Source organism: Telluria sp. ZB4P37, from assembly GCF_059685855.1.
This window is the reverse complement of sequence record NZ_JCASID010000004.1, coordinates 220448-278118: the sequence shown is the minus strand read 5'-3', so window position 1 is coordinate 278118 and position 57671 is coordinate 220448. Positions and strand designations below refer to the sequence as shown.

General features: G+C 66.1%; 46 protein-coding genes, 3 tRNA genes and 2 pseudogenes (2 of these 51 running past the window's edge). 29 read left to right on the top strand and 22 right to left on the bottom strand.

What is annotated here, in order from left to right:
• Positions 1-370 carry the final stretch of a D-2-hydroxyacid dehydrogenase gene (locus tag AC56K1_RS10585; RefSeq protein ID WP_497157795.1) on the top strand. It extends 578 nt beyond the left edge of the window, so only the last 370 of its 948 coding nucleotides appear in the window; its start codon lies beyond the left edge, outside the window; its stop codon occupies positions 368-370.
• Between the two features lie 9 nt (positions 371-379).
• Here the strand turns inward: AC56K1_RS10585 and AC56K1_RS10580 are convergent, their stop codons facing one another.
• Positions 380-4306 carry a two-component regulator propeller domain-containing protein gene (locus tag AC56K1_RS10580; protein ID WP_497157794.1) on the bottom strand — a complete coding sequence of 1309 codons (3927 nt, stop codon included), beginning with the start codon at positions 4304-4306 and terminating at the stop codon, positions 380-382.
• A gap of 107 nt (positions 4307-4413) precedes the next feature.
• Between AC56K1_RS10580 and AC56K1_RS10575 the strand changes: the two genes are divergently transcribed.
• From AC56K1_RS10575 to AC56K1_RS10560, 4 genes are all read left to right on the top strand, one after another.
• Positions 4414-4490, top strand: a tRNA-Arg gene (locus AC56K1_RS10575).
• 273 nt (positions 4491-4763) lie between these two features.
• Positions 4764-4840: transfer RNA gene (locus AC56K1_RS10570), tRNA-Arg, on the top strand.
• A 220-nt stretch (positions 4841-5060) separates the two neighbouring features.
• A tRNA-Arg gene (locus AC56K1_RS10565) sits at positions 5061-5137 on the top strand.
• 485 nt (positions 5138-5622) lie between these two features.
• Entirely contained in the window at positions 5623-6168 is a 546-nt protein-coding gene (locus tag AC56K1_RS10560) for an FxDxF family PEP-CTERM protein (RefSeq protein WP_497157793.1), read from the top strand.
• Positions 6169-6376: 208 nt separating this feature from the next.
• On the opposite strand, the gene AC56K1_RS10555 is transcribed toward AC56K1_RS10560, so the two are convergent.
• Genes AC56K1_RS10555 through AC56K1_RS10545 form a run of 3 tightly spaced genes read right to left on the bottom strand, consistent with a single transcriptional unit; the run spans position 6377 to position 10833 of the window.
• Positions 6377-8263 (bottom strand): sensor histidine kinase, YfiR-like protein-associated, encoded by a 1887-nt coding sequence (locus AC56K1_RS10555; protein ID WP_497157792.1) that lies wholly within the window; start codon positions 8261-8263, stop codon positions 6377-6379.
• A 5-nt stretch (positions 8264-8268) separates the two neighbouring features.
• A complete protein-coding gene (locus AC56K1_RS10550) occupies positions 8269-8835 on the bottom strand; it encodes a TOL_0243 family YfiR-like periplasmic protein (protein ID WP_497157791.1) in 567 nt (188 codons plus the stop codon).
• A gap of 51 nt (positions 8836-8886) precedes the next feature.
• Positions 8887-10833 (bottom strand): TOL_0244 family TonB-dependent receptor, encoded by a 1947-nt coding sequence (locus AC56K1_RS10545; RefSeq protein ID WP_497157790.1) that lies wholly within the window; start codon positions 10831-10833, stop codon positions 8887-8889.
• 359 nt (positions 10834-11192) lie between these two features.
• Between AC56K1_RS10545 and AC56K1_RS10540 the strand changes: the two genes are divergently transcribed.
• The 4 genes from AC56K1_RS10540 to AC56K1_RS10525 all read left to right on the top strand — a co-directional run bounded on the left by AC56K1_RS10540 (position 11193) and on the right by AC56K1_RS10525 (position 17398).
• Entirely contained in the window at positions 11193-12032 is an 840-nt protein-coding gene (locus AC56K1_RS10540) for a response regulator (RefSeq protein ID WP_497157789.1), read from the top strand.
• 114 nt (positions 12033-12146) lie between these two features.
• Positions 12147-13205 (top strand): uroporphyrinogen decarboxylase/cobalamine-independent methonine synthase family protein, encoded by a 1059-nt coding sequence (locus AC56K1_RS10535; protein WP_497157788.1) that lies wholly within the window; start codon positions 12147-12149, stop codon positions 13203-13205.
• The gene (locus tag AC56K1_RS10530; protein WP_497157787.1) at positions 13202-16267 is read left to right on the top strand and encodes a hybrid sensor histidine kinase/response regulator; all 3066 of its coding nucleotides are present in this window, start codon (positions 13202-13204) and stop codon (positions 16265-16267) included. Before AC56K1_RS10535 ends, AC56K1_RS10530 begins: the two co-directional genes overlap by 4 nt.
• 132 nt (positions 16268-16399) lie before the next feature.
• Entirely contained in the window at positions 16400-17398 is a 999-nt protein-coding gene (locus AC56K1_RS10525; RefSeq protein ID WP_497157786.1) for a response regulator, read from the top strand.
• Positions 17399-17557: 159 nt separating this feature from the next.
• Here the strand turns inward: AC56K1_RS10525 and AC56K1_RS10520 are convergent, their stop codons facing one another.
• Positions 17558-18007, bottom strand: a complete 450-nt coding sequence (locus tag AC56K1_RS10520; RefSeq protein ID WP_497157785.1) for a hypothetical protein — start codon at positions 18005-18007, stop codon at positions 17558-17560.
• Positions 18008-18266: 259 nt separating this feature from the next.
• Between AC56K1_RS10520 and AC56K1_RS10515 the strand changes: the two genes are divergently transcribed.
• Positions 18267-19892: a response regulator gene (locus AC56K1_RS10515; protein ID WP_497157784.1), complete on the top strand. Its 1626-nt coding sequence runs from the start codon at positions 18267-18269 to the stop codon at positions 19890-19892.
• Between the two features lie 137 nt (positions 19893-20029).
• Here the strand turns inward: AC56K1_RS10515 and AC56K1_RS10510 are convergent, their stop codons facing one another.
• Entirely contained in the window at positions 20030-20485 is a 456-nt protein-coding gene (locus tag AC56K1_RS10510; protein ID WP_497157783.1) for a hemerythrin domain-containing protein, read from the bottom strand.
• A gap of 190 nt (positions 20486-20675) precedes the next feature.
• On the opposite strand from AC56K1_RS10510, the gene AC56K1_RS10505 reads away from it, so the two are divergent.
• The gene (locus AC56K1_RS10505; protein ID WP_497157782.1) at positions 20676-21413 is read left to right on the top strand and encodes a sensor histidine kinase; all 738 of its coding nucleotides are present in this window, start codon (positions 20676-20678) and stop codon (positions 21411-21413) included.
• 21 nt (positions 21414-21434) lie between these two features.
• Here AC56K1_RS10505 and AC56K1_RS10500 read toward each other — a convergent pair whose 3' ends face one another.
• Positions 21435-22784 carry an NAD(P)/FAD-dependent oxidoreductase gene (locus AC56K1_RS10500; protein ID WP_497157781.1) on the bottom strand — a complete coding sequence of 450 codons (1350 nt, stop codon included), beginning with the start codon at positions 22782-22784 and terminating at the stop codon, positions 21435-21437.
• Between the two features lie 161 nt (positions 22785-22945).
• Here AC56K1_RS10500 and AC56K1_RS10495 point away from each other — a divergent pair, with 161 nt between their 5' ends.
• Positions 22946-23944: an aldo/keto reductase gene (locus tag AC56K1_RS10495; protein ID WP_497157780.1), complete on the top strand. Its 999-nt coding sequence runs from the start codon at positions 22946-22948 to the stop codon at positions 23942-23944.
• Positions 23945-23959: 15 nt separating this feature from the next.
• Here AC56K1_RS10495 and AC56K1_RS10490 read toward each other — a convergent pair whose 3' ends face one another.
• From AC56K1_RS10490 to AC56K1_RS10480, 3 genes are all read right to left on the bottom strand, one after another.
• Complete coding sequence (locus AC56K1_RS10490) at positions 23960-24442, bottom strand: hypothetical protein (protein ID WP_497157779.1); 483 nt, start codon at positions 24440-24442, stop codon at positions 23960-23962.
• Between the two features lie 102 nt (positions 24443-24544).
• The gene (locus AC56K1_RS10485) at positions 24545-25315 is read right to left on the bottom strand and encodes a LytR/AlgR family response regulator transcription factor (RefSeq protein ID WP_497157778.1); all 771 of its coding nucleotides are present in this window, start codon (positions 25313-25315) and stop codon (positions 24545-24547) included.
• Positions 25308-26606, bottom strand: coding sequence for a sensor histidine kinase (locus AC56K1_RS10480; RefSeq protein ID WP_497157777.1), 1299 nt, complete (start codon positions 26604-26606; stop codon positions 25308-25310). The genes AC56K1_RS10485 and AC56K1_RS10480 overlap by 8 nt, the downstream gene beginning before the upstream one ends.
• Before the next feature lie 216 nt (positions 26607-26822).
• Here AC56K1_RS10480 and AC56K1_RS10475 point away from each other — a divergent pair, with 216 nt between their 5' ends.
• From AC56K1_RS10475 to AC56K1_RS10465, 3 genes are all read left to right on the top strand, one after another.
• On the top strand, positions 26823-27494 hold the full coding sequence (locus tag AC56K1_RS10475; RefSeq protein WP_497157776.1) for a hypothetical protein: 672 nt from the start codon (positions 26823-26825) through the stop codon (positions 27492-27494).
• A 69-nt stretch (positions 27495-27563) separates the two neighbouring features.
• Positions 27564-27689, top strand: coding sequence for a hypothetical protein (locus tag AC56K1_RS10470; RefSeq protein ID WP_497157775.1), 126 nt, complete (start codon positions 27564-27566; stop codon positions 27687-27689).
• A 99-nt stretch (positions 27690-27788) separates the two neighbouring features.
• Positions 27789-29036, top strand: a complete 1248-nt coding sequence (locus AC56K1_RS10465; protein WP_497157774.1) for a DEAD/DEAH box helicase — start codon at positions 27789-27791, stop codon at positions 29034-29036.
• 149 nt (positions 29037-29185) lie between these two features.
• Here AC56K1_RS10465 and AC56K1_RS10460 read toward each other — a convergent pair whose 3' ends face one another.
• Positions 29186-31864, bottom strand: coding sequence for a bifunctional acetate--CoA ligase family protein/GNAT family N-acetyltransferase (locus AC56K1_RS10460; protein ID WP_497157773.1), 2679 nt, complete (start codon positions 31862-31864; stop codon positions 29186-29188).
• 247 nt (positions 31865-32111) lie between these two features.
• Between AC56K1_RS10460 and AC56K1_RS10455 the strand changes: the two genes are divergently transcribed.
• From AC56K1_RS10455 to AC56K1_RS10430, 6 genes and pseudogenes are all read left to right on the top strand, one after another.
• A complete protein-coding gene (locus AC56K1_RS10455) occupies positions 32112-32393 on the top strand; it encodes a hypothetical protein (protein WP_497157772.1) in 282 nt (93 codons plus the stop codon).
• 276 nt (positions 32394-32669) lie between these two features.
• Positions 32670-32839 (top strand): annotated as a pseudogene (locus tag AC56K1_RS10450) (copper oxidase); the annotation flags it as partial.
• Positions 32840-32874: 35 nt separating this feature from the next.
• Complete coding sequence (locus AC56K1_RS10445; protein WP_497157771.1) at positions 32875-33231, top strand: translation initiation factor Sui1; 357 nt, start codon at positions 32875-32877, stop codon at positions 33229-33231.
• A 102-nt stretch (positions 33232-33333) separates the two neighbouring features.
• Entirely contained in the window at positions 33334-34578 is a 1245-nt protein-coding gene (locus AC56K1_RS10440; RefSeq protein ID WP_497157770.1) for a glycoside hydrolase family 1 protein, read from the top strand.
• A gap of 101 nt (positions 34579-34679) precedes the next feature.
• Complete coding sequence (locus AC56K1_RS10435) at positions 34680-35234, top strand: DUF2867 domain-containing protein (RefSeq protein ID WP_497157769.1); 555 nt, start codon at positions 34680-34682, stop codon at positions 35232-35234.
• Entirely contained in the window at positions 35231-35848 is a 618-nt protein-coding gene (locus tag AC56K1_RS10430) for an alpha/beta fold hydrolase (RefSeq protein ID WP_497157768.1), read from the top strand. Before AC56K1_RS10435 ends, AC56K1_RS10430 begins: the two co-directional genes overlap by 4 nt.
• A 30-nt stretch (positions 35849-35878) precedes the next feature.
• Here AC56K1_RS10430 and AC56K1_RS10425 read toward each other — a convergent pair whose 3' ends face one another.
• From AC56K1_RS10425 to AC56K1_RS10400, 6 genes are all read right to left on the bottom strand, one after another.
• Positions 35879-38599: an ATP-binding protein gene (locus tag AC56K1_RS10425; RefSeq protein ID WP_497157767.1), complete on the bottom strand. Its 2721-nt coding sequence runs from the start codon at positions 38597-38599 to the stop codon at positions 35879-35881.
• A 192-nt stretch (positions 38600-38791) separates the two neighbouring features.
• Positions 38792-41230 carry a heavy metal translocating P-type ATPase gene (locus AC56K1_RS10420; protein ID WP_497157766.1) on the bottom strand — a complete coding sequence of 813 codons (2439 nt, stop codon included), beginning with the start codon at positions 41228-41230 and terminating at the stop codon, positions 38792-38794.
• A 98-nt stretch (positions 41231-41328) separates the two neighbouring features.
• A complete protein-coding gene (locus AC56K1_RS10415; RefSeq protein ID WP_497157765.1) occupies positions 41329-43206 on the bottom strand; it encodes a PAS domain S-box protein in 1878 nt (625 codons plus the stop codon).
• A gap of 334 nt (positions 43207-43540) precedes the next feature.
• Positions 43541-43963, bottom strand: coding sequence for a DoxX family protein (locus tag AC56K1_RS10410; RefSeq protein ID WP_497157764.1), 423 nt, complete (start codon positions 43961-43963; stop codon positions 43541-43543).
• Positions 43964-44050: 87 nt separating this feature from the next.
• Positions 44051-44836: a dioxygenase family protein gene (locus tag AC56K1_RS10405; RefSeq protein WP_497157763.1), complete on the bottom strand. Its 786-nt coding sequence runs from the start codon at positions 44834-44836 to the stop codon at positions 44051-44053.
• Between the two features lie 132 nt (positions 44837-44968).
• Positions 44969-45865, bottom strand: coding sequence for a LysR family transcriptional regulator (locus tag AC56K1_RS10400; protein WP_497157762.1), 897 nt, complete (start codon positions 45863-45865; stop codon positions 44969-44971).
• A gap of 383 nt (positions 45866-46248) precedes the next feature.
• On the opposite strand from AC56K1_RS10400, the gene AC56K1_RS10395 reads away from it, so the two are divergent.
• Complete coding sequence (locus tag AC56K1_RS10395) at positions 46249-46530, top strand: hypothetical protein (protein ID WP_497157761.1); 282 nt, start codon at positions 46249-46251, stop codon at positions 46528-46530.
• Positions 46531-46666: 136 nt separating this feature from the next.
• Here the strand turns inward: AC56K1_RS10395 and AC56K1_RS10390 are convergent, their stop codons facing one another.
• The 5 genes from AC56K1_RS10390 to AC56K1_RS10370 form a co-directional block, all read right to left on the bottom strand.
• Positions 46667-47248: an SRPBCC family protein gene (locus AC56K1_RS10390; protein WP_497157760.1), complete on the bottom strand. Its 582-nt coding sequence runs from the start codon at positions 47246-47248 to the stop codon at positions 46667-46669.
• 100 nt (positions 47249-47348) lie between these two features.
• On the bottom strand, positions 47349-48023 hold the full coding sequence (locus tag AC56K1_RS10385) for a YceI family protein (RefSeq protein ID WP_497157759.1): 675 nt from the start codon (positions 48021-48023) through the stop codon (positions 47349-47351).
• Between the two features lie 728 nt (positions 48024-48751).
• Positions 48752-51172: a heavy metal translocating P-type ATPase gene (locus AC56K1_RS10380; protein ID WP_497157758.1), complete on the bottom strand. Its 2421-nt coding sequence runs from the start codon at positions 51170-51172 to the stop codon at positions 48752-48754.
• Positions 51173-51247: 75 nt separating this feature from the next.
• Complete coding sequence (fdx, locus tag AC56K1_RS10375) at positions 51248-51586, bottom strand: ISC system 2Fe-2S type ferredoxin (RefSeq protein WP_497157757.1); 339 nt, start codon at positions 51584-51586, stop codon at positions 51248-51250.
• A gap of 528 nt (positions 51587-52114) precedes the next feature.
• A complete protein-coding gene (locus AC56K1_RS10370; protein WP_497157756.1) occupies positions 52115-52531 on the bottom strand; it encodes a DUF305 domain-containing protein in 417 nt (138 codons plus the stop codon).
• A gap of 243 nt (positions 52532-52774) precedes the next feature.
• Between AC56K1_RS10370 and AC56K1_RS10365 the strand changes: the two genes are divergently transcribed.
• The 7 genes and pseudogenes from AC56K1_RS10365 to AC56K1_RS10335 all read left to right on the top strand — a co-directional run.
• Positions 52775-53203 carry a hypothetical protein gene (locus tag AC56K1_RS10365; protein WP_497157755.1) on the top strand — a complete coding sequence of 143 codons (429 nt, stop codon included), beginning with the start codon at positions 52775-52777 and terminating at the stop codon, positions 53201-53203.
• Between the two features lie 471 nt (positions 53204-53674).
• The gene (locus tag AC56K1_RS10360) at positions 53675-55093 is read left to right on the top strand and encodes a TolC family protein (protein ID WP_497157754.1); all 1419 of its coding nucleotides are present in this window, start codon (positions 53675-53677) and stop codon (positions 55091-55093) included.
• Positions 55094-55111: 18 nt separating this feature from the next.
• A complete protein-coding gene (locus AC56K1_RS10355) occupies positions 55112-56503 on the top strand; it encodes a multicopper oxidase family protein (protein WP_497157753.1) in 1392 nt (463 codons plus the stop codon).
• Positions 56504-56551: 48 nt separating this feature from the next.
• A pseudogene (locus AC56K1_RS10350) lies at positions 56552-56707 on the top strand (DUF411 domain-containing protein); the annotation flags it as partial.
• 33 nt (positions 56708-56740) lie between these two features.
• A complete protein-coding gene (locus tag AC56K1_RS10345; RefSeq protein WP_497157752.1) occupies positions 56741-57085 on the top strand; it encodes a copper-binding protein in 345 nt (114 codons plus the stop codon).
• Positions 57086-57152: 67 nt separating this feature from the next.
• Entirely contained in the window at positions 57153-57518 is a 366-nt protein-coding gene (copC, locus tag AC56K1_RS10340) for a copper homeostasis periplasmic binding protein CopC (protein WP_497157751.1), read from the top strand.
• 1 nt (position 57519) lies between these two features.
• Positions 57520-57671, top strand: the start of a protein-coding gene (locus AC56K1_RS10335) for a CopD family protein (RefSeq protein ID WP_497157750.1). It continues 787 nt past the right edge of the window; 152 of the gene's 939 nt are visible here — the first part of the coding sequence; the start codon lies at positions 57520-57522; its stop codon lies off the right edge, out of view.

Sequence of the window (57671 nt, the reverse complement as noted above, 5' to 3'; positions counted from 1 at the left end):
GGCCAGTTCCGATGTGGTCAGCCTGCACCTGCCGCTCACCGAGCAGACCCGCCACCTGATCGGCGCGCGCGAGCTGGGGCTGATGAAAAAAACCGCCCTCCTGATCAATACCGCGCGCGGCGGGCTGGTGGACGAAGCGGCCCTGGCGGCGGCCTTGAGCTCGAAGGCCATCGGCGGCGCCGGGTTCGACGTGTTGAGCCGCGAGCCGCCGCTGCCGGGCAATCCTCTCCTGGGGCTGCGCCTGCCGAACTTCATCCTGACGCCGCACGTGGCCTGGGCCAGCGCCGGCGCGATGCAGACACTGGCCGACATGCTGGTCGATAACATCGAGGCCTGGGCGGCCGGGGCGCCACGCAACATGGTCGCCTAGCACTGCCGCTTACAGCGGCCGTGCCGCTTCCGGTTCCGCCTGGATGGCTTGCGAGTCGGGGGCGTGCAGCGGCAGGTCGAGGATGAAGGACGCGCCCTGGCCAGGTGCGCTCTCCACGCGCACCAATCCGCCCAGCAGCGACGTGACGATGTTCCAGGTGATGTTCAGCCCGAGTCCGGTGCCGCCCTGCCCCATGCGGGTCGTGAAGAAGGGGTCGAAAATGCGCGCCAGGTGTTCCTGGGGGATGCCGCGCCCGTCGTCGCGGAATTCGATGCGCACCGCACCGTCCACGCGCGTCGCCGAGAGCACCATGGCGCCGCCCGGCTCCTCGAAGGCGTGCAGCAGCGCGTTGTTGACAAAGTTGATGACCACCTGGCCGAGCGGGCCTGGGAAGCTGTCCATCATGATCCCGGCCGGCACCCCGAGTTCGAGCCGGTGGCCGGACAGGCGCACCGTATTCATCAGGGTGGCCGCGATTTCCTGGCAGGCCTGGGCCAGGTCGAAGCGGCGGCGCTGGGCGCTGGCCTGGTCGACCGAGACCTGGCGGAAGCTGTTGACCAGTTCCGCCGCATTGTGCAGGCTGCGCATGATCAGGTTCGACGCCTCGCGCGAGGCTTCCATGTAGTCGGCCAGGTCGGAGCGGCGCAGCGTCGCCGCATCGAAACGGGTCGCCACTTCGCTGGTCTTTTCCTGCAGCGTGCTGGCCATCAAGAGGCTGTTGCCGATCGGGGTATTGAGTTCGTGCGCCACGCCCGCCACCAGGGAACCCAGCGAAGCGAGTTTCTCCTGGGCCGCCAGCTGGGCCTGTGTCTCCTTGAGCCGGTGATAGGCCTCGGCATTGTCGATCGCCACCCCGACATAGGCCGCCAGGGTCTCGAGCATGTCGAGATGGACCTGGCCATAGGCCTGCGCGGCCGGGCTTTGCACCGTGAGGGCGCCCAGCACCCGCTCGCCCACCATCACCGGCACCATCAGCAGGGAGCGGGGCGACATGCCATGGCGCCAGGCATAGGGCAGCGCGGTCCGGATTGCGTCAACCGGGGACAGCGCAGGCAGGTAATTCGCCAGTCCCCGCGGCAGGTCGCCGGCCAGCACCTCGCGACCGTTGGCGATCGACCAGGCGGCCAGGTGCGAAGCCGCGTCTTCGGGCAGCTCGACGGCTTCGCGCCGTTCGCCCTCCACCACCGTGTAGACGTATTCCAGCACGCCGCGGTCCGGATGGCGCAGCACCACCGCGAACAGGGTCGCGTCCATCAGCGCGCGCACGTGCTCGTACAGGGTGCGCATGATCGCCTCGGTGTCCAGGTTCGCTGTCAGGGTGCGGCCGATGTCCGAGAGCAGCGCGATGTTGCGGTGCGCCTGCTCGACCACTTCCTTCTGCTCCTCGACTTCCTGCTTGCGGCGCTCGGCCGATTCCTTTTGGCGCCGCAGCTCCTCGGTGCGGGTGCCGACCTCGCGTTCGAGCAGGAGCTTTTGCGCGACCAGCGCGCGGATGCGCAGCCGGTAGCCGGCCGTGAACAGCGCCACGGCCCCCAGGACGGCCAGGGTGCGGAACCACCAGGTCTTCCAGAACGGCGGCGTGATGTGGATGGTCAGCGCCGTGGCCTGGGGACTCCAGACGCCGTCCTTGTTGCTGGCCCGAACCCGGAACACATAGGTGCCGGGATCGAGGTTGGTATAGGTCGCATAGCGCCGGCGCGCGTCGGTGTCGACCCAGGAGGTGTCGAAGCCTTCGAGCTGGTAGGCGTAGCGGTTGCCGTCCGGATCTGCATAATGCAGGGCCGCGAACTCGAGCGCGAACACGGAATCGCGGTGCGACAGGGTCAGTTCCTGCTGGTCGTGGAAGCCGGGTGTGGCGCGCGAGCGGTTCAGCACCAGGAGGTCGGTCAGCACGACCGGCGGCGGGAAGGGATTGTCGCGCACCGCGTCGGCCTGGAAGGCGGTCATGCCGTTGACGCCACCGAAATAGAGCTGTCCGTCGGCGGTGCGCAGCGCGGCGCCGACGAAATACGAGCCGTCCACCAGGCCATCCTTCGAGGTGTAGTTCTTGACCTGGCCTGTTGCCGGGTCCAGGCGCGTGATGCCGGCGGTGGTGCTGGCCCACACGAAGCCGTGGCTGTCTTCGAGCATGGCGCCGATCGGCTGTGCATCGCGTGCGCTGGCGAAGGGATAGAAGCGGAAGCTTGCGCCATCCTTGCCCTGCTCCATGCGGTGCAGGCCGCCGGCGGTGCCGACCCAGAGCGCGCCGCGCGCCGACTCCATCAGGTAATACACGCGGCTATGGCGCAGCGAACCGGGCCGGGCCGGGTCGCGCCGGTAGTGCGTGAAGCGGTTGGCGGCGGGGTCGAACCGTTCCAGCCCGGTCTCGGTGCCGATCCAGACGATGCCCTTGCTGTCTTCCAGCACGGCGAAGCCGTAGTTCTCGCCCAGGCTGGACGGATCGGCCGGGTCGTGGCGCCAGGTGCGCACGGCGGCGGCCCCGGGCGCCAGCGCCGACAGCCCCCCGCGCGTCATGATCCACAGGGTGCCGCTGCGCCCGGCGTGGATCGCATGCACGTAGTTCGCGCCCGGGCTGGACCCGAGCGACACGTGGCCGAAGCGCCCCGCGGGGTCGCGCCATACCAGCCCGGTCGGGGTGCCGATCCAGGTGCGGCCGTGCGAGAGGGCCAGCGAGGTGACAACCTCGCCAGGCACGCCGCCGTGGCCGATGCGCTCTACCTGCCCGCTGGCCCGGTCCATCCGCATCAGGCCGTCTCCGGTGGTGCCGATCCACAGCCCCCCGCCCGGCGCTTCGTGGATGGCGCGCACCTTGGCGCGGCCCAGGCCGTCGTTGCCGCCATAGCGCAGAAATCCGCCGCTGGCGAGGTCAGTGCGGCTCACGCCCCCGAACAGGGTGCCCGCCCACAGGGTGCCGGTGCGGTCCACCAGCATGGCACTGACCTGGTTGTCTGACAGCGAGTGCGGGTCGGCCGGGTCATTGCGGTAGCTGGTGAAGCGGCCGCTGACCGGGTCCAGCCATTTCAGGCCGTCCATGTCGGTGCCGACCCACAGGGTGGCGCCGCTGTCGTGGTAGAGCTTGAGCACCCGGGGTTCGGCCGCACCCGCGCCCGTGCCCAGTCCTTCGGCCACGCCCAGGCGGCGCCGCTCCGGAACGCCCTCACCCAGCTTCCAGGCTTCCAGCCCGGCGGCGGTACCGATATACAGGGTGTCGCGCGGCCCCATCGACAAGGCCGTGACGGCATTGCGCTGCGGGTCGGCCGGGTCGGGATCGAAGTGCTCGAAGCGGGCCGCGCCCGGCGCCAGCCGCTCCAGGCCCGCCGCCGTACCGACCCATAAATGGCCTTTGCCGTCGAGCGCAAGGGAGCTGACGCGGTTGTCGCGCAGGCTGCCCGCATCAAGCGGATCGTGGCGGTAGCTGCGAAAGCGCCCGCTGGCGGTATCGACGTGCAGCAGGCCGTCGCCGGTAGCCAGCCACAGGCCGCCGCCGGGAGCGGGCACCATGGCGAGCACGCTGCGGTTGCCGGCGCCGCGCGCGGCGTCCGCGGGCGGTGCGTAGCGGATGAACTTGCCGGTAGCGTGGTCGTAACGGGTCAGGCCGCCCTTGGTGCCGAACCACAGCCGGCCCTGGGCATCCTCATGGGAAGCCATCACATAGTTGTCGGGGATGCTGTCCGGGTTGTCCGGGTCGTTCCGGTATACCGTCATGCGGTAGCCGTCGTAGCGGTTCAGGCCGGCCTGGGTGCCGATCCACATGAAGCCGCGCCGGTCCTGCAGGATGGCCAGCACCGACTGCTGCGACAGGCCCTGCTCGATCGACAGCCGCTCGAAGCGCAGGCTGCGAGGCGCGGCGCCGGCGCCGCCTGCCCACGAGAGCCACAGTACAAGGATGAATAAGGCAGTCAGGGCAAGGCGCGGTCCCGGCTTCAAGGCAAGCATACGTGTCCAAAGTGTTCCAACCCGGCTAATCTACCAGAGCAGCTTTGCCCGCGGAAAAAAATGAGGCTTCCGGAAACAAAATCGGGCTGCTATAATGCGTGCATCGGGCGGCTGTAGCTCAGCTGGATAGAGTACTTGGCTACGAACCAAGGGGTCGTGGGTTCGATTCCTGCCAGCCGCACCAAAAGATATGAAGGACCAGGTCGAAAGATCTGGTCCTTTTTTCGTTCTGGCTGCGCTTCGTGCGATATGCCACGGGTAAAAGCGGGACGCCGCGGAATGCAGATCCATGTTCGCGAACGGGCCGGCGGACACTGTTTGAACGCGTGGGCAAGGAACTTCCCGCGTTACAAATGCTTTTAAATTGGCCGGTATCTGGACGCCGCGCGGGTCTTCCAGGGGCTGCCGCGCTGAGGGTTTGCCAACAGCCGAACCCCTGCTATAATGCGTGCATCGGGCGGCTGTAGCTCAGCTGGATAGAGTACTTGGCTACGAACCAAGGGGTCGTGGGTTCGATTCCTGCCAGCCGCACCAGAAGACATGAGGGACCAGATTGAAAGATCTGGTCCCTTTTTTCTTTATGGCGCCAGTCAAGCCGGTGAATGAAACCGGCCGGCCCCTCCCCCGGCTGTCGGGTCCTGTGGATTGCCCTGCCCGGCTGCCGCATGCGACGAAACGTTCGTGGCGGGTGATGGAACGGCATCCGCGCAGGGGTTTGCCAATTCCCCGGGTGCTGCTATAATGCGTGCCTCGGGCGGCTGTAGCTCAGCTGGATAGAGTACTTGGCTACGAACCAAGGGGTCGTGGGTTCGATTCCTGCCAGCCGCACCAACTTTTTCAAAATGGTCCAGAAGCGATTCTGGGCCATTTTTCTTTTCCGCATCCTATTTCGATGCCGGTACTTTCCAGCTTCCACTTTCTTCCGTCCTACAAGGGACTGCCCTCGCCTGCCGCCGGGGTAACTCAGCAAAAGCCTTGATTTCACAGGATTTTTTGCTCTGTGTTACTTAATCCTGTCTTAAAACACAGTTACTCAGCACAGGATACGCTCCCGTCTTTTTGTAGGACCATACTGACACATTTTACGCAATTGAACTGAATTTTTCTTCGCGGCAAGCTCGTCATAACGGGTTCCCCTATGGAGAAGCCGCATTTGGCAGATCCAGCCGGAAATTCGTTGATTTTCAGAATGTGGCGTCCACGCCTAGGTCCAATCATGAATCCGCGTGCATTTCCATGTTGTTTTGATAGCATGAAGTTCCCCGATTCTTGAAACCCAAGCTGCAGGACGCGGCTGATTCTATGCGAGGAAAGAAATGAAAAAATCATTGATTGCTGCAATTGTGTTGGCTTCCGCTTCGTTCGGTTCGTCGGCCGTCATGGCCCAGGACGTCGTCGGCAACTCTCCACAAGCACTGGACCTGATTGATGACAGCGCCTTCTTCGGCGACACGTTCGAAGCGGGTAACGATGGGAATACCTTCGCTGACCGTTTCACCTTCACCGTCGACGGTGGCGTGGGCATGAATCTGGATGCGATCATCTCGTCGATCAGCCGTACTGCCGACACCGGTCTGGACATCACCGGCCTGGCGCTGTATGGCGCAGGTGACACCCTGATCACTACCGGCACCTCGCTGCAAAGCGGCGAAATGGACGTGTGGTCGATCTCGAGCGACAACCTGGCTGCCGGTAACTATTACCTGCAGGTCAGCGGCAACCTGGTCTCGGATGCCGGCGCCTCGTTTGGCGGCGCTGTCATGCTGGCCCCGGTTCCGGAACCAGAAACCTACGGCATGATGCTGGGCGGGCTTGGCGTCCTGGGCTTCCTGGCACGCCGCCGGAAGGCTAAACAGGCTTGAACGAAGCCTGGTGTGAGCATCGACGGAAGCGTGCAATGCGCTTCCGTTTTTTTTTGCCTGTCGGCTACGCGATGCTTGCGTTCCGGGGCGAGGCAGATCGGGCCTGGGGGCCGGCGCCAGTGCGTTCAACCCGCGCCGTCCAGAGTCACCATCGCGCGCAGCGAAGACTGTCTGGACGCGCGGGCAGCAGTCGTCGCCGCCCTGCCCCTCAGGTCCGCAGCTTCTTGATCACCGCACGGTTGCTCAGGATTTCCTCGATCTGCTCGAAGCGCACCGGCTTGACCATGTGGTGGTCGAACCCGGCTTCGAAGGCGAGCTGGCGGTCCTTTTCCTGGCCCCAGCCGGTGACGGCGATCAGCACCGTCATCGCGCCGGACTGCAGCTTCCGGATGCCGCGCGCCAGGTCGTAGCCCGACATGTGCGGCAGGCCGATGTCGAGGAAAGCATAGTCCGGGCAGAAGCGCGCCGCCGCTGCCAGCGCGTCCGGGCCGTTATGCGTGATGACCACGCTGTGCCCCATGGCCGTGAGCAGTGCGCCGATGCTGTTGACGAAGTCCACGTTGTCGTCGGCCAGCAGGATGCGGTAGGTCTCGGTGCTGATGAAGGCGGCAGGCGTCGGCTTGGTCAGCGGCTCGGGCTCGACCACGATCGGCAGCCGCACCACGAACTGGCTGCCGTGGCCGAGGCCTTCGCTGCGCGCCTCGATGGTGCCGCCGTGCAGCTCGACGAGTTTGCGCGCCAGCGACAGGCCCACGCCCAGGCCGGCATTGCTGCGCTCGAGCGTGGAATCGACCTGCACGAACATATCGAATACCGAGTCGAGCATGTCCGGCGCCAGGCCGATGCCGCTGTCGGCCACTTCCAGCACCAGGGTCTTGTCTTCCACAGTGGCGCGCAAAGCCACGCGCCCGCCGCGATTCGTGTACTTGGCGGCGTTGTTGAGCAGGTTCGACAGGATCTGCGCCAGGCGCGTGGCATCGCCGTGCAGGAATACCGGACGGTCCGGCAGGTCGATTTCCAGCTCGTGGCCATGCAGCTCGATATACGAGCGCACCACTTCCAGGGCGTCGTTGACCACGGCCTTGAGCTCGACCCGGCCCATCTTGATCGTGAACTTGCCGGTATTGATGCGCGAGACGTCCAGCAGGTCGTCTACCAGGCGCACCATCTGGCGCAGCTGGCGTTCCATGATGTCGGTGGCGCGCTGCGTCGCCTGGGCGTCGCCGCTGCGGATGCGCAGGATATCGACGCCGGTGCGGATCGGCGCCAGCGGGTTGCGCAGCTCGTGCGCCAGCGTCGCCAGGAATTCGTCCTTGCGGCGGTCGGCCAGGATCAGGGCCTGCTCGGCGCGCTCGCGCACCGTCATTTCGCGTTCCAGGGTGCGGTTGGCCGCCTGCAGCGCGTCCGAGCGGCGCCCGATCTCGGCCAGCATGTCGTTGAAGGCCTCGACCAGCACCCCGATCTCGCCCTTCTCGTTGCCCGGCACCCGCAAGGTGAAGTCGCGCCGCAGCATCACCTGGCGCGCCACGTTGGTGACGGCTTCGAGTGGGCGCGTGATCGAGGCCTGCAGGCGCGAAGCCACCAGGGCGGCGATCACCAGCGCCCCCAGCATCACGCCGCCCAGGATGGCGCCATAGCTGATCACGCGGTCGAGCAGCCCGTAGCGCGAGCGCAGGTAAACGGTGCCGAGCGGCTCGCCGTTCTCGACGATCGGGCGGAACACCACCAGTTCGCCGCGCTCGATGCGAAAGCCCGCCGCCTCCGGCCGCGCCGGGATGGACGGCGCAACGCCCGCCGTGGCATAGGTGGCGAAGCGCTGGCCGCTGTTGGTGTAGATGGCGCCGGCCACGATCTGCGGGCGCACCCGCAGCACGCTCAGGTTGCGCGTGGCCGCGGCCGAATCGTTGAACGAGACCGCCGGCGCGGTGACGTCGGCGATGATGTCGGCCTGGGTGGTGAGGTCGTCGACCCAGACCTTCTGGAAGGTGCGTACGTCGACCGCCAGCATGGCGATGGCGGCCGAGAGCAGCGCAACGATGGTCGTGGCCACCGCCATCAGAATCAGTTTGCTGCGGACTGAATTGGTATCGTGCATGCCCATCACGATCCTCCCTTCTGCACCCGGTTCGCCACGGTCAGGAGGCGCGAACTGAGCTTGACGTTTTTCTTTTCGGCGGCGTCGAGCGAGACGTCGAAGCGCACCCGCTCGTCGACGATACGGAAGTTGATCACGCTGCCATAACGCAGCCCGAGTTCGCATTCGGTCACCGTCAGCAGTGCCCCCGGGGCGCTGCGCAGCACGCGGCCGGCGCGTTCGCTGTCGAGGCCCGACACGAACAGCAGGTGCGCCGCCGGCGGCGCCTCATGCTCCGCTACCCGTCGCACGGTGATCGGGCGGCCGGCAATCACGCGGCCGGCCGCGATGCGGGTCAGCTCGGCCGCCATGTCGTCCGAGCCGAGCACGGCGATCGTGAGCGGCGCCGCGGCGTCGGCAAAGGCGCTGGACGGAAAGTCCGCATAGCCGAGGAATTTATACAGGAAAGCGGCCTTGACCCGGCGTTCCAGCGCCTGCGCGCCCGACGCCTGGGCCAGTGCGCGCGGCGCGGTTCCCGCGGCCGCCAGCAGCAGCGGCAAGGCGAGCGCCCGGCAAGCCAGGCGGCGTCGCATTCGGTCGGGAGGTAAATTCGTCATCGTTGGCATCGGCACTTGGATCTGCACTCAGAAACGCAGCGTTGCGCTGGCGAACAGGTTGCGTTCGGCCAGTTGGCGCACATCCGCCGCCCCGAATTCGGGATGGCGCGCATGCAGTAAATTGCGGCCCACGAGGGCCAGTTCCAGGTCGGGCAGCGCCTGCCACGCGATCCGCGCATCCAGCTCATGATAGCCCGGCACCGCCGGTTGCGGCAGGCGCGCGACGCGCCGCAGCAGCAGGTCGGCGCGCCAGTGCGGCCCCAGGTCGTGCGAGGAGCGCAGGCTCCAGTAGCTGCGCGGGTCGTTGGTTGCCAGCCCGGTGCGCGCCGATGCATCGGTGCTGGCCGGCGCCACGCCCGTCGCCACGTCCTGCAGCACCACGCCTGCCGACAGGCGCCAGCCGCGCGCGGCTTGCCAGCTGCCCCAGGCTTCGAGGCCGCGCACCTGGCCGTAGCCGAGGTTGCCGAACATCGCCGGCGCCCCGCCGCCCTGCAGCTCGAGCGTGCGCAGGTGCGCATAGTCGCTATAGAACAGCGTGGCCGAATACGACAGCGCGGCGCCCGGCTGGGCGCGCCAGCCGAGCTCGAACACCCGCGCCGTTTCCGATTGCATGCCGGGCGAGCGGCCGACCAGGTAGCGCTCCCCGTTCGACGTCGGGTCGACCAGCTGCATATCGCGGTCGATCCGGGCAGGCGCGCGCACCGTGCGCGAAGCCGCGGCCCACAGCAAGGCGTCCGGTGCGGCGTCCCAGGCCAGGCGCAGGTTGGGAAGCAGCTCCACACCGGTATAGATATTGTGTTCCAGGCGCAGGCCGGCTGTCGCGCGCAAGCGCGGCGTGATGCTGGCCTCGTCCTGGACGAACAGGTTGCTCCAGCTGAGGTGGCGGTGGTTCGGGGCGAATTGCAGCGCCGGGCCGTTCGCGAAGCGGTCGCGCGCGTGACGGTAGCCGCCGCCCCAGGTCAGCGCATGGCGCTCGCCGATACGCTTGCCGTACTGCGCCTCGACATCGAAGATATCGAGTTCGCTGCGGCCGGCGCCGCGCTGCTCGCGCCGGGTCTGCTCGACATACATTTGCAGGCGCAGCTCGGCGTCGCCGGCCAGGCCCGCATTGAAGCGCGCAGCCAGGTTGGCGCCGGAAAAATTCGTGCGCGGCTCGTTCGAGGCCCGCAGCGCACCATCCACCATGTCGCCGCTGAGGCTCAAGCCCTGGCCGGCAGCTTCCCAGTCGAGGCGAAAGCCCGCCTGGCGCCGGCCGGCGCTGCCGCCGTTCATGCCGGGTGCCTCGCCCGGCGCGCCCTCGAGCTCGTCGCGCTTGCCGTAGACGCGCACGTGCGCGCCATTGGCCAGGCGCTTGCCGTAGCGGACCGTGGCGCCGGAATAGCGGTTGCCCGCATGCACCACGGCGAGAGCGCCCTGGGTATCGGCGGCGCTGCGCGTGATGATGTTGATGACGCCGTTGACGGCATTGGTGCCCCAGATCGTGCCGCCCGGGCCGCTGATCACTTCGATGCGCTCGATATCCATCATCGGCACGTCCTGGGCTTCCCAGAACACCCCGGAAAACAGCGGCGAATAGCTGGTCCTGCCGTCGATCAGCACCAGCAGCTTGTTGGCGAGCCGGGACGAGAAGCCGCGCGCGCTGATGGCATATTCCTGGCTGCTGCTGAGTGCCACCTGCAGGTTCGGCGCCAGCCGCAGGGCTTCGGGAATGGTGGTGGCGCCGGACCGTGCGATATCGGCGCCGCTGATGACGTAGAGCGAGGCCGGCGCGCTGCTCAGGCGCCCGGGCTGGTGCGACACCGAGGTGACGACGATCTCGGAGAGCTGCTCGAGCGAATAGTCGGCGAATGCAACATTGCTGCCGGCTTCCGGCTCCGCGCCCTGAACGTCCGTCCAGACGGCAGCCTGCCCCGCGCCGGCCGGCAGCAGGCACAGTGCCGACAGGACGCAGGCAACCGAAGGGAGTCGTAACATAGTTGCCATCGTAGAACATTTTCTCACATGCACCAAGGGCGCACGATTGGCCTGTGGTTTCCCCGCCATGCGCATGGCGCTGCGCTTGACAAACCGGCTGAGCGCCGTCTGGCCATCAATAAATTTGATAGCGGTTATCAGAAATAAAAATTGGACGAATTTGCGGCAATGCAGCATGATGCACCTGTCTCCTCTATTCTCCTCCAAGGAAATAGATTCAGCCCGCTTCGCAAGAAGCGGGCTTTTTTTTTGCACTGGCATCCGGTGCTCGCACGGATGGGCGCACGAGTAGAACCGGCAACGGCGTGGCATTTGGTGTAGCATTGCCGCCATGTTTTCGTTCCCACAACACTTCGCCCATGCCTGAATTCGATTCGTCGCCGCGTACCGCTCTCTCCTACGACTGGTCCGCCAGCGCACTTGGTGACCCCGCAGGCTGGCCTGCCCCGCTGCGCGCGTCTGCCGACCTGCTGCTCAATTCGCCCCTGCCGGGCCTGCTCGTGTGGGGACGCCAGACGATCCTGGTCTTCAACGAGGCGTATGCCGCGCTGGCCGGCCTGGGCTGCGGCCGGGTGCCGGGCGGCTCGGTGCCCTCGGTGCTGCCGCCGCCGCTCTCGAGCGCCGGAAGCGCCCTGCAGGCAGCCTGGGAAGGCCAGCCACGCGTGGTCCAGGGCGCCGCGCCCTCGTTCCGGCGTGCCGAAGGCCTGCTCGACCACCGCTGCGACCTGTGGCTCACGCCCCTGATGGATGCGAATGGCGGAGTGGCCGGCGTGCACGTCCTGCTGGCCCCGCCTTCCCCGGTGGCCGCGGCGCCCGGGCCTGACGCCGGCAGCGGCAGCCTGCGTATCCTGGTGGTCGAAGACAATATCGACTCCCAGTACCTGGTGTGCGAGATGCTCAAGGCCTTCGGCCACGAAGCCGACGGCGTGGCCCATCCGAACGATGCGCTCGACCTGCTCGGGCGCCAGCGCTACGACGTGCTGTTCTCGGACGTCAGCCTGCCCGGCATGTCGGGCGTCGACCTGGCGCGCAAGGCGGTCGGCGACGATCCTTCGCTCAAAGTGATCTTCGCCTCCGGCTACGGCGACTCGCTGCTGCGCCACCTCGAATTCCCCTACCTGTCGCTGCAGAAGCCCTACGAGCTGGACCAGCTCCAGGACGCCCTGGCGAAAGTGGCGCGCCTGCCCGCGCATGGCTGAAGGCGTGCGGTTCCCGTTCTGCCGCCATGCCGCGGCTGGGCTACAATGGGCGGAATTGGAACAGCCCTGTTCCATCCTTTGCCGCGCCCCAGGCGGCGCGGCGCCCGACCCGCGATGATGATTCCGACCGAACCTATCGGCAGCATGCCCCGCCCGCCCGAGCTGGTCGCCGCAGTGCGCGCCGGCATGGCGCCGCGCGAGCTCGCTGCACTGGTCGACGCGGCGGTACGCACTACCGTGGCCGCTTTCGAGGCCACCGGCGCACCGGTGATCACCGACGGCGAACAGGGCAAGTTCGAAAACTTCTGGAGCTATCCGGTGCACGGCGCCGCCAATACCGCGCCCGACGGCTTTCGCATCCCGATCGGGAACGGCGCTCGCCAGCGCATGCCGCGCCTGACCCGGGGCCCCTTCCGCTACAGGCGCTACGCCGACGAATTCGTGCGCGCCGCGCAGCTGCATGCCACGCTGCCGCTCAAGCAGGCCATCATCTCGCCCTCGGCGCTGTCGCTGCTTTACCCGGCCGACGGGGTCGAGGGCTACTCGCGGGAACAGTTCCTGGAAGACCTCGTGCGCGAACACGAAACAGAGATCCGGCGCTGTCTCGAGGCCGGCGCCCACAAGGTGCAGGTCGATTTCGCCGAAGGCCCGCTGGCGATGCGGCTCGACCCGAGCGGCGCCCTGCTGGCCAGCTTCGTACACCTGAATAACATGGCCCTCGACCGCTTCTCGAACGACCAGCGCGCACTGATCGGCCTGCACGTGTCGCCGGCCGGCGTGCACGGCGCCGGCGACGCCGCGGTCGATTATGCCGAGCTGCTGCCGGCCCTGTTCGAGATCCGCGCCGGCAGCTTCTATATCGCGATGGCCGGCCAGCCCGACCCGGAGCGCGTGCTGCGCATCGCGCGCGACTATGCGCGCCCGGACCAGCGCGTGTTCGTCGGCGTGACCGATCCGTCCAACCCGCTGGTCGAGACGGCCATGCAGGTGCGCGACCGCGTGCTGCTGGCGGCCACCTACCTGCCGCTGGCGCGCCTGGGCACCACCGACGACGCTGGCTTTGCGCCCTTCTACGACGACGCCGGCATCGATCGCGACACCGCCTTTGCCAAGGTGCGGGCGCGGGTCGAGGGCACGCTGCTGGCAGCCAGGATGCTGGAAGGAGCGGCGTGAGCGACGACCACGAACTCGAACGGATGCGCTCGGCCGCGCTGCGCAATGCGCAAAGCGTGCTGGCCGCGCGCCAGCGCGCCGAAGAAGAACTGATCGGCGCGCAGGAGGCCCTGCGGCGCGCCAGCGAGCGCATGGAAAACATGCTCGAGAGCCTGAGCGACGGCTTCTGCGCGGTCGACCGCGACTGGCGCATCACCTATATCAACGGGCGCGCCCTCGACATGATCGCCCCGCTCGACAAGAGCCGCGCCGGCCTGGTGGGCCGCAACCTGTGGGACGAGTTCGAAGACCTGCATGGCACCTCGGTGGCCCAGGACTGCCTGCGCGCGATGGAGCAGCGCGAGACCGTGGTGCGCGACTTCTACTATGCCCGCCTGCAGTGCTGGGTCGAGATGCGCCTGCACCCGTCGCCGGACGGGCTCACGCTCTACTTCCAGGACATCACCCAGCGCAAACTGGACCAGCAGGCCCTGGTCGAGAACCATACCCGCCTGCAGCTGGCGCTGGCAGCCGGCCGCCTGGGCGACTGGCGCTGGGATGCCGCGCCCGACCGGGTGCGGCTTGGCGTGCGCGCGGCCGGCATCCTCGGCCTGCCGGCCGACACGCCCCTGCGCTGGCCACAGCTGCGCGAGCGCCTGCATCCCGGGCACCGGCGCCAGGTGCGGCGCGCGGTGCTGGCCGCGTTCAAGGCGCGGGCCGACCTGAACATCGAATGCCGGGTCGATACCGGCACCCTCCCGGCGCGCTGGGTGGCCCTGGTCGGGCGCCCCGACTACGCCGGCCTCAAAGGGCAGCAAACCCTGGTCGGGATGACCGGCGTGGTGCAGGACATCACCGCCCGCAAGGGCGCCGAGGACACCTTGCGCCAGAGCGAGGAGCTGCTGCGCGCGCTCGCCAACTCGATCCCGCAACTGGCCTGGATGGCCGGCACCGACGGCGCCATCGTCTGGTTCAACGACCGCTGGTACGACTACACCGGCCGCACGCCCGAGCAAAGTGTGGGCTGGAACTGGCAGGATGCGCTTGAACCGAACGCACGGCCGGCGGTGTTGGCGCGCTGGCACGACACCATCCGCAGCGGTGAGCCGTTCGAGATGGAATTCCCGCTGCGCGGGTTTGACGGCCGCTACCGCTGGCACCTGACCCGCATCCGCGCCGTGCGCGATGCCGAGGGCCGGGTACTGCGCTGGTTCGGCACGAATACCGATGTCGATGGGGTGAAACGCACCGAGCAGGCGCTGCGCGACGAGTCGCACGTGCTCGAACTGCTCAACGACACCGGCAGCATCCTGGCCTCGACGCGCGACTTGCGTTCGCTGCTGCGGGCCGCCACCGAGGCCGCCACCGGCGTCAGCGGCGCGCATTTCGGCGCCTTCTACCACGTCGGGCAGGAAGGCGACGGCAGCGCGCAGGACGCTTCGGACGGCACCCTGTTCTCGCTCTATACGCTGGCCGGCACCACCTCGGCCGAGTTCCACTGCATCGGCGCGGCGCGTGCCGGCGCACTGTTCGGCCCGATCCTGCGCGCCCAGGGCCTGGTGCGGGTCGACGACATCGAACGCGACGAGCGCTATGCCGGCAGTGCCCCGCAATTCGGCCTGCCGGACGGTCATCCGCCAGTGCGCAGCTACATGGCGGTGCCGGTGGTGGCGCGCTCGGGCGAGCTGCTTGGCACCATGCTGTTCGGCGACCCGGAACCGGGCGTGTTCACCGAACGGAGCGAGCGCATCGTCACCGGCATCGCGCTGCAGGCCGCCATTGCGGTCGACAACACCCGCCTGTACGAAGCCACCAGCCGCGCCGCCGAAGAACGCAAGGTGCTGCTCGAGAACGAGCGCGAGGCACGCGCCGAGGCCGAGCGCAGCAGCCAGATGAAGGACGAATTCCTGGCCACGCTCTCGCACGAGCTGCGCACGCCGCTGTCGGCCATCCTTGGCTGGTCGCAGGTGCTGCGCCGCGGCAGCCGCGACGGCGCCGACCTGCAGCGCGGCCTGCAGACCATCGAACGCAATGCGCGGGCCCAGGCCCAGCTCATCGAAGACCTGCTCGACATGAGCCGCATCACCTCGGGCAAGGTGCTGCTCGAGATGCAGCCGATCAGCCCTGGCTCCTTCATCGATGCCGCCATCGAGACCGTGCGCCCGGCCGCCGAGGCCAAGCAGATCGTCCTCGAAAAACGCCATGGCGCACCAGAGGACGCGGGCTTGCTGGTGGCGGGCGACGCCGGCCGCCTGCAGCAGGTGGTCTGGAACCTGCTGTCGAACGCCATCAAGTTCACGCCGCGCGACGGCACCGTGGCGGTGGAAGTGGCGCAGCGCGAGCAGTCGGTGGCGATCACGGTGCGCGACAACGGCGCCGGCATCCGCCCGGAATTCATCACCCACGTGTTCGAGCGCTTCCGCCAGGAAGACGCCTCCATGACGCGCCGCCACGGCGGCCTGGGACTGGGCCTGTCGATCGTCAAGCATCTGGTCGAGCAGCACGGCGGCACGGTGCGCGCAGAGAGCCCCGGCGAAGGCCTGGGCGCGAGCTTCACGATCGAGCTACCGCTGGCCAAGGCGCCCGCCGTCAGCACCCGCCGCACAGGCGATGCCCCAGGCCCGGTGCCGGCCGCCGCGCCGCCGGAACCCGCGGCGCACGACCTGGCCGGCATCACGGTGCTGGTGGTGGACGACGACCGCGATTCGCGCGAACTCATTGCCCGCATCCTGACCGACTGCCACGCGCGGGTACGGGTCGCCGCCAGCGCGCGCGAAGCCTTCGAGGCGCTCAGGGAGAACCGGCCGGATATCCTGATCAGCGACGTCGGCATGCCCGAGGTCGATGGCTTCGAATTCATCGGCTGGGTGCGCGGCTTGCCGCGCGAAGCCGGCGGCCAGGTCCCGGCCATCGCCCTGACTGCTTTTGCCCGTACCGAAGACCGCCTCAAGGCCCTGGAAGCCGGATTTTCCACCCATATTTCCAAGCCGGTCGAGCCCAGCGAACTGATTGCGACCATCGTTTCCGTGACCTCGCAGGGCACGCAAATGGTGGCCACCGCCCCCCGCATGCATAGTCGTTGATGCTCCTACCAGCTCACGCGGCGCTGTCCTACAAGAAATTTTGTAGGGTTTGCTAGACTATGCAGAGATGGGACAAGCCCATTCCAGAGAGAAATGGAACAGGCTCACCAGACCGAGTAGAAGAGACCAAGCATGCCGAGCAGACAAGACATTTTGAACGCAAAAATCCTGGTGGTGGACGACTCGCCGGACAATATCGAATTGATGGAAGAGATATTGCGCGAGGAAGGCTACACCTGCGTCAGTTCGACCATGTTCCCGGACCAGGTATGCCCGCTGCACCGCGAGCATAACTACGACCTGATCCTGCTCGACCTGCAGATGCCGGGCATGAACGGCTTCCAGGTCATGAAGGGCCTGAAGGAAATCGAACAGGGCGGCTACCTGCCGGTTCTGGCCCTCACCGCCCAGCCGAGCTTCAAGATCGCTGCGCTCGAAGCCGGTGCGCGCGACTTCATCAGCAAGCCCTTCGACCTGCTCGAGGTGCACAAGCGCATCCATAACATGCTCGAAGTACGCCTGCTCTATAAAGAGCTGGCCCAGTACAGCCGCGCCCAGCAGGAACTGGCACTGCACGACGCCCTCACCGGCCTGCCGAACCGCCGCCTGCTGGAAGACCGCATCGAAACCGCCCTCCAGCACGCCAACCGCAGCCATGCCAAGGCCGCGATCATGTACCTCGATCTGGACGGCTTCAAGGCGATCAACGACACCTATGGCCACGCCTACGGCGACGAGATCCTGAAGATGGTCTCGCAGCGCCTGCTGGCCAGTTCGCGCAAGGAAGACACGGTCGCTCGCCTCGGCGGCGACGAGTTCATGGTGGTGCTGGGCGACATCCATTGCCTGGCCGACGCCCAGGGTCCGGCCGCCAAGCTGGTCGAAGCCCTGTCCGAGCCCTTCTTCATCAAGGACCTGACCTTGCGCCTGTCGACCTCGATCGGCATCAGTATCTATCCGGACGACGCCGAATCGGTCGACTCGCTCATCAGCATCGCCGACTACGCGCTGTACGAAGCCAAGCGCGCCGGCAAGAACCGCTTCTGCTCGCCGGCGGCGAACCGCCAGTCCGCGACCAAGATGCCGCTGCCCTCGAGTGCCACGGTGGCCGAACTGGCGCCGCACCGCTAGGCCCTCATCGGCGAGCACAGGAAGTTCTTGGGCCCCGTCGGGCCCAAGTTCATTGGGGCGTCCCACCCGCTCGTCGCCCGGCTACTGCATAAACAAACAGGCCACGAACAGCTTGCGCCGCCCGTGGCCCGTTTTACAAACTGAAGAAACCTGCCGGTATCAGCGGTTCCCGCCGTCGTCCTTCTGCAGGTAACCGGTACGCACCGCGGCATTGCGCAGCGCCTCTTCGGAGTGCGCTTCCATGGCCTGGGCGCCCTGGTGGTCGCGGGCGGCGTCGACCTTGTCCGGCGCCACTTCGATGCGGGTGATGCCCGAATCGACCGAAATCGGGTCGCTGGCCGGGAAGGTCATCTCGACGGCGTCGTCGAGCAGGCATTCTTCCGCCTGTTCCTTGCTGCAAGCGCCTTCGCAGGTCGCCAGCGCATGGATGGCCACGGCGTAGTTCACGACCGGCAGCTTCGCGAGGTCGCCGACCGTTTTCACGCCGACGGCAGCAAATGCACTAGCCTGCTGTTCGGTAATGCCGCTCAGGGCGCTCAGCGGCGCGTTGACCAGCTCGCTAAATGACTTGCCGTGGAATTGTTGAATTACGATGTTATCAATATTCATGATTGTCCTTTCAAGTTGGGGCCCCGGTCCTCCATCGAATACGGCTGAACTGGACATCTCCACTATCGCATATGGGGTGTGTGGCGTATGTGCGGCAACGTACCGGTAACCATGCACACAATTGAGGTTTTTGCTCTGGTGCACTTTATTCGCCGTGCTATCATTTGCTGTTATTACGCAGGCTTTCTTTAACGTAACATTCGGCTCCGGTATTCTCGTTCCGAAGGCATTCCCTTTTGGCGAAAGTACCGCAAACATCGTGGCACATACTGATAAACCGAAAATTCTTGTCGTTAATGACGATGCGGCAAGCCTGCTAGCGCTGACGAGCTTGCTTGACCAATGGGCGGACGAGAGCAACTACACGGTCCATTCCGCCCGTTCCGGCCAGGAAGCCCTGCGCCAGGTGCTGCTGCATGACTTCGCGGTCATCCTGCTCGACGTGAACATGCCGGGCATGGACGGTTTCGAGACTGCCGAAGCAATCCACCAGCGTGCGCGCTCGGCCGACATCCCGATCATTTTCGTCACCGCCTTCCTGGCCGACGAAATCGACCGCCTGAAGGCCTACCAGCGCGGCGCCGCCGATTTCATGTTCACGCCGGTGATCCCGCAGGTGCTGCATGCCAAGGTGTCGGTGTTCGTGGCCCTGGCCATGAAGAACGAACAGCTCAAGCGCCAGGCCGAGAAGCTGTCGCAGCGCACCACCGAGCTGACCGCGACCAATCGCCGCCTCGTGCGCGAGATGGAAGAACGCCGCGACGCCGAGCGCAAGAGCCACGCCAAGGACGAATTCCTCGCCATGCTGGGCCACGAGCTGCGCAACCCGCTGTCGGCCATCAGCAGCGCCTCCTCGCTGATCGGCCTGGCGGGCGCCAACAGCGAGACCGTCGGCCGCGCCAAGCAGATCATCCAGCGCCAGAGCCAGCATTTGTCGCGCATCGTGGACGACCTGCTCGATTTGTCGCGTGCGATGTCGGGCAAGATCCTGCTGGCGCGCAAACCGATCGACCTGGCCAACCTGGTGTCCGGCTGCCTGGAAACCTTCCGCGCCACCGGCCGCACCGCCGGTTACCGCTTCAGCGTCGACCTGGCTCCCGGCTGGGTGGACGGCGACGCGACCCGCCTCGAGCAGATCACCTCGAACCTGCTCGATAACGCGATCAAGTACACCCCGGCCGGCGGCAACATCGACATCAACCTGGCCGAAACGGCAGGCGAAGTCGTGCTGACCGTGCGCGACAGCGGCGTGGGCATCCCGGCCGAGCTGCTGCCGCATGTGTTCGACGTGTTCGTGCAGGGGGCGATCTCGATCGACCGCTCGCAGGGCGGCCTGGGCATCGGCCTGTCGCTGGTGCGCCGCCTGGTGGAACTGCATGGCGGCAGCGTCAGCGCGCAGAGCGAAGGCAGCGGCAACGGCTCGACCTTCCTGATCCGCTTGCCGCGCACCGAGCCTGCCGTGGCGCCGCAGGCGCCCCAGCATTCGCTGGGCGACAACACCGGCAAGCCATCGGTGCTGCTGATCGAAGACAATGAAGACGGTCGCGAAATGATGGCGACCATGCTGGCCGCCCACGGCTTCCCGGTGGCCCAGGCGGCCGACGGGCTGCAGGGCGTGGCGGCCGCCGTCAGCGGCTTGCCGGCGGCAGCCCTGGTGGACATCGGCCTGCCCGGCATCGATGGGTATGAGGTGGCGCGCCGCCTGCGGCGCGATCCGGCCACGGCCGGCATCCGCTTGATTGCGCTGACGGGTTACGGCCTGGCCGAAGACCAGCGCCGCGTGCTGGAAGCAGGCTTCGACCAGCACCTGGTCAAGCCCGTGAGCATGGACCAACTGCTGGAAGCGCTGGCGCCGGCGAGCATGCCGGCGGCGGATGCGGCTTGATGTCGGTCTCGCGAATCGGCCGTTTGCGGCGTCACATGCGTTAGCGGCCTGCCGGCAGAACGGGGTTCCCGACTACGTGGGTACCCCATTTCAATGAGCGCGAGCTCAGCCCGCGTCGCGGCTTCCGGACACTATCTTTACTGCAGCTCAGCGGCGCGCGCCGCCATTTCCTGCCCCAGTCCCACCAGGTCGAGCTTCAGCTCGCGCATCTTGGGGAACATTTCTTTCTCTTCTTCCTCGACATGGTGCTCGACCAGCTCGCCCAGCACCTTCACCTTGGCGTCGTACAGGTCTTCGCCCGGGTCCATTTCCTGGATCTGGGCGATCAGGTCTTTGGCCGAGGCGTGCTCGACGACGGCCTCGTCGACCATGTCTTCGGTTTCCTCGGTCGCTTCACGCACGGCCGGATACAGGATTTCTTCCTCGATCGTGGTGTGCATGATGAGCGCGTCGCAGATCTTGTCGGCGAGCTTTTTCTTGCTGACCTTGGCGCGGTCCGTCATGTTCTCGAACTCGTCGAACATGGATTTGACTTCGCGGTGCTGCGCGGTGAGCAGCGTGATGGCATCCTGCGGTTTGGCTGCGGTCGTCATTTGTGTTACCCCCGGTTATGTTAATAAAGTGGTATCTCCCACGACCCCAGCATCGCGCGAAACCGCCGACCCGACTGTACGGCACCGCACGCTGTTCCCCGGATGAAAGGGACGGGCGGCGCCATCCGGCTTGCGCGCCCCCTTCCGTCCAACTGTTGTATGATTTGGGAAACATTTAATCGAGCTTACGATGACCGAACCGGCACCTCCGCAGTCCGACACGGCCCAGGGCGCATCCCATGCGCCGGCCGAGGACCGCAGCGCTGAACTCACCGAGATGCTGGCCTACGTGTCCGGCTGCTGGGACGAGGAACGCCGCCTGCTGGCACGCCAGCTGCATGACAGCCTCGGCTCGTCGATGACGGCGCTGACCATGCACCTGGCCCTGCTGAGCCAGCACATCCCTGCCGAGAACAAGTCGATGCGCGACCGCGGTGCGCAGATGAAGACCCTGCTGGCGAACATCATCGAGACCAACCGCAAGATGCAGCTCGAGCTGTGGAACGACAAGCTCGAATTCCTCGGTTTGAAAGCCGCGCTGGCCGAGCTGGTGCCCGAATTCGGGGCCGCGCACGGCTTGACCGCGCGCGCCAGCCTGCCCGACGAAGACGGAGCCCACAGCCGCTCGCAAGGCGTGGTGCTGCTGCGCTGCGCCGAGGAAGGCCTGCGCAACGTGGCCGCGCATGCGCGTGCGACCGAAGTCGACGTGGTGCTCGACGACGATGGCGAGCAGCTGATGCTGAGCGTGCGCGACAACGGCATCGGCCTGCCGGCGGGCGCCAGGGTCATGGAGGCCAACAGCTGCCATGGCCTGCGCCTGCTGCGCGAGCGCGCCCGCTTCCTCGGCGGCACACTGGAATTGTCCGCGCCTGAAGGCGGCGGCGCCCTGCTGCGCATGACCTTGCCGAAGGACGCGCCGGCCGCCTGAGCCCGCGCGCCCCGGCGCAGCTCAGTGCAGTTTGACCAAAGGCGTGGCCCGCCGCACCAGGAAGCGCGCCACCGCCAGCACCCCGGTGCGCATGGTGCCGAGCACGGCGCGGTGGTGCATCAGGTGCAGGCTGGTGTACATCAGGCGCGCCATCGAGCCCTGCACGAACCAGCTTGCGCCACGCAGGGAGCCCATCAGGCTGCCCACGCTGGTGCGGCGGCCCACCGACACCAGCGAACCATAATCCCGATACTCGTAAGGCGTCGTTTGCGGCGCCTCGCCCTTGTGCCTGCGCAAGAAGGTCGTGACCAGGTAATCGGCCTGCTGGTGCGCCGCCTGGGCGCGCGGCGGCACCACGTTCCCGTTGCCGTCGACGCAGGCAGCGCAATCGCCCAGCGCATACAGGTCCGGCATGCCCTTGACCCTCAAGTGCGCATCGACCTCGACCTGGCCACCCTTGGCCAGCGGCAGGCCGAAGGTCTCGAGCAGCTCGGGCGCGCGGATGCCCGCGGCCCAGACGCACAGCTTCGACGGGTAGACATTGCCCTGCTGGTCGATCACGCGGTCTTTCTCGATGGCCGTGACGCGGCAGTTGGCGACCACGCGGATGCCGCGCTCGTCCAGCAGTTTGGCGGCGGCATCCGACACTTTTTCGGGCAGCGGCGCCAGCACCCGCGGCGCGCCTTCCAGGATGGTGATGCGCACGTCGCGCCGCACGTCCAGCTGGTCGAAACCATAGGTGACATAGGCGCCGGAGGCTTCGCGCAGTTCGGCCGCCAGTTCCACGCCGGTGGCGCCGCCGCCGATGATGACCACGTCCAGCCCCCCGCCCCGGCGCTGCCCGCCGCCGTTCTCCTGTTCCTGGTCCTGCTCTTCCTGGTCCTGTTCCGCGGCCAGCATCAGGCGCAGCATGCGCAGGCGGAAGCGCTCGGCGTCTTCGGTGGCGTTCAGGGAAATGGTGTGTTCGCGGGCGCCGGGCACGCCGAAATAATTGGAGGTGCTGCCGATGGCCAGCACCAGCGCGCCGTAGCGCAGTCGCCGCTCGGGCAGGACTTCGTCCTTGTCGGCGGCGGATACGATGGCTCCGACCGTGAGGGTTTTAGCCGCGGCGTCGAGCGCCGTCATCGGGCCGAACACGAAATTGAAGCCATTGTCGTGTGCCAGCATCTGGTAGGACAGGCCTTCCTGGTGGATGTCCAGGGTTCCGGCCGCTACCTCGTGCAGCGACGGCTTCCAGATATGGTAGAGCCGGCTGTCCACCAGCGTCACCTTCGACGGCCCGAGTTTCCGGCCCAGTTTGCAGGCCAGCTCCAGGCCGCCTGCCCCACCACCCACGATCACGATATCGCTACGCAAAGCAAGCTCCTTCATGGCGCCCGTCCGGCAATGCCAGCACATGGGCGATGTGGCAATCTTACTACGTTTGCGCAGGCTCAGCACTGAGGCCGCGGCGCATGCATCGGAGGCGAAGCGCGGCATGCCCAATCATGCGCGGGGGCGGCCGGTGTAGCATGGCCCGGCAGGCCAACGACATGAAAGGAGACGAGGTGAACCAGCGCTACCGACCGATCACGCACCTTGGCCTGGGCGGCACCGGGCTGGGTGACATGTACCACACCACCAGCGACGAGGCGGCGCACGCCACCGTCGATGCCGCCTGGGACACGGGTATCCGCTATTTCGACACCGCGCCGCACTATGGCACCGGGCTGTCCGAGCACCGCTTCGGCCAGGCCTTGCGCCGCCGCGCCCGCGGCGACTACACGCTCTCGACCAAGGTCGGGCGCCTCCTGGTGCCGGATGGCGCCGGCGACCTTGCCGCTCCCTTCGTGTCCTCGATGCCGTTCCGGCGCGTGATCGACTTCACCGCCGGCGCCGCGCGCCGCGCGGTCGAGGACAGCCTGCAGCGCCTGGCCCTGGGCAGCATCGACATCGTCTACGTGCACGACTTGTCGCCGGACGCCTTCGGCAGCGAGTTCGAGCACTATTTCAGGGTGGCGTCCGGCCCCGGCGGCGCATTTGAAGGCCTGGTGCGGATGCGCGAGGAAGGCATGATCAAGGGCTGGGGCCTGGGCGTGAACACGGTCGAGCCCTGCCTGCGCGCGCTGCAGCAGTCCGATCCCGACATCTTCCTGCTGGCCGGGCGCTACACGCTGATGGAAACGACGGCGCTGGACGCCCTCTTCCCGCTGTGCGCAAGGCGCGGCGCCGGGGTGGTGCTGGGCGGCCCCTACAACTCCGGCTTCCTGGCCGGCGGCGACCATTACGATTACCTGCCGGCCAGCCCGCAGCGCCATGCCCAGCGCGAACGCCTGCGCCGGGTCGCCACGCACCACGGCGTCGACCTGGCCGCTGCCGCGCTGCAGTTCGGCGCGGCCCACCCGGTAGTGGTGGCTACCATCCCGGGCGCGAGCAGCGCCCATCACCTGCGCCGCAATGCGGCCCTGTTGGAGGCGCCGATTCCGGCCCAGTTCTGGGAAGAGCTGGTACAGGACGGCTTGCTGCCGCGCGAAGCGCCGCTGCCGGGCTAGCCGGCCGGCTGCTCCCTAGTCGTGACCGCGGCCGTGGCCCTTGTCATGGCCTTTGTTGTGGTGCTTGTCCTTGTGCTTGCCATGCCCGCGGTCGTCGTGACGGTCGTTCCGGTCGTCGCGGCGATCGTGGCGGTCGTCGCGGCGGTCGTCGCGGTCATATCCGCCGTGGCTTTCGCGGTAGCGCGGCGCATACACGTCCGAATACCACTGGTCCTGCACGAACATCACCGGCTGGCCGCAGGCGCCGTATTTGCGGCAATGCTTCTTCCAGTTCTTGCGGTGGCCCGGCGGCACCCGCAGGTAGACCGGCTGCACGTTGCTGCGGTAGTGGCGCTCGACGATGACCGGCTGCGCCAGGTAAACCGGCGGCGGGCCGTAGTCGCCAATGTCCAGGCGGCCGTAGAAGCCCGGCTGGCCGATGTTGATGCTGACATTGGTCTGGGCCAGAGCCGGGAAGGATGCGGCCGCCAGGGCTGCGCAAAGGATCAGGGATTTCATGGGTGCCTCTCAAGAGTTGATGTAAACACGTTACCATCGGCAACGTCATTCGGATGTACGGTAGCGAACATTCATCTCCTGCGGGCACCCTTTCACACTCGCTTACATATTCCGAAACAGGGTCATGAAGGGCTGGCTCACGGCGAGGGTCTCGGGCCGGTTCTTCAGCCGCACGATGCCGCGCCCGGTGTCGTCGCGCGTCACGCCGGCCACCGCGCGCAGGTTGACGATGGTCGAGCGGTGCACCTGCTTGAACATGGAAGGGTCGAGCACGTCCAGCAAATCGCGGATGGGTTTGCGCAGCAGCGCTTCGCCGTCCGCCGTCATTACCACGGTGTACTTGCTGTCGGCCTGGAAGTAGGCCACGTCGTCGACCAGGATCAGGCGCGTCTCCTGGCCGCGGCTGGCGGTGAGCCAGACCAGCGGCGGGGCCTTGGGCTGGGGCGGCGCGACGCTCGCCAGCTGCTGCAACAATGCCTGCAACTGGCCCACGTCCTGGACGCCGCGCGCCAGGCGTTCCTTCACCCGCCCCACCGTCCCCGCGAGCCGCTCGCGCGCCACCGGCTTGAGCAGGTAATCCACGGCGCCGCGCTCAAACGCATCGATCGCATACTGGTCGTAGGCGGTCACGAACACCACCTCGGTTCTTATCCCTGAATCCAGCAAGCTCGATGCCACTTCCAGCCCGCTCAAGCCCGGCATGCGAATATCGAGGAAGGCCACCTCGGGCTGGCAGGCGGCGATCGCCTCTAACGCAGTGCCGCCGTCCTCGCAGGCGGCGACGATTTCCAGTTCGGGCCAGACCTGGCCGAGAAGCTGCACCAGCGACTCGCGCAACAGGGCTTCGTCTTCGGCAATCACGCATTTAGGCATGATGGACTCCTTCGCCAACCGTGCTGTTGACCGCATTGGGCACCGTGATGGTGGCCGCCACGCCGCTCGGGAAGTTGGCGACGATCGAGAACGAAGCCGCGCTGCCGTAGGCAAGGCGCAGGCGCTCGCGCACGTTGCGCAGGCCGACCCCGGTACCGCCGCCCTCGGCGGTGAAGCCGCGGCCGTCGTCGGCCACCGTCACGGCCACCGCGTTGTCGACCTGGCGCGCCAGGATCCAGACCGTGCCGCCGCCCGGTTTCGATTCCAGGCCATGCTTGATCGCGTTCTCGACCAGGGTCTGCAGCATCATGCTCGGGAACAGCACGCCGCGCAGGGCATCCGGAATATCGACCTGCAGCTGCAGGCGCGGGCCCATGCGGATCTTCAGGATGTCGAGGTAGGCCCTGGCCCGCTCGAGTTCCTCGCCGATGGTCGAGGGAGCATCCTCGGTGCGCGGCAGCGAGTGGCGCAGGTACTGGATCAGGTTGCCCAGCATCTCGTCGGCGCGCGCCGGATCGGTGCGCGTGAGCACCTGGGCGCTGGCCAGGGTGTTGTACAGGAAGTGCGGCTCGACCTGGGCGTGCAACAGGTTCAGCTTGGCGACGGTGAGCTCCTTTTCGGTGGCGGTCTGGCGCACCTTGGCTTTTTCGCCGCGGCGACGCTCGGCCACGCGGCGGGTGATGGCGCGCACGATGGCCTCGGCGTTTTCCAGGTTGGTGCCGTGGTCGACCAGGAACCAGTCGGTCCAGGCCGCGCCTTCCGGCTCGCAGATCAGGGTTACGCTGCCGGCCTCGTCGCCGTTGGGCGTGACGGTGGCCAGGATCTGGTTGCGGCGCGAACCGAAATGGTCGAGCGCCCACCTGGACACCGCGCTGTCTCCGCGTTCGTTATTGCCGTAGGGGTCGATGCGGGCCACCTTGGCGCGCACCTGCAGGCTGTCGCGGGCGCTCTCCGAGATCACCGCGCCCGGCAGTTCGCGTATGGCGGCGTCGATCAGGTCGAAGGCTTCGCCGGCCTCGAACGGGATCTCGATCTGGCGCCGCTGGCGGTTCGACAGCGTGCTGGAGTTGACCGCACCCGACACCAGGCGCACCCGGCGAATGTGCGAGAACACGCCGGACAGCACCCACAGCCCCAGCACGAAGCCGAGCAGCACCAGATAGCCGCCGAGGTCGCGCTCGCCGAACTCGGTGTGCTTGAAGATCGACTCGACCAGGAACACGCAGGAAGTAATGTAGACGATGAGCCAGGCGGCGAGCAGCCGGCCGAAATGGAAGGTACTTGAAATCATGATGTTCTCTCAGTAGTCAGGGCAGCGCCAGATTAGTCCCGGTCTCCGTTGCCAGGTCACATTATGCGACGGAGCGGGGATCAGGGCGACGAAACCGGGGACGGCGGGCATCAATAATCCGTTGCGCATTGGTCTCATCCCGGCTCGCGGCGCTCGCGCTATCGCGTGCCCTGCGGCTACAATGCCTGCGCTGATCGACACTGAAAGGTTTTCCGCATGTCCCTGAAACATATCGTCTTCGCTGCCGCCGCCATCGTGACCGGCGCTTCCGCCCAGGCCGGCGTCGCCCTCACCGCCGACCTCGGCACCACCGGCGCCGGTTTCCACGTGGTGGTCCCGATGGAGACCTACCTCAACGGCCGCTTCGGCGCCAACTATTTCAAGCACGACTTCGACAAGCGGTCGGGCCTGGTCGACTACCACCTGGACGGCAAGCTGCAGACCTTCGACATACTGTTCGACTGGTACCTGCGCCCGCAAGGCAGTTTCCGCCTGACGGGCGGCATCATGTACAACGGCACCCGCTTCGACGCGGTCGGCAAGCCGGGCGTGGGCGGGAGCTTCACCTTCAACGGCAACACCTATGCCAGCACCGATATCGGCACGCTGGAGGGGGACGTCACCTTCCGCCGCGCCGCGCCCTACCTGGGCATCGGCTGGGGCAATGCCTTGACCCCGAACAAGCGCTGGAACTTCTCCGCCGACCTCGGCGCCTTCTACCAGGGCAAGGGCACGGTCAACCTGATCCCGCGCGGCTGCGTCACCTCGAACGCCCTGTGCGGCCGGCTGGCGCGCGACGTCGCGGTCGAGGAACTGCGCCTGAGCCAGGATGCATCGGATTTCAAGGTCTATCCGGTGCTGCGCGCGAGCCTGTCGTACGGTTTCTAAAAAAACCACTGGCATATGCAATTCCGGCGCGGACCGGCGTATGATGGAAGCTCCCCTGGAGGATCCGCCATGCCACCGCGCCTTCTGCTCGCCGCCGCCTTCGCCATCACCTGCGCGCTTCTTGCAGGCTGCAAGGACCAGCGCGAGCCCGCCAAGCCCATCGTCGACCTGTCGCGGACCGCCGTCGACCACTGAGGCGGTTTCCTTCGCCAGCCTGCCCGTGCCGGCACCGGCCGCAGCCGCTGTCTTGATGTGAGACACTAGCGGCTGTTCATTTATTTCCGCAACCTACCCATGCCGTTTGCTTCCCTCGGACTGATCGACCACCTTAATCAGACCCTCGCTTCGCTCGACTACACCACCCCGACCACCGTGCAGCAGCAGGCGATTCCCGCCGTGCTGGCCGGCAAGGACGTCATGGCCGCCGCCCAGACCGGCACCGGCAAGACCGCCAGCTTCGCGCTGCCCCTGCTGCAGCGCTTGACCAAGAAAAGCACGCCGGTCAGCAGCAATGCCGCGCGCGTGCTGGTGCTGGTGCCGACCCGCGAGCTGGCCGAGCAGGTGCACGAGAGTTTCAAGACCTATGGCGCCGGCTTGCAGTTGCGCACGATGGTCGCCTATGGCGGCGTCAGCATCAATCCGCAAATGATGAGCCTGCGCAAGGGCGTGGACGTGCTGGTGGCCACCCCTGGCCGCCTGCTCGACCTGCACCGCCAGAACGCCGTCACCTTCAACGAAGTGCAGACCCTGGTGCTGGACGAAGCCGACCGCATGCTCGATCTCGGCTTCTCGCGCGAGCTCGACCAGGTGTTCGCCGCCCTCCCGAAAAAGCGCCAGACCCTGCTGTTCTCGGCCACGTTCTCCGACCAGATCCGCGCCATGGCCAACCGCCTGCTGCGCGAGCCGGTGCGTATCGAGGCCGCGCCGCGCAACTCGACCGTCACGGCGATCAGGCAGTGGCTGGTCACGGTCGATAAAAAACGCAAGTCCGAGCTGTTCCTGCACCTGCTGAAAAAACACGATTGGCCGCAGGTGCTGGCCTTCTGCAAGACGCGCAAGGGCGTGGACGAGCTGGTGTCGCTGCTCGATGCGAAGCGCATTTCCGCCGACTCGATCCACGGCGACAAGCCGCAACCGGCAAGGTTGCGCGCGCTGGAGCGCTTCAAGGCCGGCGAGGTGCGGGTGCTGGTGGCCACCGACGTGGCGGCGCGCGGGCTGGATATCGAGGATTTGCCGGTGGTGGTGAACGTGGACCTGCCGATCGTGGCCGAGGATTACGTGCACCGCACCGGGCGTACCGGACGCGCTGGAGCCTCGGGCGAAGCGGTGTCGCTGGTGTGCGCGGACGAAGTCGAGCAGCTGGCGGCGATCGAGGCGTTGACGCGGCAGACCCTGGAGCGGATCGAGGAGAACGGGTTCGTGCCGGATCACCGGGTGCCGGTGACGCAGGCGGGTGGGCAGATCGTCAAAAAGCCGAAGAAGCCGAAGAAGCCGAAGGGGAATGCGCCGGTGGTGACGGAGGATGTAAGGTTCAGGCGCTGAAATATTATTTCATCTTCGCGGCATCGATGAAATTTTCTTTCGCAGGGCGGGCGTTCAACGCACGCTTGCCTGCCACGGAGCGGGGCTGGATACCTGATTTGAACGCGCAGGCGGCGGAGCGTGATCTGGTCGACTGGACCAGATCACCCCTACAAAACCAGCTTCATCTCGCGCATGCCTTCCAACCCGGTCGACTTCACCGTAAACCCCAGCTTCTTCACCATCCCCGTGATCCGTGAATTCTGCGGCAGCGCCTCCCCCACGATCTCCCGCGTCCCGCGGCTCCGGCAGTAGGCAATCAGCTTCTCCATCATCATCTTCCCCAGCCCCATCCCCTTCAGGTCCGAGCGCACCGTCACCGCGAATTCCGCCGTGATGTTGTCGGGATCGGCCACCACCCTGCCGACCGCCAGCGTCTCGGCCACCCCATCCGCATTGGGGCGTGTCGCGATGAAGGCCATCTCGCGGTCGTAATCGATCTGCGTGAAGCGCGCCAGCTGCGAGGGCTGCAGCTCGCGAATCCGCACGAACATCCGGTAGCGCACGTCGTCCGGCGTCAGGGCGTCAAAAAAGGCCAGGTGCGCCGGCCCATCCTCGGGCCGGATCGGCCGCAGCAGGAGCGGGCCGCCATTCCACTCGATGGTCTCTTCGAGCTCGCGCGGATAGGGCCGGATGGCAAGGCGGTCGAGCGTGCTGCCAGAACGGTCGGCCAGGGCCAGGCGCATGCGCGCGTCGAGCACCACGACGCCCCTGGCATCGGCCAGCAGCGGGTTCAAGTCCAGCTCGACGATCTCCGGGATGTCCGACACCATGCGCGAGACCTGCACCAGGCTAGCCAGCACGGCGTCCATGTTCACCGCCGGCCGGTTGCGGTAGCCGGCCAGCAGCCGCGCCACCCGGGTGCGATCGACCAGGTCGCGCGCCAGCACCAGGTTCAGCGGCGGCAGGCCGACCGAGTGGTCGTCGGCCACTTCCACCGTCACCCCGCCCTGCCCGAACACGATCACCGGGCCGAATACGGCATCGAGCGCCGCACCGACAATCAGCTCGTGCGCACTGCCGCGCCGGACCATGGCCTGGACCGCGAAGCCCTCGAAGCGGGCATCGGGGAACAGTTCGCCCAGCCGGCGCCGCATGCGCGCGGCCGCCGCCCGCACGGCTTCCTCGGTATCGAGGTCGAGCGCCACGCCGCCGAAATCCGACTTGTGCATCACGTCCGGCGTCAGGATCTTGACCGCTACCGGATAGCCGATGTTCTGCGCCGCCTGCACTGCCCCTTCGATGTCCGGCGCGGCGCGGGTCTCGACCACCGCCATGCCGTAGGTGCGCAGGATCGCCTTGGTCTCCGGATCGGACAGCAGGTAGCGACCGTTGGCCAGGGCTTCGCGCACCAGCGCGCGCGCCGCGGCGCGGTCCGGCGCCACCGCGCCCGCCATCGAGGGCGGCACTTCCATGAGCAGGTTCTGGTTGCGCCGGTAATGCACCAGCTGCATGAAGCCGGCCACCGCGTCTTCCGGGGTGCGGTAGGCCGGCAGGCGCGCGCCGGAGGCAATCGCGCGCGCATCAAGCACCGAGGCCCCGCCCAGCCAGCACGAGAGGATGGCCTTGGAAGCCGTGCGCGCCAGCGGCGCAATGGCATCGGCTACGTCGCCGCTCGCTACCGTGGCGGTGGGCGACTGGATCACCAGCACCGCGTCGACCTGCGGGTCCTGCAGCAGGATCTCCATGGTCTCGCGGTAGAGCGCGGGCAGCGCCCCGCCCTGCAGGTTGACCACGTTCCCGCGCCGCCAGCCGGGCGCCAGCAGCGCATCGAGTTTTTCCGACGACGCCTTGGCGAACGGCGCCTCGACCCCGCCGCCGTAGGCCAGCGCATCGCGCGCCAGCATGCCGGGCCCGGCGCCATTGCTGACGATGGCCAGGCGCTCGCCATGCAGCGGGCGCGCATAGGCCAGGGTCTCGGCCGCCGAGAACAGCTGGTCGGTGGTGTACACGCGCAGCATGCCCGCACGCCGGATCGCGGCATCGAACACGTCATCGGGATGGGCCAGCGCCCCGCTCTCGCTGGCGGCGGCAGGCAGCGAACCGTCTTCGCGCCCGGCCTTGAGCACCAGCACCGGCTTGCTGCGCGCCGCCGCACGCGCCGCCGACATGAACTTGCGCGCATGGCGCAGGTCCTGCACGTACAGCAGAATGGCGGAGGTAGCTCCGTCGCTGGCCAGGTAATCGAGCACGTCGCCCAGATCGACGTCCGCGGCGTCGCCCAGTGCGACGAAATGCGAGAAGCCGATGCCGCGCGTATGCGCCCAGTCCAGCACCCCGGCCATCAAGGCGCCCGACTGCGACACGAAGGCGATCCGCCCCGGCAGCGCCCCGCTGTGCGCCACGCTCGCGTTCAGGCCCAGGCCGGGCACCAGCAGCCCGGCGCTGTTCGGGCCCAGCAGGCGCAGCAAATACGGGTGGGCCGCATCGAGCATGGCCTGGCGCAGGCTGCGCCCCTTGGGGTCGCGTGCGCCCTGCGGGATCGAGGTCAGCACCACGGCCGCGCGGGTGCCGCGTTCGCCCAGCTGGCGCACGATGGCCGGAATGGTCGACGGCGGCGTGCAGATCACGGCCAGCGCAGGCGCCTGCGGCAGCTCGGCCACGCTGGCATGGCAGCGTCGCCCTTCGAGTTCCTGGTACCTGGGATTGACCGGCCAGACCTCGCCCTTGAATCCCCCGGCCAGCAGGTTGTGCAGCAGGGTCGCGCCCAGGCTGCCGGGACGCGCGGAGGCGCCGATCAGGGCCACCGTGCCGGGCGCGAACAGGTGCTGGAGATTGCGTACGCTCATGCGGCTTTCCCGGCCGGGAAAGCCGCCGCAAGGGCGGCAGGGGAACAGGCAGCTGGCATGGGCGCGGTCTTTCCTCGTGAGCAGGTGCTTTGGCAGATGCTGGCCCGTGGCGGCCTTTATGAGGAGAGCATAGCGCCGCTTCGGAAGGCGGCGCGCACCGGACCGCGCAGCCGGCGTGGACCCGGGCGGCCCCGCCGGCGCGCGAGGCGGGCAGCGCGCGCAGGGCGGGCGAGCGGGCGCGGAACACGTGGGCTACGCTCAGTTCGAGCACGGGCAGCGTGGCGAGGGTGCCGAGGCAGGCGTGCGGCGGCACGGCGTAGAAGCGCAGGCGGAACTCGCGGTCGAGCTCGATGCTGCCGTTGAGGAAGCGGTCCGCGCCGGCGTCGAACAGCACCTGCACGACGATTTGCGCGGCGCGGCCTGCGATCTCTTCCTGGTTCTTCCTGCGGCGTGGTCCGAACGGGCGGGAAAGCATCTCCATCGCTTCGCTCCTGGTTTTATTCTTGTAAGCAATCGGGAAACACACTGACAGTACGTCGGTTTGCTGGCAATTGATCGACCGCCGGCTGTGGTGAACACCCATGCTAGAATGCCCGGTAAAGATGCTCGCCCGTACCCTCCTCGTCTGGTTCGTCTACTTGCCGTCCCCTTCCAGGGATGCGCCGCATGCTCGGTCGGCGCCGCCATCGCACCCGCCGCCCCGGCGACCTCCCCGGATTGCTGCCCTTGCAGCTGCTGTCCCGGCGCCGTTCCCGCGCGGGTTGCCGCGGTCGACCCCAAGTTCCCCGAGCGGCCTGCGCGTCCTCTCGGGCGCGGGGACTACCGCGACCCGGGCTGGTACAGGCATCCGGCGGGGACCGTGGCCCACGAGTGGACCGGCGCGCTGCCGGCAGCGCCACGGCCCCGCTGTCAGCGCCTTCGCGGCCTCTGGCCGCGCCGCACCAGGTGCGCAAACCCCATGGGCACGGGCATTGATCGCGTGCATTCCTACTTGACCATCCCCCCACACCATGAAGAACAGTTCAAGCAGCAGCCTGGTCTACTCGACCGAGAGCGGGCGCATGTGCCCCGGTTGCCGGCAGCCCCTCGCGCAGTGCACCTGCAAGGAGAAGTCGGTTGTGGCAGGCGACGGCGTGGTGCGCGTGTCGCGCCAGACCAAAGGCCGGGGCGGCAAGAGCGTCACGCTCGTCAAGGGCCTCGCATTCGATGCTGCTGCGCTGGCCGTGCTGGGCAAACAGCTGCGCACGGCCTGCGGGTCCGGCGGGACGGTGAAGGATGGCGTGATCGAGGTGCAAGGCGACCATTGTGACCTGATCATGGCGACGCTTGAGAAGCTTGGGCATCGGCCCAAGCGCGCTGGCGGCTGAGGTCTTTCTGCAGCAAGCGCCATGCGCGGCGCCGCCATGGGTCGGCGGAAGGTAATCTGCCACTTCCTGCCGCTCCGACGGCACAGCGCAAAGGAGAACCGCATGGCACGTCATCCAGGCATCTTCCCTACCTTCTTCCTGTCCGGCTTCGAGTGCTCCAACTTCTTGTGGAACAACGGCGTGCGGCGCAACCTGGTGGCGGAAACGGGGCATGACCGCCATGCGGCCGAGGATTACCGGATATTGAGCAGCCTGGGCATCGCCGTGGCCCGCGAGGGCGTCCCGTGGCCCACCGTGGACCAGGGCGGCAGCTACGACTTCTCCTGCGTCGACCCGTATATCGCGGCCATGAACGCGTCGAAGATCCTGCCGATCTGGGACCTCTGCCACTACGGCTACCCGGACGACCTCGACCCGTTTTCCGACGATTTCGTCAGCCGTTTCGCGGCCTACTGCCGCGCCGCGGCCGAATACGTGGTCCCGAAGGTGCGCGGCCCGCACTTCTTCACCCCGATCAACGAGATCACCTTCTTTTCCTTTTGCGCCGGCGAATGGGGCTGGGCCGCGCCCTACCAGTGCAGCCGCGAGGACCGGACCCGCCTGCTGCTGGCGCTGACCCGGGCCGCGATCGCCGGCGTGAAGGCGATCCGCGAAGTCGATCCGGAAGCGCGCATGGTCCACGTCGATCCGCTGGTCTGGGTGGTGGCGCCACGTGACCGCCCGGACCAGATCGAGGCTGCGCGCCACGAGACCCATGTCGACACTTTTCTCGCTTGGGACATCCTGTGCGGGCGCGAGCATCCCGAATTCGGCGGCTCGCCCGAGATCCTGGACATCGTCGGCGCCAACGCCTATTCCTTCGGGCAGATGGAGTACCGCGAGCAGGGTCCGCATGCACCGCTGCCCCCAGGCGACGACCGCATCGCGCCGCTGTGCGACATGCTGGAGATGATCTGGACGCGCTACCGGCGGCCGATCATCATCGGCGAAACCAGTGGCCTGGGCATTGGGCGCGCCGCCTGGCTCAAGGACGTGATGGAAGAATCGCTGGCGGCGGTACGCCGCGGTATCGACCTGCAGGGGATTTGCCTGTTCCCCGCGGTCGACATGCCCGACTGGCATACCGGCGAGTGGGTGCACAACGGCATCTGCGACGTGATCGAGGACAACGGCGACCTGAAGCGGGTGCCGCACCAGGAGCTGGTCGGCGAACTGCGCCGCTGGCAAAAGGAACTGAACCGGGTCACCGAGCTGGATGAAGACCCCTTCAGCGACCCGGTGGATTTGCAGGACGTGGTCGACGCGGCGCACCGGCTCAAGCTGCAGGCGGACAAGGACTGGTCCTGATGCGATGCAAGAGCATTGATCATACGCCGCAAGCGCCGCATACTTGCAGGTGGCAAGGCGTTTGTGTGGCGCCTTCACCTGACCGGTCACGGAGTCCAAGCATGCCGAACGAATTCGCTGTCGCCACCGCAGTCGCCCTTCCTGCGCAGTGCGGCCTTATCGATTCCTATGAAACGGTGCATCTCGCGGATGCATTCGCGATTGGCCTTCCTGCAGCAGCAACGAAGGACCCGGACGCGCTGGCACGCTTCCTCGTGTCGCACCAGCCCTCCTGGGTCGGGTGGCTTATGCGCTTGCGCGACCTGATCGTTGCCCGCTTCGGCCTGAAGACTGCCCGCGAGCTGGCAAGTCCGTCAGGCGCAGGCAAGACCGGGCGGATCGGCATCTTCAAGATCTACAGCGTGAACGAGACGGAAATCGTGGTGGGCGAAAACGACAAGCACCTCGATTTCAGGATCTCCTTCCTCTGCTCCGGCGCGACCGCGCCGGCAACCGGCTTCCGGCTGACCATCTCCACGGTCGTCCACTGCCACAACCTGCTGGGCCGAACCTATCTCTTCGTGATTGCGCCCTTCCACCGCCTCGTCATCAAGGCGAGCCTGCGCCGTGCGGCAGCGATCGGCTGGCCGCAGGCGGCTGCCGGCCCGCGCGCATGAGGCGCACGCGCCCGTCCAGGCTCCTTTTTCTTCCCGGCGCCCTGGGGCGGACCGAATTCTGGCGCCCTGCCGCCGCGCTGCTGCACCACCCGGCCGGGCAAGTGCATATGAGCTGGCCCGGCTTCAGCGGCGTTCCGCGCGAGCCAGGGGTCCATGGCATCGACGACCTGGCCGACCGTGTGCTGGCCCGGCTCGACCAGCCTGGCGCCCTGATCGCACAGTCGATGGGCGGCGTGGTCGCCATCCTCGCCGCGCTGCGCAAACCCGAACTCGTCACCCACCTGGTGCTGTCCGTGACCTCGGGAGGCATGGGCTCGGCCGCACGTGGCGCGCAAGACTGGCGCCCGGCGATCCGCGACGCGCATCCGGACCTGCCGGACTGGTTCACCAGCTTCCACGAGGACCTCACGCCGCGGCTGGCCACGCTGCGCATTCCGACCCTGCTGCTGTGGGGAGACGCCGACCCGGTCAGTCCCGTACAGGTCGGCCGGCGCCTCGCGGCCCTGCTCCCGCAGTCCGAGCTGCATGTGTTACCGGGTGGAGACCACAACCTGGCCTGTACCCTGGCGGACCAGGTGGCGCCGCTCATCGACAGGCACCTGTCGCTCCCTTGAACGCTCTCGCGGGGGATTGCGCCGACCGCCTTACAGCCGGCGCAGCAAATCGATCAGCTCCTGCGGCGCCACCGGCTTGGTGAAATGCTCGTCGAAGCCCGCGGCCAGCGAGGCGGCCCGGTCTTCCTTGCGGCCGCGCCCCGTCACCGCCACCATGTAGGGACGCGGCAAGCGGTGCGACAGCGCGGCCGCCACTTCCAGCCCGTCCATCTCCGGCATGCCCAGGTCGAGCACCGCGATGTCGGCCGGGCGTTCGTTGTACTGGCGCAGGGCGCTAGCGCCGTCGTGCACCACCTCGACCGTCGCGCCTTCGGAGCGCAGCAGCCAGGCCAGCGAATCGGCGGCGTCGATGTTGTCGTCGGCGATCAGGATGGTCTTGGACAGGCCGGGCGTGGCGCTGCTGCCCGCTTCGGCCGCCCGATGCGCTTCCGGTGGCTGGACGGTCGGCAGGCGCACGCTGAAGCAGGAGCCATGTCCCGGGCCTGCGCTGTGGGCATCGACGCGCCCGCCATGCAGCTCGACCAGGCCCTTGGCCAGCGACAGCCCGATCCCCAGGCCCCCCTGGGCCAGGTGGCTGGCGCTGCTCACCTGGACAAACGCGTCGAACACGCGCGCCAGCATGTCGGGCTCGATGCCGATGCCGTTGTCGCGCACGCGTACCAGGGCTTCGCCGTCCTGCTGCTGCAAGGTGATCTCGATCTGGCCGGCCGGCGGGGTGTACTTGGCGGCGTTGTTGATCAGGTTTGCCAGCACCTGGGTCATGCGCAGCGCGTCGGCGTCGACCCAGACCGGCTCGTCGCACAGGTTCAGCGCTACCTGGTGGCGGCCCGCTTCGATCAGGGGCATGCTGGTCTGCAGGGTGTCGCGCAGCAGGCGCCCGAACTCCAGCGGCGCGCGCCGCAGGTCGATCTTGCCGCGGCTGATGCGCGAGACGTCCAGCAGGTCGTCGAGCAGGCGCGACATCTGGGCGGTCTGGCGCCCGATCATGGCGGCGATCCACTCGATGCGGTCCGGCGCCAGCTGCTTGCTGCGCAGGAGCGAGGCGGCATTCGCGATCGGGGCCAGCGGGTTGCGCAGCTCGTGCGCCAAGGTTGCGATATAGATGTCCTTGCGGCGGTCGGCTTCGGTCAGGCCGTCCATTGCCTCCTCGCGTTCGCTCACGTCCAGCACCAGCGAAAACACCTTGTCGATGTCGCCCTGCTCGTCGTACAGCACCGAGTTGTACCACTCGCAACGCAGGGTGCGGCCGTCGCGGGTGCGGTTGCGGTTGCACGACTTGACATATTTGGTGGCCGAGTCGAGCAACTGTCCCATCGTCGTCGCCACCTTGCCGGCATCGTCTTCGTGGATCACCGGCAGGCCGTCGATGCGCTGCCCGACCGCCTCCTGCGCGCTCCAGCCGAACAGCTCCTCGGCGCGCCGGTTCCACAGGCGGATCACGAAATTGCGGTCCCATTCGATCACGGCCAGCGGCGTGTTCTCGATCAGGTACCGGGCCTGGTCGAGCGCGCTGGCCAGCGCCACGCTGGCGGCGGTGCGCTCGGTGATGTCGTCCAGGACGATCACGGCCGCCGCCAGTTCGGCCGCGCCGTCGCGCAGCGGCGAGCCGCTGACGGTAAACATGCGGCGCCCGCCGCCCGCCACGCTCTCGAGCAAAGCATCGCGAAACGGCACGCCCGCAATCGCGCGCCGCACCGGCTCGCCGATCAGCGAGAGCATCGCCTCGGGACCGGGCTTGCTGCCCTTGCCGGTGTGGGCGAATCGGGCCGCCATGCGCGCGGCCTGGTCGTTCGCCATCACGCAGTGGCCTTCGCCATCGACGATCAGGACCCCGTCCGGCAGCTGCTGCAGCACCGATCCGAGCAGGCTTTGCCACTGGGCGCGCGAGCGTGTCTCGATCATTTCCTCGAAGGTGTCGCGCAGGCGCGCGTGCAGCGCGATGTTGTCGATCGCCACCGCGCCGAGCACGAACAGCGAAGCGGCCAGCCCGTACAGGCGGCCGGCATAGAAACCGAGGTCGTACTGGCTTTCGTTGAACAGGCAGGAAAGCAGCACCTCGAATATCCAGGCCGTCATCGCCACGATCAACCAGACGTCCAGCACGGCGCGCGGGCGCTTGGCACCCAGCTTGTACAGCGCCCCCAGCGTCAGGACCAGCACTGCGAGGTTGATCCAGCGGTAGGCGTCCTCGTAGCGCTGCGCCGTCACCAGCGCCGGCAGGTGGCGCGCGCCGGTGGTGCAGGCCAGCACCAGGCTGACGACGAACAGGCCGATCAGCAGCGTGCCGACCCGCGTGAAATGCGGCGGCAGCGGGCGCCGGTAGCTGCGGGTATAGGCCAGCACGAACAGCGGGAACAGCGCATGCCAGAGGATGAACAGCCAGGGCGTGGTCTGGCCGTTCCCGCCCAGCACCCCCTGGGCCGAAAACAAGCCCGGGTAGGTCAGCATGTGCGCCAGTGCGATCAGGGCAATGAACAGGTAGCCCAGGGTCAGGATGCCGAGCGACCAGGAGCGGCTGGTATGCACGTGGCCGAGCAGGAGGATGCCGGTGAGGAGGTTGCTGGCGATGAGGATCGACTGGTACATCGGCACGAATGCCGGCGCGGCCAGCATCGGCGTGCCGGCGACCGGCGCGAGCAGCGCGAACAGCGCCGCCAGAAAAACCAGGACGCCAATGACAGTGCGCAGCTGACGCCGGGTGGGAGGGTGTTTCGCGAGATCTGCTGGTTCTGCAAGAACACCATATCGCATGTGTCATCCCGATGGAATGCTGACCGATGAAGTCGTGCCGCGCCCTACTGAAACTCCCGTAACGTGCTGTTATTTGAAACGCATCAAAAATATAGCCCAAAAGCCGGGGCTTGTGAGCCTTATTTAACTTTCAAGATCAAAAAAGCGTCTGCGATTACCCGAACTGCATCATTCGATGTCGCGCGCCAGGCGTCAAGTGCTTCGGGATGCTGTCACCGGGTAGCCCGCGGCATCGATCGCGGCCACGATCGGCGCGGGCGGCGCGCAGCTAGCGATGCGCACCCGCCTGGCCGCCAGGTCGATGTCGACCTTGGCCGCCGCATCGATACCCTGCACCGCCTGGGTCACGCGTCCCACGCAATGCCCGCAGCTCATGCCGTCCACCGTCAATTCCAGCATCATGTTTTCTCCTGTTGGCGCGGGCGCTTCGGCCCGCGTGGTTGATAAGGATGGGGCCGGGCGCCAGCGGCGCAGCAGCAGCGCATTGGCCACCACGCTCACCGAGCTCAGTGCCATCGCGGCGCCGGCCAGCACTGGGTCGAGCCACCCGATTGCTGCCAGCGGAATGCCGACCAGGTTGTAGACGAAGGCCCAGCCGAGGTTCTGGCGTATCTTGGCATAGGTGCGCTGCGAGATGGCGATCGCATCGGCCACCAGTAGCGGGTCGCCGCGCATCAGGGTGATGCCGGCGGCGTGCATGGCCGCGTCCAGGCCCGCCATCGCGATGCCGACGTCTGCTGCCGCGAGCGCCGGCGCATCGTTGATGCCGTCGCCGACCATGGCCACCTTGCGCCCGCCCTGCTTCAGTTCCCCAACCACGCGCGCCTTGTCGGCGGGCAGGATGCCCGCGTGGTAGCGCGCGATGCCGGCCTGGTTCGCGACCGCGCGCGCGGCGCCTTCGTTGTCGCCGGTGAGCATGACCGCTTCGATGCCCATCGCCTGCAGGCGCGCCACCGCGGCCGCGGCGCCGGGCCGTATCGTATCGCCAAAGGCCAGCAGGCCCGCGACCTGGGGCGCACCGCCGTCCTGGCTGCGAGTGGCCAGCCAGGATACGGTGCGCCCCAGGTCTTCGTGGGCCTGCGCCGTGGCCTGCAAAGTGGTGGTGTCCGCGCCCAGCTCCGCCATCAGGCGTGCGTTGCCGAGATAGACCGTGAAGCCATCGACCTCGGCATGCACGCCGCGGCCCGGCAGCGCCCCGGCCTGCGTCGCCACGAAGCCGGCGGAGCCGTGCCCGCTTGCAGCCTGGGCGACCGCCGCCGCCAGCGGGTGCGCGCTGGTCTGCTGCACGGCGCGCGCCAGCGCCAGCACCCGGCCGGGATCGTCTCCCTCGACCGCCGCCACGCGCGGCCGGCCTTCGGTCAGGGTGCCGGTCTTGTCGAACACGACCACGCCCAGCGCATGCGCGGTCTCGAGCGCCTCCGCGTCCTTGACCAGGATGCCGTGGCGCGCCGCGACGCCGGTGCCCACCATGATCGAGGTCGGCGTGGCCAGTCCGAGCGCGCAGGGGCAGGCGATCACCAGCACCGCCACCGCATTGAGGAGCGCCCCCTGCCAGTCGCCGTTCGCCAGGCCCCAGCCCAGCAGCGTCGCCAGGGACGCCAGGAGCACGGCCGGCACGAACACGCTGCTTACGCGGTCGACCAGGCGCTGGATCGGCGCCTTGACCGCCTGCGCGTGTTCGACCAGCCGGATGATCTGCGCCAGCATGGTCGCGCTGCCCACCGCCGTGGCGCGCACCAGCAGCAGGCCGTCCGCATTCACGGCGCCGCCCGTGACGCGCCCGCCCGGGATCTTGGCCACCGGCATGCTTTCGCCGGTGAGCAGGGACTCGTCCAGGTGGCTGCTCCCTTCTTCGACGATGCCGTCGGCCGGTACGCGCTCGCCCGGCCGCACCACCATCAGGTCGCCGACGCGCAAGGCATGCACGGGAATGCTGCTGTCCACGCCGTCGCGCCGCACCAGGGCCTGGCTTGGACGCAGCGCCTCGAGGGCGCGGATCGCGGCCACCGCCCGGTGCTTGGCGCGGCCTTCCAGCCATTTTCCCAGCAGGACCAGGGTGATGATGACGGCCGAGGATTCGAAATACAGGTGGGGCGCGCCATGCCCGCCCTGCTGCAGGAGCAGGTAGAGCGACAGCCCGTAGGCGGCGCTGGTGCCGAGGGCGACCAGCAGGTCCATGTTGCCGCTGCCGGCGCGCAGCGCCTTCCAGCCGGCCCGGTAGAAGCGCGCGCCCAGCCAGAATTGCACCGGGGTGGCCAGCGCCAGCTGCAGCCAGCCGGGCAGCATCCAGTGGACCCCGAACAGCTGTGCGAGCATGGGCGCGGCCAGGGGCATGGTCAAGAGGCTTGCTGCGGCCACCGGCCACCAGGATGGCAGGCCGGCTTGCGCCGGGCCCTCAAGGGGAGCGGCTGCGTCGGTGGCTTCATAGCCGGCCTGGCGCACGGCCGCGACCAGGGCCGCGGGTTGCGCGCTGCCGCGCACGGCGGCGCTGTCCAGCGCCAGGTTGACGGCGGCGTCCGTCACGCCCGGCACCGCTCGCAAGGCCTTTTCCACCCGGCCCACGCAGGATGCGCAGGTCATGCCGCCGATGCGCAGGACTGCTTCGCCGCCCTTGTCTGTCGTGATGTTCATCTTCCCTCCTCGTTCGATACGCGAAGGATATGCCTTCCCATGGTGGGAAGGTCAAGCGGGTTCATGTTCGCCGGCGGGGGGACTGCCCGGCAGGATGCTCAGCAGGGATACTTGGCCGAGCACACCCGCCCGCGGCCGGCCTTCTTGGCGCGGTACATGAACCCGTCGGCCTCTTTCAGCAGCTCGTCCGGATCGCGCACGGCGCCGCTGCCGGCCACGTCGAGGGCGATGCCGATACTGGCGCGCACCCGCACCGCGCGGCCCGGCAGTTCCACCGGCTCGGAGATGCTGGAGATGAGCTTCTCGGCCACGGTGTGGGCGTCATCAAAGGTGTCGGCCATGTCTTCCAGCAGCACCGTGAACTCGTCGCCGGACAGGCGGAACACGCTGTCGGTCTTGCGCACGCCCTGGCGCAGGCGCTCGGCGATCACGCCCAGCAGGATGTCGCCGGCCTCGTGGCCCTGCGAATCGTTGACGGCCTTGAAGCCGTCCAGGTCGATGAACAGCATGCCGACGGTCTTGCCGCTGCGGCCCGCGCGGGCCTGCGCCAGCGGCACCGCTTCCATCAACGCACGGCGGTTGAGCAGGCCGGTGAGCATGTCGTGGCGGGTTTCGTATTCGCGCTGCGCCTGTTCCTGCTTGCGCTCGGTGATGTCGTGCAGGAAGGCGCTGAACATGATGCGTCCGTTGACCTCGAGGGCGCGGATGCGCACCTCCACCGTCAGCCCGGTGCCGTCGCGCCGCCTTGCCGGCAGCTCCAGGCGCTGGTCGACCACGGTGGCCGTGCGCGTGGACAGGTAGCGCTGCATGCCGTTGCGGTGGCGGTCGTGGAATTCCGGCGGAATGATCAGCTCCTCCAGGGCCTGGCCCAGCGCCTCGGCGCGCGGCCAGCCGAAGGTTTCCTCGGCCTGGCGGTTCCATGCGGTGACGACGCCGGCTTCGTCCAGGCCGATGTAGGCATCGTTGGCGTTTTCGACGACGCTGCTCATCTCGGCCTCGCGCGCACGCAGCTCGGCGGTGCGTTCGGCCACGCGCCGTTCGAGGTCGGCGTTGAGCGCATGAATGTCTTCCTGCGCATGCTTCTGGGCGTCGATGTCCTTGATCAGCGCCACGTAGTATTCGACCTCGCCGTGCGCGTCGCGCTTGGGCGAGAGGTTCAGGTTGATCCAGACCGTGCTGCCATCCTTGCGGATGTAGCGCTGCTCGAGCTGGTACTGGCTGATCTCGCCCCGCTTGAGCGACTCCAGCTGGCCGGCGTCGAGGCCGAGGTCGTCGGGATGGGTGATGTCCTGGTGGGTCAGTCCCCGCAGCTCCGCTTCGCCGTAGCCGACGATCTCGCACAGCGCCTGGTTGACGCTGATCCAGTTGCCGCCAGGGGCCACCAGCGCGATGCCGACGCTGGCGATATCGAAGATGGTGCGGAAACGCGCGTCGCTCTCGCCCAGCACGTCGCTGGAGCGCTGCAGCTGGTCGCGCGCCAGCGCCAGGCGCTCGCGGTACTGCACTTCCTTGGTCAGGATGGCGGCCAGGTCGTCCAGCGCCTGGACTTCGTCGGCGTTCAGTTCGCGCGGCTTGGTATCGAGCGCGCACAGGGTGCCGATCGCCAGCCCGGCCGTGGTGCGGATCGGCACGCCGGCATAGAAGCGGATGTTCGGCGGGCCGTTGACCAAGGGGTTGTCGCTGAAGCGCAGGTCCTGCTGCGCGTCATTCACCACCAGCGGGGCTGGCATGCCGATCGCGTGGGCGCAGAAGGCGTCCTCGCGCGGGGTCTGCTCGATATCCAGGCCGACCCGCGACTTGAACCACTGGCGGTCGGCGTCGACCAGCGAAAACAGCGCGATTGGTACGCCGAGCATGCGGCTGGCCAGCCGCGTGATGCGGTCGAACACGGGTTCGGGAGGCGTATCGAGCAGGTCGAGGGCGTTGAGGAGCGACAGCCGTTCAAGTTCGTCCGGTGGCAATGGGGCAGCAGGCATAAATGTCCGTCAGGGTCAGGGGAGCAGCATATGCACTGCCCATACAGGACTGTAACAGATACTCAATTGCCAACACAAAATGTTTGTGTCCCGGAGACCAAGAATGTGTCGCAAATGCGCATTTTTGTGACCTGCGACCCCGAGGGCTGGCACAACACGCCGCACCAGAGCACCCGCATCCCGCCGGCGCCTTGAGCGCCGCTCACCGGCAACTCGCTTGCACCTGCCCCATCACGCCATGCTGACGGTGCTGTGCAGGAGGGCGTCCATCCGTCAAGCCCTTAAGTGACTGGCATTAGCTTGCGCCGGCTTTGGCTTGCCCAGGCACTGCCGCTTAGTTCCAGCGGTTCTGCGTCCCCTGGATGCTGTAACGCCCGGCGCCCAGCAGGGCCACGGCCACGGCCGATCCCATCAACAGGACCTGCAACTCCACCGCCCAGCCGCCGGTGTCGTTCAGCCTGAACAGGTCGCCAGTATGGACGAGCAGGAGCGCGACGGCCATGTTCAACGCAATGACCAAGGCGCCGGCACGCGCCCACAGTCCCAGCAGCACCATCAGGGGCGCAACCACCTCGCCAACCAGCACCAGGTAGCCGAGCGAGCCCGGCAGCCCTGCCTGCTCGACCAGCCCGGTGATGAAACCGACGCCGCCGGTGATTTTGGCGATGCCGTGGAAGAGGATGAGGATGGCCAGGGTGGCGCGCAATATCAGTTTGCCGGCATCGTCGAAGTTGTGTTGCTGGGTCAGGCTGGTCATGAGGAACTCCCTATGTGATTGTTGAACTGCTGTTGGTAAGACCGAAGGATGTTGGGGAATGGATACGAGGCATCGACTCGCGCCGGCCTAGTCGAAGGCGTAGGCGTCCATGGCCAGGACGCCATGCTCGAAGCTGGCGTGCAGCCGCGTAGCGCGTGCGTCCGGGCCGGCAGCGCCCATGGCGACGAACAAGGGCAGCAAGTGCTCGTCGCTCGGGTGGTTTTGCTCGGCGAACGGGGCCTGGCTCCGGTAGTCCAGCAAGGCCGCGCGATCGCCCGCGTCCAGGCGCGTCTTCATCCACGCCTCGAAGTCGCTGACCCACTGCGGTACCGGGGCGTCGATCCCCTGCCCCCGATACTCGTACAGGTTATGCGTGAGCGAGCCGGAACCGACCACCAGCACGCCTTCATGGCGCAGTGCCGCCAGGGCCAGTCCCAGCCGCTCATGCTCGGCGGGGCTGGCGCCATGCACGATCGACAGCTGGGCGACGGGCACGTCCGCGCCTGGATACATCAGCGACAGCGGCACCCAGGCGCCGTGATCGAGACCGCGATCGGTACTGCGGCCGACCTCGATGCCGGCATTTTCGAGCAGCGCTGCTGCGCGCCCGGCGGCGACGGGCGCACCCGGGGCCGGATACCGCATCTCGAACAAGGCGCGCGGGAAGCCGCCGAAGTCGTGGATCGTCTCCGGCTGCGGGGCGAGGCTGACGGCCGGGGCGCCGCGCGTTTCCCAGTGGGCCGACACGACGACGATTGCAGCGGGCCGCGCCAGCGATTTGCCGAGCCCTTGCAGGAAGCGGCGCGCCGGACTGTCCTGCAGCGCCAGCATGGGCGAGCCATGCGACAGGAAGATGGTGGGAAGTGCGGACATGGTCGAATCCTTCATCGAAAAAGCGGCGTTTGCCGCATCACATGCCACATCTTATTCGTTACAAATGCGGGAATAAACACCCAGAAGCGGGGCAGACTGTCTCACTACGGGGAACAATCTTGAGGCTTGCAGCTATTCCCAGGTGGGCTCGGCAAAGGCCTCGACCAGGAAGTCGATCAGCAGGCGTACCTTGGGCGAGACGAATTTGCGCGACGGATACACGGCGTAGACACCCAGTTCCATCGAGCGGTAGCCGGGCAGGAGCTCGCGCAGCAGGCCCTGGGCCAGGTCGGCCCCGACGATAAAGCCCGGCTGCAGGATGATGCCCTGGTGCCGCAGGGCCGCGGCGCGGCAGGTGTCGCCGCTGTTGGTGCGCAGGCGTGGCACCACTTTCACCGACACCTCGCCATCGGGCCCGGTGAAGACCCAGTTCTCGCCGCTCGAGAACAGGCTGTAGGAGATCACGTCGTGCGCAAGCAGGTCGCCGGGCAGCACCGGTTCGCCGCGCCGCGCCAGGTAGCCCGGGGAGGCGCAGAGGACCATGCGCGTGACGGCGAGCTTGCGGCTGATCAGGGAGGAGGACGGCAACTGGCCGATCCGTACCGCGAGGTCGAAACCATCTTCGACCAGGTCGACCACGCGGTCCGACAGCGTGATGTCGAGCCTGAGCTTCGGATGGCGCGCCAGGAAGGCCGGCCACAGCGCGGCCAGGTGCATCAGGCCGAAGGTGACCGGCACGTTGATCTTCAGCAGGCCGCTCGCCTCGCCGCTGCGCGAGGTGATCTCGGCTTCCGCCTCGTCCAGGTTGCCCAGCAACTCGCGGCAACGCGCGTAGAAGATCTCGCCCTCCGTGGTAGGCGAGAGCTTGCGCGTGGTCCGGTGCAGCAGGCGCACGCCGAGACGCTCCTCAAGCTCGGCGACGTAGCGCGACACGGCGGCCTTCGACATGGCCAGGCTGCGGGTGGCGCCGGTGAAGCTGCCGGCCTCGACTACGGCGGAGAAGACCTTCATTTCGAGGAATTTGTCCATTGTTTCGATTGTCCCGATTATTGAAACAGTGGGGTAGTTTACGGGGGTTGGCCGTGGCCGAAGTCGCGCTCGTTGCGGACCGTTACCGCCGACGGAAGCCACCTGCGGTGGCCTGGGGGAATGTGGGATTGCTACTCGTAATATACGCCGCATACCTGCAAGGACTCACTGGATCAGCCGCTCACTTCCACCCTCATCCCTACCCTTAAAAATATTGCTCCCTCATCAATACGACTCACTCCCCTCTTACTTTGCTCTACACTCTTCGAAACCGCCGCCGCATTGAAGACGCCGTCACAGTAGCAAGACGCGCGCTATTGCCCTTCACGTGGGCATCGCCTTTCATCGCACAGCGTGTTGTTCTACTCATGCGTGGCCGGTTGATGAAAATCAAAGCGGGTTCAAGCAAGTTTGCCTATAATCCCGCGATGGACAGACGAACAAATACCCAAGCGGCTCAATACGTTGAAGTCGCGATTAAGGCAGCAAAAATATATGGGACAATGCCAGCGGCCCGCTCACTGGCCACCCGCGGCATCCCGATGGAGACCGCGTTGCGCGCGTTGACCAAGGCAGAGCGACGCTCTTCCTTGCTCTTTGACAGACGGAAGCACCTGAGGCTCTACAGCGTGCAGGACAGCGACAATCAAGCCGCATCGTCTTAGACCACAAGCTATCATGCCTGCCAGCGATCAGCATCAGGCGATCCCATGGCCTGTCCGTTGCCGCTCAGTCCTTGGCGGTATCCGACATTCCGCTCGTGGCTGTCATTCGCATACCGACGCGGCCATGCATAAGATGCTACTCCTGCTGATCCAATCGCCAGAACACTGCAGCCATCATCTTGGCAATGTCGTTCCTTACCACCCTTACCCCTACTATCCCTGGCACGTCAAACTTCGGTTCGATGGTCGCGTTGTACACCACCTTGGTGCCGGCGGCGCCAGCCATAGGACTCAGCTCCCAGCTAGCGCGATAGGCTTTCATGTCGCCGTCAATCATGCTGATGTCGATGCGGTTTGGCGCCCGTTCGTGCACCTGCACCACCAAGCGGATGTCCCGGCTGAAGTATAGAAAGCGTGCAATGCCCAATTGTTCGACAATGACACTGTCGCCATTGCGAGACACCACACGAGCGCTTTTCATGTTTGGCAGGTAATCAGCCAAATGGTCGTAATCGGTGAGAATACGCCAGACGACGGTCGGCGTGGCCGCCACCGTGCCGCTCGAAGTGATCTGGTAGACCTTGCCTCCATCAGAGCCAACGACACGCTCCACGTCGAGTTCGAACCTGTGTTCGCCCGGCTGTGCTGCCACTGGAGCAGTGTGCCAGGCCAACACGGCGCACACGAGCAATAGCACGATTGAGATGCGATGCAGCATTCGCCGAGCGTAACATGCGGGTGCACTTGCATCACAAGCTTCAGCACACTTCACGAGCCGTTGGCCGTAGCAGGCTTCGCCGGTGGAGTTTCGCCCTCCCCTATGGGCCAACGAACGGACTCCAGCGCCGCGCGACGATGTGGTAGCGCACCTCCAGCTCGTCCTGTACCGAAAGCAGTCCGCCTCCTACTGAAAACGGCGTTATACCGAAATCGGTCTGCTTCAGGCGCGCCGTTCCGCTCGCGATCACCTGTGCAGCGTCGGCCCGGACGGTAGCCGGTAGCGCCAGCCAGCGCGTGACGCCGTGCAGCGTGACGGCGACGCGCAGCCTGCCGTCGGCCTGCCGTTGCGCACGTAGCGTCACCATTGGATAGCGCTGCGCCTCGAGCACCGGACCGAGCATGTTCGCGAGCGTGCCCTCGACCGCTTGCGACGACGGCTGTTTCATGATGCCCGCGTCGCGCAGCAGTTGTGGCTCGTCGACGGTCATCTGGTCGACACGGAAAGAGATGTCTGCGTTGCCCGCGCCAGGCGCGACGTAGCCCGACAGCGTGCGACTGGCCACTACATGGTCGTGCCCGAGTCGTGCCATCACGCCCGCGCGGCGTACCGTGACGGTCAGCAGCGAGGCACGCGGGTCGATTTCGTAGACGGCGGCACTGGCGGTCGCCCATGCACGATACGGGCCTGGACCGGCTGCTGGCCCCGGCACTGGCGGCGCCAGTTGGGATGAACAGGCGGCCAGTAGCAAAAACAACAAAAGGAAGCACTTCATGGCAACCTGCCGGGACGGCTTCGGCTCAGGAAGCGTTCTTCTTGCTTCAGTCATATTCGCCAATCATTGTAGAGATCCGCAGGAATGATTTACCGAATCGCGGACCACAGCGAGGGCGCCCCTGCTGGCGGCGGTCATCAGGAGCAGCCCAGTGCGCTCATGTGTTGCAGAACCTCGATGTATTGGCCGGGCACAGCTCAATTGAGCGCCTCACCGGATCTGGCAAAACACACCGCACCGAGCATATTTTCCACTCAGGTACCGACAGTAGTCAGTGGAAAGTCACAGTGAATCGAAATCCAAGGTTGCCCGTGAAGAACGAGCAGACTGGTCCGCCGAGTCTTCTGTCTGGATAAGTCTCACAGTTTCGTGCGAATGCCGAGCATATTCCGGCCGCTGCTGTATTCGTGGTGGACCAGGATTTCCGTACTTGCTTGCAAACGGAGTTGGTTTGCGCGATTCCGGAATGGCTCCGTCCGATGTTCGACGATAAGCTTCTTCCCACCGTGGTGCCGCTGGAATGGTTAGTCAGATTCTAGCCGACTATTCGGAAATCTTTGTCGGGCGACCTTTTGAATGCGAGCATACATCTGGTACACGTTCGTATCGAACTCACGGCAAATCAATCGAAGAGGTGAACCGCGCGCGAAGGCAAAACGACCGAAAACCCTCCGATGATATTACGACCTATCATCTAAGGTGCGGGACAGAGTCGGTAACAACAAAGTTCATGTGCCACTGCCTCTCAGGCGTAGTGCATTGCCGATCACTGAGACCGAACTCAGGCTCATCGCCAGCGCAGCGATCATCGGCGATAAGAGCTGTCCGGTTACCGGATAAAGCACACCTGCGGCCAGCGGAATTCCCATAGCGTTATAGACAAAGGCGAAACCAAGATTCTGCCTCATGTTGCGTACAGTCTCCAGCGAAAGAAGTCGTGAGCGCGCAATCGCACGCAGGTCGCCTTTGATGAGTGTAACGTGAGCAGAATTGATCGCGACGTCAGTACCGGTACCCATCGCAATCCCGACGTCTGCCTTCGCCAGGGCCGGGGCATCGTTGATGCCATCGCCGGCCATTGCCACTACCTTGCCCTGTTGCTGGAGCCGTTCGACCAGGGCCAGCTTGTCTTGCGGCTTGACCTCCCCGTAGACCTCCGAAATCCCGAGCATCGCCGCGACGGCTTTTGCCGTGGTCACGCCGTCACCGGTCGCCATCACCACCGTCATGCCGGCGTCGCGCAGGGTCGCCAGGGCTTCCGGCGTCGTCGCCTTGATCGGGTCCGACACGGCGATCAGGCCCACGAGCTTCCCTTGCAGCGCCAGGTACATCACGCTTGCACCGACATGTCGAAGCTCTTCCGCAGCCTTTTGTAGCGGCGTCCAGTCAACTTTCTCGGTATCCATGAGGGCCGTGTTGCCCAATGCCACCCGCTCGCCCTGCACGGTTCCGCGTACGCCGATCCCGCTCGACGATTCGAAGCTTTCGGGCTTGTGCAGCTCTACATTCCGCCGGCGTGCCTCAGCAACGATCGCGTGTGCCAGCGGATGCTCGCTCCCCTGGTCGATGCTGGCGGCGATCCGTAGAACATCCTCTTCCTGGAATCCCGGCGCAGCGATCGCCCTGTCGAACGCCGGCTTCCCCTCCGTAAGCGTGCCGGTCTTGTCGACAATGATCGTATCGACCTTGCGCATTGCTTCGATCGCCGCGGCGTCGCGAAACAGCACACCCTGGGTAGCGGCGCGGCCAGTGGCAGCCATAATCGACATCGGCGTCGCGAGACCAAGGGCGCACGGGCAGGCGATGATCAGGACCGCCACGGCATTCACAAAACCGTAGACCCAGCTGGGCTCAGGCCCGAACAGCCCCCACCCCAACAAGGTGAGCAGTGCAATCGCAACAACGACCGTCACGAAATAGCCCGCGACTACGTCCGCCAAGCGCTGCATGGGCGCCCGCGAACGCTGCGCCTGCGCGACCATCTGCACGATCTGCGACAGCATGGTCTGCGATCCCACTCTCTCGGAGCGGATAACGAGACTGCCACTCGTATTGATGGTCGCGCCGATCACCTTGTCGCCCGGCCGCTTTGTCACCGGCATGGGCTCGCCAGTAAGCATGGCTTCATCCACGGCACTTTCACCCTCCAGGACCATCCCATCGGCCGGCACTTTTTCACCAGGCCTGACTCGCAGCGAGTCCCCGATGTGGACATGCGAAAGCTCAATGTCTTCTTCGGTGCCGTCGGCACGAATCCGCCTGGCTGTTTTCGGCGCCAGGCCCAGCAAGGATTTGATCGCCGCCGACGTCTGCGAGCGTGCGCGCAGTTCAAGGATCTGACCGAGCAGGGTTAGCGAAACGATGACGGCGGCAGCCTCGTAATAGACACCGATGCGGCCGTGCATCGCAAAGTTCGGCGGGAACAGGCCTGGCGAGAGGGTCGCAACCAGGCTGTATCCATATGCCGCAGCGACCCCGATACTAATCAAAGTCCACATGTTGGGACTGCGATTGCTGAAAGACTGCGCGCCACGGACAAAGAAGGGCCAGCCGGCCCACAGGACGACCGGTGTGCTGAGCACGAATTCAACCCAGCTCTGGTAGGCAAGCCCCCCGCTGAATATCCGGTGCCCTGCCATTGCCAGGACGGTGACGACCACGGTCAGCGGCAGCGTCCACCGGAAACGACGGCGAAAATCCACAAGCTCGGGATTTTCTTCATCCTCCAGCGATGGCAACATAGGCTCAAGCGACATCCCGCATATCGGGCAATTGCCTGGCGTGGCTTGCTGGACTTCGGGATGCATCGGGCACGTGTAACGCGTCCCTGGCGGCGCCTCCGGCATGACAGCAGGAGCGCTTTTCTCCGTATAGCCGGCGGGGTTGGCGCGAAACGTTTCCATGCACTTCAGGCTGCAGAAGTGATAGCGGACTCCTTCGTGCTCAATGCGTCGATCCGTTCTGTCGGCCACGCTCATGCCGCATACCGGATCGGTGAAGGGCTTTTCTAGCGCTGCCGAGGGCTCGTGCCCGGATGTTCCCGCAGTGTCCCCGGCAGGCCTGGCCGGAGCAAGGTCGTGCGCATGCGAATGGTGGCCTTCGTGACCAGTGTGCTGGTGACCGGAAGGGGTTTGCATTTCATCTTTCATGACAGCTCCAGTAAAAACGCTTGCGATTGAAGAGCGCGTTCAGCTTGTCAAATGACGCCTGCGCTCGTTCCTGGCCTAACCGTTTTCCTTTGCGTGATTCAGGGAATACCGCGGAATCTCGACGGCAAGGTCCGTGTCTGCGAGAATCGCTTGACACGACAAGCGGGACAAGCGCTCAACGCCCCATGCACGGTCGAGCATATCCTCTTCGTCTTCGGTCGCATCCTCGAGAGACGCGTATCCCGTCCGCACCACGACATGGCATGTCGTGCATGCGCCAAGCTTGCCACACGCGTGATCGATGTCGATTCCATTCGCCAGCAAGGCATCGCAGATGCTCGTGCCGGGAGCGGCTTCGAACGATGTTCCGTCAGGAGCACAGTCCGGATGCGGAGGTACTGTAATCCTAGGCATTCATGCCATCCTCGCCCAAGCCAGGGCTTCGGTAGCGACAAAACAGGCACCCGCCAGCAAGTCCGCCCATTCGGCCGGCCGTGCCATGGCCGGCGCTGGCAGAGGTGGCTTCGTCTGGCCAGGTCAATGCAGTCTCCAGAGGCTTTACAGGGAGCAAGGCGCTGGGCTTGCCACAGAATTCCGTCTCCTCCAGAGCGACGGTTTCCTCATTTTTATGGAACTGCATGAATGAATCTCCAGTGGGTTGACAAATCCACTGTAAACCTTCCAGCGATGGAAAGGTCAAGCTGATTTTTTCATGGAATGGTGATGTGCTCCTGCAGCCGGTTTCTGCTCTGATTCATCGGAGTAGAATGCGTTCTCCTCCGATGCGCTGGCGGCGCGGCGGCGTTGAGGGAGAATTGATCTCATGATCCTCCCCAGATAAAGCTCGGGGAGGGACTGCTTATCCAGATGGCGGACAGATGCCGCGGTACTGCCGCCGCGGCCCCGAGTAAGGCGAGTAAGGCGAGTACGGATTTGAGAAAGTTATTTGGCCGACGCTGGGTGCTTCGCCAGCCACTGGTCGAGTTTTTTTATTTCCTTCGTCTGGTCCGAGATAATCTTCTTGGCCATTGCCTTCATTTGCGCATCCTTGCCATGCTTGAGCTGCGCTTTTGCCATGTCGATGCCGGCCTGGTGGTGCGATCGCATCATCGTGGCGAAGTCATGGTCATGGTTGCCGCTCATCTGCATCGTGGACATCTTCTGGTGCATGGCCTGCATGGATTGCATCATCTCGTGCCCAGGCATGTCATGCCCCGCATGCCCAGCCTGCGCCGCCTGGCCTGCCGCCGCGCCATGTTGCGCGTGTTGCCCCGACTGCGCCATCGAATTTGCTGACACACCAAAGACAAGTGCAGCTGCACCGGCCATGAGAGTGATACGGGTCCGTATTTTCGTCATGTTCTTCTCCTTGTACCAATTGATCACCGAGCGGCGCTGAAAAACGAAAGCCACACGTCGAGTACCAATTTTGGAAGGAGTCCGACGATGCATGCTGTGCGCTGACGCACCCTGTCTGTACATCTTTGCAAGTCAGCGTGCCTACATTTCGTTCGCATGCCGTTTTGCTGCAGCCGCGCCTGACTTTAGTCACCATTAAGGCGGCATCACGCCAAAATCTGTCATGCTATACTCAGCGCACATATGAACCGTGCACTCAAGACATTCTTGGTTTGGCTACTGTTGGCCGTGCTTCCGCTCCACGCGGCGGCTGGCAGCCGTATGTCGTGCGGGCCGGTTCACCAGCAATCCAGCCAGGGGTCGGTCGAAGCCGGCTCGCAGTCCCACGAGCATGTCGCCGAGACGCACGCGCATCACGGCGACCAGCATGCAAGCCAGCCCGATGACTCCTCGGTCGATGCCGATTCCGCAGACGCCAAGGATGGCAAGAAGCCACACTCGACCTGCAGCGCCTGTTCGGCGTTCTGCCTGGGCGCGGTTGCGCCACCCTCTACCCACCTCGCTGTCCCGGCTTTCGATGGCTCTGATGCAGTCATCGTCGCGCCTGCGGTCTTCACCGTAGGCTTTATCCAGGACGGCCCCCAGCGCCCTCCCCGGCACCAATCTTCCTAAATCCAGCAAGAGCTGACCCGCTGTTCTGCAGTGCTGTCGTCATCGCTCTTGAGCACTCGCGCGTGCCCCTGCACGCCCTGTCACCGATTCTGAGGATTGACCATGACCTCCAAGCTATTGGGCGCCGCTATTGGCGCCCTGCTGGTCCTGCCGATGTACGCGCAGGCCCAGCAATCCCGTCTGTTGGCAGACCCTGCTGACCCCGCTGCGGCTGTGCCGCCGACCGTATACGAATCGGTCATCGCCAGATCTTCGCCTGCTCTGCAGGATGGCCAGACGCCTGACAAATCCTGGCGCGCAGCAAACGATACCGTCGCCGGCGCGCCGGGTCATGCCGGACATGCGGCTCCCGGTAGCGAACCGAAGCCCCAGGCTCATGCACCAGCGCCTGCTCCGCCATCTCCTGCAACAGATGGCAAACCGGCCCCTGCTCCTGTCGACCATAGCAAACATCATTAAGCCGGAAACATCATGACAACAAAGCCTTCCATCCCCACATTGCGCGCGATCGCGACAGGCGCCATGGTCCTTGCGTTGAGTGGTTGCGCGACGTTCTCGAAGGACGGCGGCCTGGATGCCGTCTCAGCCTTGACCGCCGAGCGCACTGGCCAGGATGTTCGCCTCCCCAAAGCCAATGCCGACGGTGCGGCCATCCAGGGCGAGCTGGACCAGTTGCTGAAGCAACCGCTCAGCGCCGACGGCGCCGTACGCATTGCCCTGATCAACAATCGTGGCCTGCGTGCGTCGCTCGCCGAACTGGGTGTCGCCGAGGCTGACCTGGTGCAGGCCGGCCGCATGGCCAATCCCGGTTTCAGTTTCAGCCGCACGTCCGGTGGCGGCGAGACCGAGATCGAGCGCAGCGTCATGTTTGACCTCGTCGGACTGGTGACGATCCCGATCCGCCGCGATATCGAGTCGCGGCGCTTCGAGAGCGCCAAGCTGGTCGCCGCAACCGAAGCAGTCCGCCTGGCGGCGGATACCCGCAAGGCCTGGGTCAATGCCGTCGCCGCAGTGCAGTCTGCACGCTACGCAGAACAGGTGCGTGAGGCGGCCGAGGCAAGCGCCGAACTGGCGCAGCGCATGGCGAAGGTTGGAAACTTCAGTGCCCTCGACAGGGCGCGCGAGCAGGCATTCTCGGTCGAGGCCGCAACCCAGCTTGCGCGTGCCCGGCACAACGCGACGGCTGCCCGCGAGCGGCTGGCGAGTCTGATGGGCGTATGGGGAGAGAACACCGCATTCCAACTGCCCGAAAGGCTTCCAGATCTCCCGGCGGCGCCGCGCGCGGCGGACAATATCGAGTCGCTCGCCATGCAGCAGCGTCTCGACGTCCGGTTGGCGAAGCTCAGCGCCGAGTCGACCGCGCGTGCCCTGGGCTTGAGCAAGGCGACCGGCGTCATCAATGTCCTCGATGCGGGCTACGTCAACTCAAGCAAATCGGGTTCGCCACGAGAAAACGGTTACGAGATCGAGCTTTCCCTGCCGATTTTCGATTGGGGCGGCGCACGTGTGGCAAAGGCCGAAGCGATCTACATGCAGTCGGTTCACCGCACCGCCAACACGGCCACGCTTGCCCGGTCGCAGGTACGCGAAGCCTACTCAGCTTACCGCACGACCTACGACGTCGCCAGGCAGCACCGCGACGAACTGGTTCCCCTGCGGAAGAAGATTTCTGAAGAGACCCTCCTCCGCTACAACGGCATGCTCATGAGCGTCTTCGAGCTACTGGCCGACGCACGCGCTCAGATCGCGGGCGTGAATGCGGCAATCGACGCCCAGCGCGATTACTGGATCGCAGAAACGGACCTGCAGGCCGCCATTAGCGGCACTGGCGGTTCGTCGATCTCCATGGCGTCCACCGCAGCTTCACCCGAAGCCGCTGCAGAACATTAAACAAGGAATAGATTAACCATGAGCTCTCGTCGCGATTTCTTCACTGGTGCCGCCGCCCTGGTAGGCGCCGGACTGGTAACCCGTGCCGGCGCCGCCACCCTCCCGGAAGCGCCGATCATGACCAGCGCCGCCACGCAGCCGCCACCGCCGCCGCCGAACGGCCGGCCGTATAACCCGGTCGTCACCCTGAACGGCTGGTCCCTGCCGTGGCGCATGAACAATGGCGTCAAGGAGTTTCACCTGATCGCCGAACCTGTCGTGCGCGAGATTGCACCGGGCATGAAAGCCAATTTGTGGGGCTACAACGGGCAGAGTCCAGGACCGACCATCGAGGTGGTCGAGGGTGACCGCGTGCGCATCTTCGTGACCAACAAACTGCCGGAGCACACCAGCATCCACTGGCATGGCCAGCGGCTGCCGAACGGCATGGATGGCGTCACCGGCCTGACCCAGCCTGGTATCCAGCCGGGCAAGACCTTTGTCTACGAATTCGTTGCCCGCCGGCCTGGAACCTTCATGTATCACCCGCACGCCGACGAAATGGTGCAGATGGCAATGGGCATGATGGGGTTCTGGGTCACGCACCCAAAGAACCCCGCGCACCATAAAGTCGATCGCGATTTCGTGTTCCTGCTCAACGCCTACGACATCGAGCCAGGCAGCTATACGCCGCGGGTCAACGAAATGCTCGACTTTAATATCTGGACCTTCAACAGCCGGGTATTCCCGGGCATCGACACCATGAACGTGCGCCAGGGCGACCGTGTGCGCATCCGAACCGGCAACCTGACGATGACGAACCATCCGATCCACCTGCACGGCCACGAGTTCGAAGTCACCGGGACCGATGGAGGCTGGACCCGGCCCGAGTCGCGCTGGCCGGAAGTGACGACCGACGTCGCAGTCGGCCAGATGCGCGCGATCGAATTCGTAGCAAGCGAACCCGGCGACTGGGCCTTCCACTGCCACAAGTCGCACCACACGATGAACGCGATGGGCCATGACGTGCCTACGCTCATCGGGGTGGACCACCGCGGTGTCGCTGAAAAGATCACGAAGCTCGTCCCCGACTATATGGTCATGGGCGACAAAGGCGGCTCCATGGGCGACATGGAGATGCCGATACCGGAAAACACGCTGCCCATGATGACCGGCCAGGGTCCGTTCGGCGGGGTCGAGATGGGCGGCATGTTCACCGTGCTCAAGGTGCGCAAGGACCAGAAAGCCGGGGACTACAAGGATCCGGGCTGGTACAAGCATCCCCCGGGCACCGTCGCCTATGAGTGGAAAGGCGAGCCCCCGGCCGCTGTGCGCAGCCAGAGCGCCGGCGGCCAGGCAATGCCGGCCGTGAAGCCTGGGGACGTCGAAATGACCGTGCGCAAGCCCGGCGGCCACAAGGGCCATCACTAACCGCAACAGGAAAGGACGAACTCATGATCCGACGACTAGCAAGGACGACAGCGCGCGCCGGAGCATCAGCCCAAGGCGAAAGGACTGGCCTTCCCTGCGATGCCGCTCGGCTCTCCGGGCATGGAAGGCCCGCGCAAAGATCCGTTTGATGTGCTGCCGGCGCAGGCCAACGGCAGTACCGAAGTATTCGAGCACTACAACTGAACACAATTTCTTCACCACTGAAAAGGAACCACCATGAACGCACTCTCGAAACTGACTTTCGCTATCGTCCTGGCCGCCGCAGCTTCCATTGCCACTGCCCAGGACGGCCACGGCGCTCACGACGCCCATGCCGGCCATGAAGCGCCGGCAACGGCTGAACTCACCCATGGCGAAGTCAAGAAGGTGAACAAGGACGCCGGCAAGATCACGCTGCGCCACGGCGAGCTGAAGAACCTCAATATGGCGGCAATGACCATGGTGTTCCGCGTCAAGAACCCAGCCATGCTGGACCAGGTGAAGACGGGCGACCAGGTCAAGTTCGCAGCCGACCGTGTCAACGGTGCTATCACGATCGTCCAGCTCCAGTCTGCTCAGTAAACCCAGCATCCACGAACCGGGGCTCGACACGCCTGATCGCGTCACAGGAGCCCCTCAGGAGACCAGCATGAAAATCAAATCTTTCTTTGCAGGGGCAGTAGCGGTTCTCGGACTGGTGTCCACCTCCTCCGCGTTCGCACACGCCAAGCTCGAGTCGTCCTCACCACAGGCCAACGCCGTTGTGAGCCCGGCGCCTGCGCAGGTGCGCCTGCAGTTCAGCGAGCAGCTTGAACTTCCGTTTAGCAAGGTCAAATTGATCGACGAGAAAGGCGCGGTCGTAGTGCCAAGCAAGACTTTCCTCGACGATGCGAATCCCAAGGTGCTGATTGCGACTGTTCCAGGCTTGCATGCCGGGGCCTGGCGCGTCCAGTGGTCCACGGTCACCCGGGACGGCCACAAGGTCAAAGGCCAGTTCGACTTCCGGGTAAAGTAACATGGAGGCTGACCTCGCCCTTGCTCAACGCTTCATCACGGTCGTCCTGAACCTGACGGTAGCCGTGCTTGTTGGCGCCAGCGCAGCCCATATCTGGCTGCGCAGGGCGCGGTCGGCATGGGGTAACGGCCTGGTTCCGCGCCTGCGCAAGGT

Bases quoted from the DNA above. Each gene is read 5' to 3' on its own strand.
- AC56K1_RS10580 (WP_497157794.1), bottom strand. From the start codon at position 4,306: ATGCTTGCCTTGAAGCCGGGACCGCGCCTTGCCCTGACTGCCTTATTC.
- AC56K1_RS10560 (WP_497157793.1), top strand. From the start codon at position 5,623: ATGAAAAAATCATTGATTGCTGCAATTGTGTTGGCTTCCGCTTCGTTC.
- AC56K1_RS10555 (WP_497157792.1), bottom strand. From the start codon at position 8,263: ATGCACGATACCAATTCAGTCCGCAGCAAACTGATTCTGATGGCGGTG.
- AC56K1_RS10550 (WP_497157791.1), bottom strand. From the start codon at position 8,835: ATGCGACGCCGCCTGGCTTGCCGGGCGCTCGCCTTGCCGCTGCTGCTG.
- AC56K1_RS10545 (WP_497157790.1), bottom strand. From the start codon at position 10,833: ATGTTACGACTCCCTTCGGTTGCCTGCGTCCTGTCGGCACTGTGCCTG.
- AC56K1_RS10540 (WP_497157789.1), top strand. From the start codon at position 11,193: ATGCCTGAATTCGATTCGTCGCCGCGTACCGCTCTCTCCTACGACTGG.
- AC56K1_RS10535 (WP_497157788.1), top strand. From the start codon at position 12,147: ATGATGATTCCGACCGAACCTATCGGCAGCATGCCCCGCCCGCCCGAG.
- AC56K1_RS10525 (WP_497157786.1), top strand. From the start codon at position 16,400: ATGCCGAGCAGACAAGACATTTTGAACGCAAAAATCCTGGTGGTGGAC.
- AC56K1_RS10520 (WP_497157785.1), bottom strand. From the start codon at position 18,007: ATGAATATTGATAACATCGTAATTCAACAATTCCACGGCAAGTCATTT.
- AC56K1_RS10510 (WP_497157783.1), bottom strand. From the start codon at position 20,485: ATGACGACCGCAGCCAAACCGCAGGATGCCATCACGCTGCTCACCGCG.
- AC56K1_RS10505 (WP_497157782.1), top strand. From the start codon at position 20,676: ATGACCGAACCGGCACCTCCGCAGTCCGACACGGCCCAGGGCGCATCC.
- AC56K1_RS10500 (WP_497157781.1), bottom strand. From the start codon at position 22,784: ATGAAGGAGCTTGCTTTGCGTAGCGATATCGTGATCGTGGGTGGTGGG.
- AC56K1_RS10495 (WP_497157780.1), top strand. From the start codon at position 22,946: ATGAAAGGAGACGAGGTGAACCAGCGCTACCGACCGATCACGCACCTT.
- AC56K1_RS10490 (WP_497157779.1), bottom strand. From the start codon at position 24,442: ATGAAATCCCTGATCCTTTGCGCAGCCCTGGCGGCCGCATCCTTCCCG.
- AC56K1_RS10485 (WP_497157778.1), bottom strand. From the start codon at position 25,315: ATGCCTAAATGCGTGATTGCCGAAGACGAAGCCCTGTTGCGCGAGTCG.
- AC56K1_RS10480 (WP_497157777.1), bottom strand. From the start codon at position 26,606: ATGATTTCAAGTACCTTCCATTTCGGCCGGCTGCTCGCCGCCTGGCTC.
- AC56K1_RS10475 (WP_497157776.1), top strand. From the start codon at position 26,823: ATGTCCCTGAAACATATCGTCTTCGCTGCCGCCGCCATCGTGACCGGC.
- AC56K1_RS10470 (WP_497157775.1), top strand. From the start codon at position 27,564: ATGCCACCGCGCCTTCTGCTCGCCGCCGCCTTCGCCATCACCTGCGCG.
- AC56K1_RS10465 (WP_497157774.1), top strand. From the start codon at position 27,789: ATGCCGTTTGCTTCCCTCGGACTGATCGACCACCTTAATCAGACCCTC.
- AC56K1_RS10460 (WP_497157773.1), bottom strand. From the start codon at position 31,864: ATGAGCGTACGCAATCTCCAGCACCTGTTCGCGCCCGGCACGGTGGCC.
- AC56K1_RS10445 (WP_497157771.1), top strand. From the start codon at position 32,875: ATGAAGAACAGTTCAAGCAGCAGCCTGGTCTACTCGACCGAGAGCGGG.
- AC56K1_RS10440 (WP_497157770.1), top strand. From the start codon at position 33,334: ATGGCACGTCATCCAGGCATCTTCCCTACCTTCTTCCTGTCCGGCTTC.
- AC56K1_RS10435 (WP_497157769.1), top strand. From the start codon at position 34,680: ATGCCGAACGAATTCGCTGTCGCCACCGCAGTCGCCCTTCCTGCGCAG.
- AC56K1_RS10430 (WP_497157768.1), top strand. From the start codon at position 35,231: ATGAGGCGCACGCGCCCGTCCAGGCTCCTTTTTCTTCCCGGCGCCCTG.
- AC56K1_RS10425 (WP_497157767.1), bottom strand. From the start codon at position 38,599: ATGCGATATGGTGTTCTTGCAGAACCAGCAGATCTCGCGAAACACCCT.
- AC56K1_RS10420 (WP_497157766.1), bottom strand. From the start codon at position 41,230: ATGAACATCACGACAGACAAGGGCGGCGAAGCAGTCCTGCGCATCGGC.
- AC56K1_RS10415 (WP_497157765.1), bottom strand. From the start codon at position 43,206: ATGCCTGCTGCCCCATTGCCACCGGACGAACTTGAACGGCTGTCGCTC.
- AC56K1_RS10410 (WP_497157764.1), bottom strand. From the start codon at position 43,963: ATGACCAGCCTGACCCAGCAACACAACTTCGACGATGCCGGCAAACTG.
- AC56K1_RS10405 (WP_497157763.1), bottom strand. From the start codon at position 44,836: ATGTCCGCACTTCCCACCATCTTCCTGTCGCATGGCTCGCCCATGCTG.
- AC56K1_RS10400 (WP_497157762.1), bottom strand. From the start codon at position 45,865: ATGGACAAATTCCTCGAAATGAAGGTCTTCTCCGCCGTAGTCGAGGCC.
- AC56K1_RS10395 (WP_497157761.1), top strand. From the start codon at position 46,249: ATGAAAATCAAAGCGGGTTCAAGCAAGTTTGCCTATAATCCCGCGATG.
- AC56K1_RS10390 (WP_497157760.1), bottom strand. From the start codon at position 47,248: ATGCTGCATCGCATCTCAATCGTGCTATTGCTCGTGTGCGCCGTGTTG.
- AC56K1_RS10385 (WP_497157759.1), bottom strand. From the start codon at position 48,023: ATGAAGTGCTTCCTTTTGTTGTTTTTGCTACTGGCCGCCTGTTCATCC.
- AC56K1_RS10380 (WP_497157758.1), bottom strand. From the start codon at position 51,172: ATGAAAGATGAAATGCAAACCCCTTCCGGTCACCAGCACACTGGTCAC.
- fdx (WP_497157757.1), bottom strand. From the start codon at position 51,586: ATGCCTAGGATTACAGTACCTCCGCATCCGGACTGTGCTCCTGACGGA.
- AC56K1_RS10370 (WP_497157756.1), bottom strand. From the start codon at position 52,531: ATGACGAAAATACGGACCCGTATCACTCTCATGGCCGGTGCAGCTGCA.
- AC56K1_RS10365 (WP_497157755.1), top strand. From the start codon at position 52,775: ATGAACCGTGCACTCAAGACATTCTTGGTTTGGCTACTGTTGGCCGTG.
- AC56K1_RS10360 (WP_497157754.1), top strand. From the start codon at position 53,675: ATGACAACAAAGCCTTCCATCCCCACATTGCGCGCGATCGCGACAGGC.
- AC56K1_RS10355 (WP_497157753.1), top strand. From the start codon at position 55,112: ATGAGCTCTCGTCGCGATTTCTTCACTGGTGCCGCCGCCCTGGTAGGC.
- AC56K1_RS10345 (WP_497157752.1), top strand. From the start codon at position 56,741: ATGAACGCACTCTCGAAACTGACTTTCGCTATCGTCCTGGCCGCCGCA.
- copC (WP_497157751.1), top strand. From the start codon at position 57,153: ATGAAAATCAAATCTTTCTTTGCAGGGGCAGTAGCGGTTCTCGGACTG.